Source organism: Persicobacter diffluens (assembly GCF_036244895.1).
GTDB lineage: Bacteria > Bacteroidota > Bacteroidia > Cytophagales > Cyclobacteriaceae > Persicobacter > Persicobacter diffluens.
In genome coordinates this window covers 115,343-173,013 of the sequence record NZ_BQKE01000004.1, presented here as the reverse complement: position 1 = coordinate 173,013, position 57,671 = coordinate 115,343, and the positions used below count along the sequence as shown (strand labels likewise).

The window sequence follows — 57,671 nt, the reverse complement described above, 5'->3', positions numbered from 1 at the left end:
TGGAATTATAATTCAATCCTTCGTCCCGCATAAAGTTGCTGATGGTCATTTCCAGATCACCGGTTCTGATCAAATCAAACCAACGCTGATTTTCATATAAAAATTCCTTACGACGCTCCACTGCCAATGATGGTTTTGAAATGTTGGCTACAGGTGCTAATCCTGCCCGGCCCCGGATCAGGTTCACATACTCCAGACAAGTGGCATCATCAGTCTGGAAGTTATCTCCCAAAAATGCTTCCACATACAATAACAATACATCCGAATAACGAAGAAGAATATAATCATTACCCGACATTCTGATATTGGAGGAACTACTGATGAATTTACCACAACCTTTTCTTTCCCCACGCTGATCAATCACATTGGTGGTATAACGTAAATCCTCGCCATTCAGTCCCGGCGTGGCCTCATAAAGGGCGATCATATTATCAGTGGCATAATTATGGGAGCCCTGCTCATAAAGGAAATAGTAGGAATATTCCTGAGAGTTTTCTGAATTATCATCTTCAAAGGCAATCGGGAACATGATTTCATCCCCCAGACTCTGATAGAAAATATTATGATAATTACTATCCAGTCTGAAATTCCCCCCGGCAATTACGCTCTCCAGCAAAGCCTTAGCTTCGGCATATTGCTGATCCTGAAGCAGGTATTTAGCCAATAAGGTCTGCGCTGACTCCTGATTTACCCTGCCCAGCGGAATAATGTCCCGGCCAGGTAAATTTTCAGCCGCATAACGTAAATCACTTTCAATCAAAGCATAAACCAATTCCGGCTCTGCCTGCCCGTATCCTTCCAGATCCCCTTCAAAAATAATGCGGTCTGCCAGCGGTACACGACCAAAAAGTCTGACCAGATTAAAGTGCATATAAGCTCTTACAAAGCGCGCTTCCGCCTCAAACTGCAACTTTTTATTAGGGTCTACTACATTGTGCATATTTGCCAAAACCAGATTAGCGCGGTAAATCGTGGCATAACAACTTTTCCAATAGTTCGCCACTACGGAATTATATGGCGTGATATTCAGGGTCTGAAACTGCGACCAATCCCCCACCCCGCTTCGGGTAGAAGAATTATCGGTCCGCATTTCCAGTATCGCATATTCATATTGCACTACATCCTGCAAGGCATCATAAATCCCGATTACTCCGGTCTCTACTTCATCATCATTACGGAAATAGTTATCTACTCCCACCTCAGACTCCGGATATTCCGACAGAAAGGCATCACAGGCCACCATACAACCAGCCATGAAGGCCAGCAAGAAAATTCTTATAACTGATTTCATAATATTGAAAAAATTAGAATTCAACGTTAAGACCTACTGTAATGGAACGTGGCATTGGGGCTGCTCCCCGCTGATAACCATAGTTCAATGGTCCCTCGTCGCGAATACCCTCCGGATTGAAGGAAGTGTAACTGTCCGACATGATGTACACTAAATTCGAACCGGAACAATATACGCGGGCAGATTTCAGGCCGATTTGCTCCACCCAACGTGTAGGCAGCATATACCCGACATTGAAGTTTCTCAAGGCAATGAAAGAAGCATCCTGGATGAAGTCATCCGTGAAAATTCTTTCCTGAACCTGATCCCATTCTTCTTGTGGGAAGTAAGCGTTAGGTTCCTGTCCGTACATATTCTGATACTCATAATATTGCGGATCGATATTTCTCACCATACCTCCGTGCGATCCCTGGAACATGAAGGAAACATCAAATCTTCCGATATTAAAGGTATTGGTAACGGCCCAAAGGAAAGTTGGATAAGGCGAGCCCAAAACAGTCCGGTCATTATCATCAATTACGCCGTCACCGTTCAGATCCTGTACATAGGCATATCTGGAGGTAGCCCCGATTGGCCAAAAACCTTCATTCAGGTATTCAAAAGGTACTTTTCCATTATCTCCTTTGGAGTGATCCACTTTAAAGCCGTAGAAAGAGGAAATCGGTAATCCCTGCACGGCAATCCAGTTGGCAGCACGCTTATCATCCACGATCGAAATCAGGCTGTCCACCCCACCGAAGTTCACCAGTTTGTTTTCATTGGTAGAGGCATTGGCCGTAATGGTCCACTTGAATTTATTGGTTACAATAGGCTTTCCACTCAATTCGAATTCAAAACCCTGATTTTGTACCTGACCCAGGTTGACCGTTCTTCTGTCGAAACCGGTAACGGATGGAATTTGCTGTTCCAGCAATAAATCTGAGGACGTTCTTCTATACCATTCCACCGCTCCAAAAACTCTGTTCCCGAAGAAACCGAAATCCAAACCGGGGTTAATTTCTACCTGCTGCTCCCAACGTAAATCCGGCTGGGCAATATTGGCCGGTGCATAGCCGGAGGAAACATTGCCTCCGATGACCGCCCCTACAGGACTCATCCGCTCCAGCGCTTCATAATATCCGATCCCCGAATTATTCCCCGTAATACCATAAGAGAATCTTGGCTTCATCACTGAAATCCAGTTCAGGCCTCTCATAAATGGCTCCTCGGTCATTCTCCAACCCACCGAACCAGCAGGGAAAATACCGTATTTATAATTGGCACCGAATTTTGAACTACCATCGGTACGCATGGAGAAGGATACCAGATACTTATCCATATAGGCATAATTAAATCTGGAAAAAACCGAATGCAGGGTCTCGATGGATTTCACCTGATTTCCATAGGCAATAGAAGAAGCGGCATTCATAGTTTTCACGGCGTCGTTAGTGAAACCAGTACCAATCGTTTCGGTAAATTCATAGGAACGCTGCTCAAAAGACATCCCGACTACTACATTGATATCATGCCCACCGTTGAAGGAACGGTCATAAGTAAAATAGTTATCATTGATCCAGGCAAAATCATCATAAGTTCTGTACTGCAGACGGGCATCGGAGGCACCGTTTCTAGTTGCCTTGGTACCGATATAATAATCTCTTATACGATTTCTATAATTCGCTACCAAGGAAGTTCTGAAGCTCAGCCCCTTCATAATTTTATATTTCAAATAAGTATTCGCATACACGCGCGTTGTTTTTTCCTGATAATCCCGCTCCACTATATTCGCATACGGATTGGAGTTATTGGTCACACTCACATTGGGCAAAGTACTGCCCGGATTATTCGGATCCGGATAATTATTAAAGTGAGATTCCTGGGTATAATCCCCCACTGCCACATAAGGGAAGTTTTCGCGGTCCACATATTGAATGGTATGCTCATCATGAACAATGGGCAACCAGGTGGATTGTCTCAAAGATTCATGCGTTGTGGTTGGGAACACCTGCTTATGCTCACGGGTAGGGTTAAAGTTAAGGCCCAACTCCAGCTTTTTGGATAATTTGGTTTTTAACTTAAAGCGCAGGTTCATTTTGGTATACTCATCCTGTAACAGTACTCCCTGATCATTCAGATAAGCGCCCGAAATATGAAAATTAGTATTGTCGGATCCACCAGCCGCACTTAAGGAATAAGACTGAATATTGCCGCCTGTAAAAACTTCATCCTGCCAATCCCGCTCTTCGCCCTGACAAATTTCCAGCATATGGTCCATCCGGCGAATGGTGGTATTGGCTTTATTATAAACATTGCTCAGAATCGGATCATCGGCAAAGTTTGGATAATTTAATTCTATCTCCTCGCGGTAAGCCTCTGCTGTGGCTTTATTCTCTGCCACTGTCGGACGGAAATCATCTCTTTTATTTACCCATTTACGGCCATAAAAAGAATTAAACGTGTATTTCGTCTCGCCGGATTGTCCGGACTTAGTGGTAATCATGATCACCCCATTACCACCGCGGGAACCAAAAATAGCCGCAGAAGAAGCATCCTTCAAGACTTCAATGGATTCCACATCATTCATATCCAGGGCAGCCATATAATCCGAATCCACCAACACACCATCCACTACAATCGCCGGTGACGAACCCGCCGCAATAGAACCTACCCCACGCACCTGAATGGTTGGGGCTGATCCTGCCTCCGGATCGGTCATCTGAATATTTACCCCGGAAACCTGCCCTATCAGCGCATCGTCAATACGCGCCGCCGGCAGCTGATCCAGCTTTTCATTTTTTACTTTCGCAATGGCACCTGTCAAATGGGATTTTTTCTGTGTACCATAACCTACAACCACCACTTCCTTCAATTCCTCAATATCTGAATCCAACTCCACATTTATGCGGCTTCTGGTTCCCACATACTCTTCCACCTCTGTCATCCCCACAAAACGGAAAACCAAAATGTCATTCTGCGACGCATTAATGGTGTAGTTTCCTTCGAAGTCGGTAATCGTACCAGTGGTGGATCCCTTGATTATAATGTTCACCCCCGGCACCGGCTCCCCGTCTTCTTTAAATGTCACCCGTCCGTTAACGGTGCTCTGCGCAAAAGCGGAAATTCCCACCAGCATCATCAGGAGTAACATGAAGCCATACTTGTTTAAAATTATCCTCATTGTATCTAACTTAGGATTTTAAAAAATATTTATTCTGGTTCATTGACCGGTCGGTCATTCGTTTGAGTTAAAACCAAAACAGCCAATCGCTTTTTCAAAAAAATGTCTGAAAATCGCATGAAAAAGCATGGAGTGCAGGCTTTAACGCTATTGAAATACCGCCCAAAAAAATGATATTGCCAAAAATTAAATCATCCCTGATCTATTAAACCTTTTTTATGGTTGTTGGTAATTGGTATACCAAAAATATAAAAAAATTTAAAAATGCGCTATAAGCCAAAAGCTTTTTTACCAGAAACGCTAATTTTTATTAACAGCCTAAAAGAAATTCAATCAAAGCCAAAAAAGACCTCCTCAGCTTTACTTCTTAAATGAACTAAGAGCGTGTTTAAAAGCACACCATCCGGCTACAAATTCTAATTATTGGAAGTGATTTTGGATCTTTTCTCAACAATAGCGCTGCTATTCTCTCAAAACAATCCGACATCACTTCTGCGATAATCAAATTTTCCCTGCGAATTTTGGCTTTTAAACACGCTCTGAACCAAAGAGATCTTTCTATATCATTTCCCTATCATTCAATTAATTGCTTTTCAACTCACGAATGATCGCAATTGCTTCTGCTGTTTTTTCTTTAATTGCCGTATAATCAAAACCACCATCTGAAGATTTAATCATCAGCTGAGAGCCCATTCCCACACAAAACACCCCTGCATTAAACCAAGCGGTTAGGTTTTCTCTTTCCGGCTTCACGCCACCTGTCGGCATGATGCTCGACCAGGAAAATGGCCCTTTCACCGCCTTGACGAATTCCGGTCCACCGACTTGCTGTCCGGGGAAAATTTTCACCACATCCGCCCCTAATTCTTCGGCCTGAGAAATCTCAGACAAGGAACCACAGCCTGGTGACCAGGCCACTTTCCGGCGATTACATATTTTCGCCATTTCCGGATTCATAACCGGGGAAACAATGAAGTTGGCGCCCAATTGCAAATACAAAGCTGTGGTAGCAGGATCAATGACCGAACCCACGCCCAGCATCATTCCCGGGCATTCCTCCGCCGCCCATTTTACCAATTGCCCGAAAATCTCGTGGGCGAAATCCCCGCGGTTAGTAAACTCAAAAACCCGCGCACCACCTTCATAGGTGGCTTTTAAAATTTGTTTATTTATTTCTAAGTCTGCATGATAGAAAACCGGAATCATTCCCACTTCTGCCATTTTTGCGACTACCTGATATTTTTGAAATCTGGCCATAACTGTAAAATTTGAAAAAATAAGAAAGCACCAAGATGATGCTTTCTCTGAAATACGAGTCAAATATAAACTATCTTTAAAAGCATGTTCAAAGCCTGAACTTGCAGTGCAAATAGGCATTGAACACCTTTTGATGTCTGATTAAAAGCATATTTATAAGCACACCAACCGGCTGCAAATTCGAATTATTGGAAGCGATTTTGGATAATTTCTCAACAATAGCGCTGCTATTCTCTCAAAATAATCGGGCATCGCTGCTGCAATAATTAACCCGAATTATTCACCGCTATATTCATTAATTGATCACAAGTAACTTATTTTCAGTTCTTTAAAACTTATTTTCTTTGATTAATAATAGCCCAAATTGGGGCAAGCTTGCTTTCTCCTCATTCATCTGTTTCGTTGGAAAAAACTCGAAATAGGAAACTATTCCTTCATTTTTTCCGCCTTACAGCTAAACGAGGCTTAAAGCATGAATAATCCGGGTTAAATTTTCACTGCGGATGTTGGCTTATAGATAAGCACTAACGTGCCACACGGCCAGAAGCATCTCCGCCCATCAGCTTCTCTACCTCGTCCACGGTCACCAGGTTAAAATCTCCCTTAATGGTATGCTTTAAGCAGGAAGCCGCCACTGCAAAATCCAGCGCCTTCTGATCATCTTCCGGATAGGCATTCAGACCGAAAATCAATCCGCCCATGAAAGAATCTCCTCCGCCAACACGGTCCACAATATGGGTGATATCATATTTGCGAGAAGACTTGAATAACGTTTGACCATCATAAAGTACCCCTTCCCAGGTGTTATGATTGGCGTTGATAGAACCGCGCAAAGTAGTGATCACTTTCTTTACCTTCGGAAACTGCTCCATGATCTTTTTGGATACCGACAAATAAGCCTCGCCTTCCACGTGACCACCGGTTACATCCACACCGTCAGGAGAAATGTGAAGGGCCATTTCAGCATCTTCCTCATTACCTAAAACCACGTCCGTCAAGGCTACCAAATCAGGCATCACCTCATGACAAGCCTTACCGTACTTCCACAATTTTGCACGATAGTTCAGGTCACAAGAAACCGTAACGCCCATTTCCTGCGCGACAACTAAGGCTTCTTTTAAGGCATCCGCGGCACCCTGAGATAAAGCAGGCGTAATGCCGGTCCAATGGAGCCAGCTCGCATCAGCAAACACTTTTTTCCAATCTACCATGCCAGGAGTGATCTCCGCGATAGCAGAATTGGCACGGTCGTAAACTACTTTTGAACCACGGGCAACAGCACCCGTTTCCAAAAAGTAAATCCCCACACGGTCACCACCCAATACCACGTTATCTACCCCTACATTATAAGAACGTAAACGCTTAATTGCCGCATCACCGATATCATTTTTAGGTAAACGCGTTACGAATTCCGCATTCATACCATAATTCGCTAAGGAAACCGCTACATTGGATTCGCCACCACCATAAGTGGCTTCAAATTCAGCAGCCTGGTGAAAACGCAAATAACCTGGTGTTGCCAAACGCAACATGATTTCTCCGAAAGTGACTACTTTAGCCATAATATTTTTATTTATATATTTATTTATTTATCTACTGATTAGTCCATTCTTATTACCCTTCATCAGGGCTTCCGCTTCTGCCACAGTACATACATTCTGATCCCCCAAAATGAAGTGTTTGATGGTAGAAGCTGCAGTGGCAAATTCCACCGCCTCCTGTTTACTTTCATAGTTGCGTAAACCATAAATCAGGGCGGCCATAAAGGAATCTCCGGTCCCTACCCGGTCCACGATGTGCGTTAAATTATAGGCGGCACTTCGAAAAACCTCAATCCCATCATACAATATCCCCTGCCAGGTATTATGAGAGGCCGAAACACTCCCCCGCGAAGTAAACACTACCAATTTGCAATGCGGGTAGCGCGCCATCATCTCATTGCCGGCTAGCCGGAATTGTTCATCCCCCACTTTTTCCTGCACCACATCTACATCCGGATGCACCCCGGACATGATATCACAATAGCTTAAAAGCTCCGGCATGACCTCTTCTGCACTTTTCCCCCACTGCCAAAGATTATTTCTATAATTATAATCACCGGATATGGTTAAACCCATTTCACGGGCAGCCTGCAAAGCCTCCAGCGTCACCAGATAAGCATTCTCCGACAATGCGGGCGTAATACCGGTCCAGTGAAACCAGCTGGCTCCTTTAAAAACTTCCTGCCAATTAATTTCCCCTGGCTTTATCGTATACATAGAGGAGTTGGTCCGATCGTAGATCACTTTACTCCCGCGATACACCGCCCCATTTTCAAAATAATACAAACCCAGGCGATCACCGCCCCATTGCACATGATCCACTTCCACGCCAAAGCTTTTCAGGGACATCATGGCCCGATCTGCCATATCATTTTCAGGTAATCGGGTCACAAAGCTGACTTTCTCCCCGAACTGTGCCAGTGATACGGCCACATTCGCTTCTGCCCCACCGAAATCAATATCCAGACTTTTGGTTTGTTTCAGGCGGGAATGCCCCTGTGAGGATAAACACATGAGCATTTCTCCGAAAGCAATTATTTTTCCCATAATATTATTGAGGATAAGTTTCTTCCAGCTTAATATATTTTACCGCTACCTCTCCATAGGAACCTTTAGGCTCATCCGTGAATTTCTTATTGATCTGGCTTTGGAATTTGGAGGCCTGCGTGTAGCAACCCACCTTAAAATATCCTGTGGCATCCATGGATTTCCAAACCTTTTTATAATCTTTCTGCTGATCTAAGTTTTCGATATGACAAGTGATATATCCCTTCGCTACCGATACTGAAATTTTAACTCTTTCTCCTAATTTTACCGGTACCGTATTCTCGGTATCTTTATTATCTTCATTCCAAATAATAAATACTCCCTTACCATGGCGATACTGTACACGTAATGGCTCATCCTCCGGTCCATGAATTTGCGTAATACAAACTTCCTGCTTTCCGTCCGGCACATGAATCACCCTTAACTCTGTCTCCAGATACTGGTGATCCTCCATGGACCAGTAATTATTTCCTCCGCCCACTAATTGTCTCAACTCTGCTCTTGGATATTTGGACCCTTTGGTCGTCACGCCATCACAATGACCACGGAAATACACCTCGCCATTCTTCGCATAAAAATACGGACGATATTCAAAATCCATGATATCAGCCCCTACCACTTCCAGAGGGGTCTTCTTACGCGCATCTAAATCCCAGACCCGGGAATTATCTTCTCCCTTGGCATCCACAGGAAGGGTGACCTTCCAACGGTTTAAATCCGGAATAATGGCCGACGGATATTGATGATTTTCATCCAACTCCAAACCGGCTACTTTTAAGGAAAAGGCATCGAAACGTCCCTGCCCTTTGGTATAACGGCCCCCAATCACCACTGATTTGCTTTTGCCACTTTCGAAATCAAGGGTTATCAGTTCATATTCTTTATTTTCAAATTCCTGTTTAAACTCCTGACACTTCACCTTCGCAAAAACTTCTCCCTTGCCCTTTACCGCCACCTGAAGGGTGTAGGTCTGCCCCGGAGTAATGCGGATGTATTGGTCAAAAGAGGCTTTGTCGTCGATTTTCGCTGCTTTATTTCCTGAAAAAGCCACATCTGACTTGGATACTTTTCCATGCAATTCCCAACCGGTGAATTTGGATTCAAATCCCCCATTAATCACTACCGGCTGCGGAACACTCACTTCCGTTTCTGAAGAAGTTTGTTGTACTGAGGCGGCATCCACGCGAAACTGTTGTCCGTCTGAACGCCCTCCAATAATAATATTTTTCGCTTTGCCACTGGAAAAAGGAATGCTTATCAGGCTGAAATCTTTTTCATTGACCACACGGGTGATTTCTTTTCCTTTTATCCGTACAAAGAGGGTACCTTTTCCTTTAGCAGCGATCTGTAATTCATAATCCTGCCGTGGTGCTACCCGAATAAACTGCGCCACTTCCGCGCCCTTGCTTTCCATTTTAGCAGACTTTCCACCTTCAAAAGCCACATCCGATTTGGAAACCTTACCGCTAAGGTCCCAGCCATTCAGTCCGGACTCAAATCCGGGGTTGACCACCATCAGTTTCTGTTGGGCTTTTAGTGTAGGGGCTAAGAAAAAACCTACAAGAAAAATCAATAATAATGCCTTATAATTCTTCATATCAGAAAGCAAAAAACTCAAAATTAACATACCTGAGCTGAGCAGGTATGTATCAAAAAAAACAAAACAAACTAAACTTACACGAAGTAATAATTTTAGAAAAACTACCTCTGAATGTTAAGACTGAAAAGCCCCGGGCTCCTTGTAATCAACCCCCTGATTAGGAAAGGATCGGGCCTCCTACAGCCAAAACAAAAGAGGTAGCTTATCTTTCTGTTAGATTTACCGGATTAGGGTAAGGCTAACAAAATATGTTGAGTAAGAGCGTATTTAAAAGCACAACATCTGGCTGCCAATTCGAATTACTGAAAGCGATTTTGCATCATTGCTCAACAATAACAATGCTATTCTCTCAAAAATAATCTGGTATCGCTTCTGCAATAATGAAATTTTCGCTGGGAGTTTTGGCTTTTAAACAAGCTCTAAAGAATAATTTCCTACCGGCTCTGCACTAACATTACACAACAACAATTTTTTAAGTGCAGTAGGTATTTCATTAATCTCTTTTATGGAGCATGACCAAACTCAATTTTTCAATAAGGGATCCAAAGGATCGATACCGTATTTAATATTACTCCTTATCAAATTGAAGTTTTTAACACGCTCTAAAGGAAGGGCTTAAGAAAACGCCAGACCTCCGTTAATGTCAATATTGTTTCCAGTGATGAAAGAAGACTTATCGGAAGCCAGGTAAACCACCAAATCCGCTACTTCTTCTGCACGGCCTTCGCGGCGCAATGGTGTAGAATTCGCTACATTTACACGTACCTGATCAGCAGTGTGATCATCATGGAATTTTGTAGCAATCATCCCCGGACAAAGCGCATTTACACGAACACCAATCGGGCCTAATTCTTTGGCCATGGCACGTGTGAAAGTCATCACAGCTCCTTTGGAAGTACCGTAAAGAGATGCACCAGGGCCTGCTCCGTCACGACCTGCCTGCGAAGCGAAGTTGATAATCGAACCACCTTCACCCAGGTAAGGACGAACCGCTTTGGTCATTAACCATACGGACTTCATATTCAAGTCCATCAACAGGTTATACCAGTTCTCATCCTGCTCTTCAATCTTTTTACGACCGATAATACCGCCCGCAACATTAACCAAAATATCGATACGCTCACCAAAAGCTTCCACTGCTTTGGTAACGATAATTTCCGCATCATCAGATTTGGTCAAATCACCGGGAACAAGAATCCCCTCACCACCATTTCCTTTGATTTCTGCTAATGTTTGCTGGGCATTTTCCTCGGCACCCTCTTCTGCTGCATAATAGTTCACCACTACTTTTGCTCCTGCGGCGGCCATTTGCAAAGAAATAGCTTTTCCGATATCCCGTGCACCACCAGTAACGATGGCAACTTTTCCAGTCAAGTTCATAATTAAATTATTTATGAGTGTTTATATAATATTCTGATAAAATCAATTCGGTTATTTATGTATTATTCCTCTATGGATTTAATCTTCCTGGCAAACAAAAAGATGGATCCTATTCCCAAAGGAACAAATACTGCAATCATCATAAAGATGTAGTTATAGGAGATTTCCGCGATTTGAGGCACCAGGAAGTTCATCAGCACAACCGACAATACTCCGATTGTTCCTCCAAATCCTGCCAGGGATCCTACTGATTTACCGGACAATAAGTCGGAAGGAATCGTTTGGACATTTCCAATAGCGAACTGAAAACCGAAAAGTACCAGCGCTACAATTCCTACAAAAATCTCAGGCGTATCGGCCAGGGTAATAGTCGCGATCAAACCGGACAACATGATGACCCCACCAATGGAAATGGTTTGCTTCCGGGCACGATCCGTGGAGCTGCCGTTTTTGATTAAATTCCCACTGTAATAACCTCCGACGATAGAGCCCAAAGCAGCGCCAACATATGGCACCCAGGCAAAAGCCCCGATTTCTTTGACATCAAAACCATAAGTATCTGCCAGGTAAATCGGCATCCAGCCCACAAACAACCACCAGATCGGTTCCAGGAAAAAGCGGGACACCAATACGGCCCATGATTCCTTTTTCTTAAGAATTTCAGATAAGGGAAGGGCTTTGGCACAATCATCATTATCTGCCTTGGACTGCCCGTTTTTAATGTATTCTTTTTCTTCCTGCGTCAACCAGGGATGGTTTTTAGGCTCTCCCTTATTGACAATCAACCAGGGCAACACCCACAACATTCCAAGAGATCCGACGATCATGAAGGTGATCTCCCAGCCAAAAGCCACCCAAAGTGCTGCAATGAAAGGAGGCGCCACCACTGCTCCTAAAGAAGCGCCGGCATTGAATAAACCCTGTGCAAAAGCTCGTTCTTTTACCGGGAACCATTCTGCATTGCTTTTGGCGGCACCGGGCCAGTTCCCCGCTTCTCCAAAACCCAAAGTCGCTCTCAAAAACGAAAAGCTGAAAAGGCTGCGGGCAAAGGCATGACAGAAAGATGAAACGGACCAGATTCCGATGGAAATCACGTAGCCGAGTCGGGTGCCGACCTTATCAAATATTTTACCTGAAAAGGATTGTCCCAATGCATAAGCCACCATGAATACATTCAGGATCAGGGCGTAATCATTTTTGGTCAACCCCAGATCTCTGGAGACATCCGGCCACATCATGGCCAGGGCCGAACGGTCAATATAGTTAATCACCGTTGCCAGGGCAATCAGGCCAATGATCCACCAGCGTAAATTTTTTAGTTTAAAACCCGCCTTCCGGGCTTCGGCTTTTTCCTTAACTTCAATCATGGCGCTATTTATTTACCACCGCCCAAATAAGCCGGTTTGGAACCATCCAGAAAATCCTCGCGTACCGGAGAAAAAGTATCAATTAACATTCCATCTTCCAGGCACAGGCAGGAATGCATCACATTTGAAGGAATATAGAAAGAGTCGCCTCCCTTCAAAACTTTCACCTGGTCGCCGATAGTCAATTCAAAAGTACCTTCCACGACGTAAGTAATTTGCGCATGAACATGCTGATGAGGCGTCCCCAAAGCGCCTTTTTCAAAAAGCACCTTCACGGCCATAATGGTCTCATCATAGCCCATAATCTTACGAGAGATACCACCACCCAAAACTTCCCACTCGTTCTCGCTGTCTACAAAAAACTCTTTACTTTGTACCTTTTCCATTTCAGTAATCATTAAAAAAATTTAAAACCCTATATATTTTTGGAAGCGACGGCGCCTTTTTTTTCAGCCTGCTTCAACTCATAAGCCTTTTCTAAGGAGGTATCTTCGGTAATCTCCTTAATATTTTCCCCACGACGAGGGTAGTAGGACTCAATTCTTCCGGAGCTTATCGATAAAATATTATCAATGGTACTCACAGCCCAAAGCGGGTCTTCAAATCGAATAATACGTCCTGAGCGACCGGAATTGTAGAAAAATAAATTATCCACAGTCAGGTGTTGAACACCCCAGAGCATGATCACACTCCCCAATTCTTTATTTCCGACATCCACGAAATCACAATCCTGTACCAATACCAATGGTCCGGTGGTGGATTCATCATTTCCTCTTCGGGTAATTTCCATGGCACCGGTCATCACCTTTTTGAAAGTACAACCTTTTACCAGCACTTCCTCGGCACTGTATCTGCCCATATTATCAGTCTGCCCGTTAATATTCAGGGCAATCCCGGAGATATTTTCAAAATGCGAGTTTTCAAAAATCAATTCATCCGCGAAAGTTCCTTCAAACGCCCGGAATACACAATAATCTGCAGCATCGAAATTTTTGAAAGTACAATTTTTAACCTCCAGTCGATAATGCTGAATCATTGGATCCTTCGAAGTCCGGAGTGCCGCTTTTGAAATCCCCACTTCCGACCTTCCGTTAAAGGCAAAGCCATCCAACAGTAAACTTCCACCGTTTTCTATGGCAAAAAAGGAAGCCTGCTTCGGATTTTCCTTAAAGAACATTTTAACTTCCTGCCCATTTTCAGAAATAATTCTTAACGGTTTAGTGATACGAATAACCTCTTCGAAAGAAATTTCGGCGGAAGTAATTGCAATGGTCGCTCCAACTTCCGCCTGTTCTATCGCACTATTTAAGGACTTAAAATTATCAGCTTTCAATACTTGATTCGAAATTTGCGCTTTTTTAGATAAAGGGGTATACCAGTCCGGCCCTGCCTGCCCTTTAACCACTGGCAATTCAGGTTTAAATGTCTTACTGGTATACAACCCTTTCTCCCCCAATGTATATTGCGCTTTCGCTGGCTTAAAGCCGTGTTGTTTATAGGTCGATCCGTTATTAATATATTCGTTCCCTTTAAAAGTAAAACCGGATATATCATCTAAAACGGTTAAAATTTCTGCCTTTTCGGGATTTACAAAAAGGTTATTTTTAATGGTAATGTGATCAGGCGTCTGGGTACGCTCCCGATCAGAACCCACACACAATTCAATATGCGAACAATTAAAAAACTTATTATTTTCTACCGTAACATCATGCGCCCGAATATAACGGTTGGCCAGAGAATTCGGTACCCCATTCATGATAGGCAAGGCTCCGAAGAAACGTTTCCCCCCTAAATCCTGGAAATAATTATCCTTAATCGTATGCCCGCCATTAATCACACGCACCCCGCCGGCATTGCCTTTACCTTCTCCTAAGAAATAATTTCCGATAACCTGATTCCGATCTCCATGGCGTAAAGCTAACACGCCTTCACAACCCAAAAACACATTATTCTTCACCACATTATCCGAAGACTTAATCGAAACGATCTCCACTTCACCGGAGCAATGTTCAAAATAATTTTGCTCTATAATCGTGTTAGAAGACTTCTCACAATAGGTTGAAACCCCCACTCGTAGTGTTTCACCTCCATTAGAGCCCAATTTAGGGCGCTCGCCAAAATAATTATGATGAATATGGTGGTAATTCTCACGGGACTCCACATTATTCAATTTCACCGCCATTAATACACCGGCATTTAATTTCCCACCAAAATAACAGTGGTCAATTTCATTTTTTTGCCCGTATAATTCTATCCATGAAGTTTTTTCGAAACGATCGTCCGGATTGTAATGATCTATCACCACCTCCGTCAACCGGCAATATTTTGCCACCTGATCCCCTTTCTTAAATTTAACCGCTACACGACCTTTAGCATAGCCATCCCTGAACTGAAGCCCCTTCACCACCAGATATTCTCCGGCGATTTCAAGAGAAGAATTTCCACATAAAACGGTTCCTCCATGAGCTGCCCCCATTAGAACAATGGGGGCTTCAGCCTTCCCCTTGCCTGTAAATGACAGTCTTAAATCTTTCCATTCTCCGGAAGCCATCCTCAGGGTGTCGCCGGGAGAGGCTTGCTTAATTCGTTCCTTTAACTCATCCGCAGAAGTAATGATTCCACCACTATCCACTGCCCCGAATAAATTGAGGTTAAAAGCTAAAAATACTACTAAAAAAAGGTATTTCATATCAGAAAAAATTCTAAAAAATGAATTCTAAAAAAAGTTAGCCATACCTGAGCCGAAAGCCTTATTGGTAATTGGTTAACCAAATATACGATTAATTTTCTTTTATTCATGATGTTTTCATCAATTATTAGAAAACATTTTATTTTTATCCTGTCGGCATCCTAAAAAACAAGCCAACCCACTACTTTTCAGGACCTTAAGAGCGCGAAAAGGGGGATTGCGTCACCATTCTTTTTAGTTTGAATTTAATCATTTTATAATCCCTCCGCTATTTTAACTTCCAACCGCTCCTAATCCTTCGTCATCAAATTCACTGTGGACGAATTTCCCCGAGATCCAAAAATACCAGCCAAAATACTGATCACGGGTAAAAACAAACCGAAACCTGCCAAAAAAAAGGCAATGCCGTATTGATAACCCACTGCAAAAATGGTAGGGGCCACTGCCGTGACCAGCACCATCATGGTGGAAGTTAAACTGCGGCATGTCCCCACATTTTCAGGGCCAAAAACTTCTGCCCAAAAGGAGGTGCCCACCACATTTGCAAAACTTAAATTTGCACCGAGACTAAACAGGAAAACCAATAGCACCCACTGTTCCGGAATCAGTATTAAGGGAAACAAGGTCAGCGATGGCAACAATACCCAAACGGCCAGTTTTCGAGCCGTGAGCCGGTCCACCAGCGGACCACCCACCAACGCACCTGCAATTCTGCCAATCCCAAAAAACACAAAAGCGAAGGCAAAAAACTCCATGGACCAATTTTTATAGTCCAGAAATTGCTTGCTATTCAGAAGGAAACCTGCATTCAACATGGGGGACAGCACAAAAACCAAAGAATATATCCAGAAAACCGGCCTTCTTACCAAAGTTTGAATAAAAGCAGGCCCATTTTTGCTACTGCCATTTTGTTTAAAATTTAAAAACTTATCATCCTTCCCTACCAACAGCCAACATAACAAAGGAAAAAACAGCGCTTCGAAAAATCCAAGTCCATACCACAAGTTTGCCCATTGTCCCATGCCTAAAATCGCCAAAACCAAGGCCGGTACCAACATTTCCGCTACTGACATCCCAAACATCGTGAAGGAAAGGGCCTTACCCCGATCTGCTTCAAAATATTTCCCCATAGCCGTCATGCCAATCAAAGGAAGAAAGCCCTGACCAAAAAACCGTAAGCCAAATATCCCCAGATAATACATCCATCCATTGGACAAATGCGCCATCATCAAACAAGCCAGGCCTCCGCCAATACCCGCTCCCCAACTAAATTTCCGTAAATCCAGCCGGTCCATCAATGGCCCCACAAATACCAATAATACGGCACTGCTCAAGGAGGCCAGCGTATAGAGCACGTTCAGCTGAAGCGCCGACAAACCGGTTTTTTCCATAAAGTGGGCCACGAACAAGCTAAGGAAAAACGCCTGACCCATCGTAGAAAAAAAGAACTGGCTGAAGCCATACCACAAAGGGCGTTGATGGAGTAGAAAAAAACGATATGTGGAAGCCTTAGACATTTTTATATTCCCGAACTATAAATATTGACATAAATTGGGCCTTCCCATTCCACCTCGCGGCCATTTAACTTACTGCGGTGGTCTGCTAAGGAAAAATCCGAGGCCACCAATACCTGATAAATATTTCCATTATCGTGATGAAGCTCTATCAACTGAATGTCATTTTCCTGTACTTCCCTGGAAATTTTTAGAATTTGACTCTCCGTGTCAGCCACCAATTCATCGGTTGCAGAACGAATAAAACCATGAGGCTCTATGGTAGAAACAAACCAAATATCCTGTCCGCTTTTCTTTAAAAAATAAGCAGGTTCCGTTCTCAAATTGTTTTCAGGATCATTCGCACCATAGCGGCCTAAAGTGATTTCGGTCGGTTGATCCACATGGGTACGAAGACTGAAGAACTTACTTCCATTCAGGAAAGTCAATCGGCTGTCTTGAGATACCGCATGACCCTTTCCAACCTCCCAAATATATTGAAAACCATGATTCGCTCCCATCGCTTTCCAGGATTTCGCCGCCTCATATGTTTCTAACTGTTTACTCATTATCTGCCCTTTGTATTGATAAGCCAACTGATATTCATGCACTTCTTCACTTTCTGCCTTTACAATATCAATATAAAGAGGATCATTTAGTTTTTCATCTTCAATCTGTATAATCGTCCGGTACATATCCACTCCCTGATACAAATCCTGCTGCCTGGCCGTTACCACCTGATAATCCTGATGGGCGGTATCAAACTGAAGCAATTCCCCAAACTTTTGCGAAGACAACCTAAAATCTCCGTTAAAATGAGATTTCCCATCCACAATTAATGTATTATGACAAGCCGACTGGTGGGCAAAGTTTTTATTCTCAGGCAAATAACGACCACCTTCCTTCGCCTTAACATTTACAAAGCGCACCGCTCCATAATCCTGTAAAATATCATGGCCCTGATATCTGAACAACAGGCTCAATTTATCAAAATGACCATGTGAAAGTCCGTGTTGGGTAAATTTGAGTGTTAACAAGCCATTATTTTCAGACTGCTCCGGATATAAAAAGGCAATTCCACCTTTATCTCCTGCAGGACCATCTGTCAGGACCGCGGATTTTTTCACTGCAGTTCGGTGAGATGCCCCTTCTGCCAATTCCTGCGCAATTATTAAACCTCCAAGACTGATCTTCACTTCGCCCTGCAAATTTGCAGCTGCGAGTAAATGCACACTTTGCTCATGTTCATAGGCCAGATCAACTGCCTCAACTGCTGCCGGTGCTTTAATACTCATTTCTTTGATCGCGTCATTATAAGGAAGGAATCTCCCCTCATCATCAGACAATTGAACCAAAGCTTTAACCGCCTTCAACAAAAGTCCGTCGCGATATTGAAAAATATTTCTTTCCGGTTCATTATTATGAATAACCTGTGCAAAAACTAAAAATGGTGTGATCGCATACCGATGATAATAAGGCCCTTCCGTATAATATCCTGTGGGAGAAAATAGCTCATTGACATTGGCGTAAAATCCTGCTGCAGCCTTTTCCGGATCCTCTTCCAACTCCTCAAATTTGCCGAACAAACTGTATTTGACGAGCGCCTCATCTCCCAGGGCGTAACCGATCATCCCTACCGCCGCCACGTCCCAAAGTCCATGATTATGAACCCTGTTAAAAACCTTTAGATTTTCATCCATTAGAAATTTGGCATAGGGCCTCCATAATTGCTGCTCCATCCACTGGCGATCCTCCTTAGTCAAAAAATCCTGAATAAAACTATAAGCCTGTATACTGAAAACCACCCAATTATCATCATTCAGACATTGCCAGAAAAGTTTTCCCGGTGCATAGGATTTTTCTACCGGGTGAAGCCCAAGGGTCGGAAACATTTGCGCATAAGTCATCAACATTTCTTTCACATATTCGGCATACAGGTTTTCTCCGGTAATTTGATAAATGATACCGGCCTCATACATGGCGATATAATTCCGTTTGTGTTGCTCATGTGTATAACCTCCTGCCGGATCTTTGGGAACAGGGACATCGATGTCCTCCTCCAGGGCCGCATCTACCCGGGCTTTCATTTTGGAAACCGCAGTTTCCATTAATGGGTACTGCTTATATTCCTTTTGCAGGCGAGCAAAGGTTTCTGCTTTTATCACTAAGCCGGAAGGCTGCCAATCAGCTCGGACGAAGAATGGAAATATCAAAAAAGATAAAAAAAATAATATTCTCTTCAACATATTAGGAGTGTCTAAAAGTTTTTTGGTCTTTGGTTGACCAATTTAGCAATTAAGAATCGATTATGAAAGCATAAATCAAATGATTGGATCAAAAAACAAATTTAACCCGAATTATGCATGCTCAAGAGCGTGTTTAAAAAGCCAAAACTCACAGCGAAAATTTGAATATTACGTAAGCGATACCCGATTATTTTGAAAGCATTGTACCGCTATCATTGAGAAATTACCCAAAATCACTTCCAATAATTCGAATTTGCTGCCGAATAGTGTATTTTTTAATACGCTCTCAATCCTCCTTTAGCCACTAGGCGGGAAAAAAGCAGAAATAGTTCCCTATTTGGCGTTTTTTCCAAGGTAGCAGATAAAGGACAAGCAAGCTAAATAAGCCAAATTTGGACTATTAAAATCAAAGAAAACAACAGTAATTAATTGATGGTATAGTCCGGTAGTGGATAAATAAATTCAGCGGTGAACAATTTGGCTTGGCGTAAGAATTAAGTGCCTTCCTTAACAGAAAGCGCTGACTCAGCCAGACTTTCTGCTTTATACTGTCTAAGTTCATTTAATTCTGAAATATCTGATTGAATACAGAGCAAACCAGTAGTTCCCAAATAATCAATAAAGAAAGGCATTTTGGTGGATTGGAAATGATATTCTTTTCCATGATGATGCTCCACTTTCTGATAGGTTTTCATTTTACCCTCTTCCAAAATAGCGCTATCCATTTTAATCACTTTATTACCTAACTCCGGACCGACGACATCAATTTCCGTCTTATCGCGCAATTCCTTTTCCGTATACCCATGCAAGTTACATACTGCATCATTAGCCAAAACAAACTTATGCTCGTGATCCTTCAGGAATATACGGCCGGGAATTTGATTCAGAATTTTTAGGAATACCTCATTGCGCTGACGGATTTCTTCCATCATTTGGTCTTGCTGCTTTTGCTGCTCCTCCTGCATCCGCACCATTTGCTCATGGGTACTACTCAATTCCTCCATATTCTGCCGAAGTTCTTCTTCCTGCACTTCCATGGCCTTTCGGGCATCATTAGAAGCCGCCAAAAGTGCCCGAATCTGCAAATTCGTTTTTTCATTGGAAATAAAACCGGCCAGCACATTCCCGCAATTGTCCAGAAATTCACGGGCAGCACCTTCAATAACGTTAAAGGAAGCAATTTCCATGATGGCCACCACGATTTCATTTAAAATTACCGGGACAATGATCACCTCTTTGGGCTGGGCATGTCCCAATCCGGATGTAATGGTTAAGTAATCACCGGGAATATCAGTCAGGTAGATCGGCAACTTTTCCAGGTAACACTGCCCGACCAGCCCCTCTCCAAAGGCAATGGTTTTATGTAAAAATTTCTTTCGTTCATAAGCATAGCAAGCTTTCATTTCAAGAACTTGCTTCTCCTGATCCCCAATATAGATCGCCCCCTGTACAGCTTGAAGCTGTTGAATCAAATGTTTTAATGCCTCCTCCAGTTTAACTTCAAAAGTAAGGTCCTTCCTTAAGCTTTCCTCCAGGGCTGATAAGCCTTCCATCACCCATTGGCGCTCCTCATTTTTATGTTGTTGGGCCTGAATGGTTTCCAACTGAAGCTGATATTGCTTTTCCTTTTCTTCCTTTTCCAGTGCAACCGTTGTATTATGGGCATCCAAAGTTTCAAAAGCAATGACCTCATTCTTCACTTTGATGTGTTCGATTATAAAAATCGTTATAAATGCTACACACTGAAAAGCTATAATTCCCCAATGTGCTTCTAATTTAATATCTCCGGAAACCAGTCCCCATAAGGAAAAAACCATAGCCAGTAAACCCACCAACCTACCGCCTCTCAGGCTTTTATTCTGCCGTAAAATTTCGGCTGCAGAAGGCATTTCCGTCAAGGCCAGCCCACTCCATAATACCGATAAAGCTATAATGGTATGAACCGACAGAGAATGCCTGTTAATCATCTCAAAGGCCCATAAAATACCGTAAACGCCTCCATCGCTCAATAAAGTGAATCGCCAAAACTGCGGGCTAATTTCCTGTTTCCTCCAATAATACAGCAAGAAAACCATTCCAATCATGAAATGAAAAACTGCAAAAGGCCCATTGGATTCAAAGGTAAATACCAGAAAAACTAAATGTTGAGTGACCAACAAATAAATCGGAATACCTAAATGACTGCTTGTATTCAGGTATGAAATGTTTTGCTTAACATTTGCGGGGAAAATGTTCGAATACATAAAAAAATAGGAATGATAAAAAATTACGTCGATTAGCCTTCATCCTCATTAAGAGTGAGTATAAAAAGCGCACCATCCGGCTGCCAATTCGAATTATTAGAAGTGATTTTGGATAATTTCTCAACAATAGCGAAGCTATTCTCTCAAAATAATCGGGTATCGCTTCTCCAATAATCAAATTTTCGCTGCGAATTTTGGCTTGTAAACACCCTCTAATCAAATTTAATAAAAATTGGTTTACCAACAACCAGTTTTTGAGAAAAAATATAAAGAAGGTTTACCACTTAATCCCTACTATACCCACTTCCTATTTACAAAATATATAGATTCGAGCGTGTTAAATAACACACCATCTGGCTGCCAATTCGAATTATTGGAAGTGATTTTGGATAATATCTCAACAATAACGAGGCTATTCGCTCAAAATAATCGGGTATCGCTTCTGCAACAATCAAATTTTCGTCACGAATTTTGGCTTGTAACACGCGCTCAGGCCTCTTCAGCAAGGCCTGAATTGTCGAATATAAGCCCCTCCCAACTTTTGGCCTGTGGAAATTGCTCCCTCCTTTGCAAAACCTTATTGGTAAATCGCCAGCAAGTATTGACGGATAAATTCAGCTCTTTGGCCATTTGAGATATATTAGGTTTTTGATTACTATGATGTAAATAAAAAACTAAATAAAATCCTTTCAACACAGAGAAATGCAACCGATGAAAGATGGTCTCGGCGGTTGTGGCTTCATCATAACCACATTTACTGCAACGTTTGGCCCCGGTTTTTTGTCCATTGTGATATTGGCCATTTCCACACTTCTTACATTTATAACCATTGGCCCACTTTTTCTCACCCAAGAATAATAAACAACTATTTTCATCGGGGAAATAAGTTAAAAAATCGGCAAAAGACACCACCTTGTTTTCTAAATGCGCTTCCGTTAACAATTGAACATTCTGTTGCAGGGACACATTTTTCTGGTTCAGTTGGGTGTTCAAAACCTCCAATTCCTGGGATTTGTCCGTCAAATCCCGATAAGCCATGGCCAGCTCTTCATTTTTTTGACTGATCACCAAATTTTGCTGGGCGATTTCAGCGGTTCTCTGTTTAACCTTTTTTTCTACTACTTCATTTTGCTTTTTCAGTCCTTCAATCAATTCCAATTGAGAACGATCCTTGGCTTCCTTTAATTTTTGATATTCATAAACCATGGCCACAGTAAAGATTAAGGCCTGAAGAAAAACCACAAAATTGAAATAATAAACCACCCAAATGGCATCATATCTTAAAAAGTTGACCTTAGGGAGAATTCCGAAAAGGGACAAGAAACAACCAATAGTAATCAATACCACTACAAAATCCCGATCCAAAGATCGGTAAATTGATATCCCAAAAAGCACCGTTACCGGAAGCATATAAAATAATCCGGGCAAAAGGTGATAATTCGTATTGGAGGATAAATAGACAATGGCACTAAGGTAGAGGGCATACCATACCATTTTCCAGAATGTGATAATTTGTTCCAGAGATAATAAATGAATTAAATACTTTACCAGGAAAAACATATAAACCGCCACTCCCCAATTTCTGAGGATTTCATTGATCCAGGGCTGTTTGGGCCACAAAAACTGAAAGCCCAATCCGTCTTCTGCAGTGGCAATAAAAAAGCAGGAAAGTAAATAATAACACAAATACAGGTGATTCCTTTCCCTCATTTTAAAAAAGGAAAGTAAATGGAAAATAATCAACAAGCTCAGGGCTCCATAGAAAAATGCCAAAGCCGAGTACTCCCCAACAGCATATTGAATGTTAAAAGCCAGAGAGCGAAACTTAAAAATAATGGCATCCTTATGCTGTGACTTCAGCCGAAAAAGAAAAAACAATTGATCCTTCTGAGCAAAAGAAGGAGGAATATCGTAAAGAAAATTTTTATGCTTGATGAGCCGGTCATCAAATAGGCGGGTATAACCTGCAGCCGGAAAATGCAGGGTGTCTCCCGGATAAATCAACCAGGCCTCAATTTCATTAAGGTGCGGGTCAATTAATTCCAGCATATGAGATTCATCGGAGAGCCAGGCATTAGGAACGGGCACTTTGATCCAGTAATTAGCTCCTTTTTTTTCCGTATGTGCCACTTCCTCCTTAAAAAACTCGAAAGCCCCTTCCCGCTCCAATTTTAGTATTTGATTTCTTTCCAGTTTATTCTGCTCATCAACAAAATAGGATACCTTTTGCAAAGGGTAAAAAATATTTGTTTGCGCTGAAAAACCCTTCAAAAATAGGCACAAATAGCAAAGGAAAAAAGACACAACTAACCTCACAATACTCAAAAAATAAGCGATATATTCAATTTAAAATGGAGGTAGGTTAATGATTGTCGATACAATCTTTTGGGGCTTAACCAGAATTATTCACCGCTAAATTTAATAACTGATCGCATGTAGCTTAATTTCAGTTTATTATAATTTATTTTCTTTGATTTATAATCGCCCAATTTTGGGCAAGCTTGCTTTCTCCTCATTCATCTGTTTCGTTGGAAAAAACTCGAAATAGGAAAAATTCCTTCATTTTTCCGGCCTTACAGCTAAACGAGGATTTAAGCAGGAATAATCCGGGTTAAATCTTTCACAAATTACAAAATCACAGACTCAAATGAGCCGATCAACCAGAAAAAAAGCATGTTTGCCAATCTCTTTATTTAAAGGATGGACAAACATGCTCAATTAAAACAAAAATACGGCTCAAAGAGCGGATAAAACACGCCTGTAGTCGATTGTGATAATTGAACAATGATGAAATGGATGCCTCTTATTTGGAGCAAAAGGCATTACTACTCATGAAAAATAAGGCAAAATCAATTCCTTTATTCAAATTTACTTCGACTTGGCCGGACTTAGGCTGGCTAATACCCGCGCTGAGGGAATCCTAAATTAAAGATTACCCTTCGCTTCTTTTTGGTCATAATAATCTTTCAATACAAAAAAGGCCTGCTTTTTAAATCCTCCCTCAGAGATCAAGCCCTTACGGTTCCACATATCCTGAATATTAGCCAAAGGTCTTCTTGGCGAACGGAAGTCCGCTAAAATCCATGGAGTGAAACCAGCAAGATTTGGAATATTATTAATTCCTTCTAATGTTTTCTGGTAAAAATACGCCTGGTAGTCCTCCGACCAAATGGTCTGATCATCAGCACGGTAACCGTATTTCGCACCTGCACCCCACTCACTGACCACCACCGGCTTATTGTATTTAACGGCCCACTTAAGATTTGGAAAATCCTCAATGTCTCCACCATACCATCCATGGTACTGGTTAAAGCTCATGATGTCCACATACTCCCCAAAAGGATCGCTGATCATTTTGGTACCATCTTCTTCCCCATGAACCTCCATCGCTGCGGAGATCAATCGGCTATTGTCCAGGGAGCGAGTAGTCTCTACCAAGGCCTTCAAAAACTGATTTCTTTCTTCAGAAACCGGCGTTTCATTTGCCATACTCCAGATAATCACCGAAGCACGGTTACGGTCACGCTGTACCATTTCCGTTAATTGTCCTTTGGCATTGGCCAGGGTTTCTTCATTGGTCCAATCAATCGTCCAGTATACCGGAATCTCTTCCCACAATAAAATCCCCAATTCATCCGCCAGGCGTGGCATATTTTCATTATGCGGATAGTGTGCTAATCTTACAAAGTTGGCATTCAGATCTTTGGACCACTGAAACATCATACGGGCATCCTCCAGACTATAATTACGACGACCTTCAATCGGGTTTTCTTCATGCATGCAAATCCCTCTCAGGTACAGCTTTTCGCCATTTAATAAAATATCACTTCCCTGTACTTCAATCGTTCTGAATCCGATACGATCCGACACCACATCCTGACCTGCCGAAAGGTTTACATCATACAAATAAGGCTTATCTACATGCCATTTGGTGATTTTCTTTGCTTTAATGGCAAATTCAGCCTTTCCCTCTGCATTCGTGGTCAGTTCCTTGTTAATTTTTAACTCCGGAATAGCAATATGGACACTTTGTCCTGCCGCCTTTTCAGATAATTGAACCGAACCTTCAATCAGATTATTTTGCGTTTTGCTAAGTTGTATGGAATAATCCGCCACAAATACCTCCGGCACCTGAATCAACTTCACCTCGCGCGTAATTCCTCCATGGTTCCACCAGTCGGTATTGATGGTCGGCACTGCATCTTTTTTACGGGTATTGTCTACCTTTACCACAACGAAATTATCACCAGCTTTCAATTGTTCTGTCACATCAAAGTTAAAAGGAGTAAAACCACCCACGTGAGTACCTACCTTGATGCCGTTTACATATACCTCAGCCTCATAATTTACTGCCCCAAAATGCAAGATGCTTTTCTCTCCGGCAGTAGGCTCAAAGATAAAATCCTTTTGATACCAAACCGTTCCTTCGTACCAGTGCAACGGTTCTTTTTCTACCGACCAGCTACCCGGCACCTTGATTTTATCTGCTAAATCAAAATCATACTCCACACGATCGGTTTTGTGAGCAGGTTTAACATTGGCAAAGTATGCCCCTGAACCCGGGTTCGCCGGATTGAAGTATTTATCAAATGGAATACGACGGTAATCATAATAACCGTTCTCATAAGGATCTACAATATAGTTCCAATCTCCATTTAGGGACAAAGCTTCCCGATTGTAAACATTTTGGATCAGGGGAGACTGTGCGAACCCCACATTTACCAAAGCGAGCATCCCGATGATCGCCAGGAGGGTATTTTTAAAAATCGTCATATTGTTTGTAAAAAAATTCTTATACTTCTTTTGTACTATATCACTTTTTACTTCTTTTTCATCTACCAAGAAGAGTCGGGTTCAAATCCCCCTACATCCCTTTTCCTTTCAATCATTAACCACACGCCTCTTCGCATGAGTAAAAAAGGCGTGAATTTGCGTGCGTTTTTCAGAGATAAGTCATCTTCCGATCAGCCTTCGGGAAAAAGAAAGATGCCACTAAAATCAAAACCGACATATCAGAAAACCTTAACCCACTAAGGGCCAGTCACATTTAAAAAATCTAAAGCTCTTAAAAAACCATAATTTTAAAGAGTGAATAGTCCTGAAAAACCATTCCATAGTTTTGGGTGGATTTCCTTTTGAAATTAATGAAAGGAAGGAATTTTATGAAAATGCACCAAAACAAATCTATTTTTAATTTTGGAGAGAAAAAGGAAAGCTTTCGAAAACTTGAAGCGCCTTCCCCCATTGAGCTCCATAGGGAAATTCAATTTTTATCTATCCTAAAAGCGGGTTTACTGCGCATCATCCAGCTGCAAATTCGAATTATTAGAAGCGATTTGGATAATTTTTCAACAATAGCGCTGCTATTCTTTCGAAATAATCGGGTATCGCTTTTGCAATCATCAAATTCTCGCTACGAATTTTGGCTTTTAAACTAGGCTGTCGAAAATATTCATGGTTCTGAAATTACACCCCGCACGGAGAGCTCCTATGGCTGTTTTCATAAAGGTAAATGCACCATTTTTTAACCTATTCGACAGGCTACTTTTAAACACGCTCTAACAAACGAAAGAGAGGGTGAATATTCACCCTCTAAATATTATAGTGCCAATGATGCTGTCGCGCCGAAAGTTTTCCCTTCCGTCAGGTTGAAATCCACCTTTTGGTTTTCAATCAAAACACTGAAGCTTCCTCTTTCAGAAATCCACTCATTTTCCATCCCTACGAAAGCAAGGTCTTTAGCGGTTAATTGGAAAGCCACCGTTTTCTCTTCCTCTGGCTCAAGCATAATCTTCTCAAATCTTTTCAACTTCTTCACAGAAGGTGCGATAGTCGCATAATGATCAGAAATATACAGCTGTACAACTTCTTTCCCTGCACGGCTTCCGGTATTTTTGACCTTTACACTCACCTCAAGCGTTTCATCCGCTTTGATATTGGTTTTATTAACTTTCAAATCACTGTAGGTAAAGGTGGTGTAACTCAGACCATGACCAAATGGATATTGAATTTCCATGAAAGACTCATAATCATAAAGGCCTTCCATTTTCTCCTGGTTCTCCGCATGCTTATGATCGTAAGTCAACAAGCTATTGGCATATTTTGGGTAAGTATAAGGCAGTTTACCACTAGGATTCACCGCTCCGAACAAGACTTCAGCCAGGGCCTGCCCACCAAAGTTACCCGGCAAATAAGTTTGTACCACTGCGTCCATTTTGGACTCAAATCCACTGATCAGGCGCGGACGGCCTTCATTCAATACCAACACTACCGGCTTACCGGTTTTGGCCATTGCTGCTGCCAGTTCCTGCTGATTTTTGGAAATATTGACATCATGCAAATCGCCTGGCTTCTCCGTATAAGTATTTTCACCCAGACAAAGGACAATCACCTCAGCAGCCTGTGCTGCACGGATGGTCTTTTTCATATCCACCACTTCGTCCACATCATAATTCCCCTCTTCCGGATAAATAACGGATGGTTGATAAACCACATTTTGTGTACCATTCACTTGCTGAATAGCAGAAAGAATAGTTTGGTAGCCGTCTGCAAATTCTTTTACTTTCTCTCCCTGCCAGGAATAAGTCCATCCGCCATTTAAAGTACGCATACTGTGTGCGTTAGGGCCAGTCACCAACACTTTGGTCCCCTTTTTCAAAGGCAATACCGCATCTTTATTTTTTAACAAAGTGATCGACTCGCGAGCTGTTTCCAAAGCCGCATTTTCAAATTCCTTGCTGGCGAATTTTGGATAATCTTCCTGCTTGTCCATAGGGTTTTCAAATAATCCTAAGGCATATTTCACGCGAAGAATACGTGCCACCGCATCATCAATTCTTTCCATCGATACTTCCCCCTCTTTCACCAATTCAATCAAATTAGTGGTGAAATCATAGTTATAAGGCACCATCGCCATATCAATACCCGCATTGATGGCCATTTTCACCGCCTCTTTGTGACTATCAGCCACCTTATCACGGTTATGAATATTTTCAATATCAGCCCAGTCCGTCACTACTAGTCCATCAAATCCCATTTCTCCCTTCAAAAGGGTGGTCAATAGCTTATAATTCGCGTGTACCGGAATCCCATTGATCAAACCGGAGTTCACCATCACCGTATAGGCGCCCTGATCCACTGCTGCCTGGAAAGTCGGCAAATAAATTTCTCTCAGCTCTCTTTCCGGAATATAAGCCGGCGTTCTGTCTTTTCCAGAAGCAGAAGAATAACCCAAAAAGTGCTTCAAACATGCTGCCACACGGCCCTGCTTGGAAATATCATTATCGTCGCCCTGATAGCCCTTGATAATCTCAAGGCCCAACTGCGTATTCAGATAAACGTCTTCTCCGAAAGTTTCCCACATTCGCGCCCAACGCGCATCTCTACCCATATCCAATACCGGGGAAAAGTTCCATGGAATACCACCTGCACGAGTTTCATAGGCACAAACCTCGGCGCCCTTACGTACCAGCTCCGGATTCCAGGTAGCTCCCTGGCCAATCTGCTGTGGGAAAAAAGTAGCCCCGGCAGTATAGGTGGTTCCGTGAATGGCATCCACCCCATAAATCATCGGAATGCCGATCTCTTCCATGGATACCTTTTGCAGGTGCCCTATCACTTCATTCCACTTTTGGGTAGTTCGTGCTCTATTGTTTGCGGTGTTCAATACTGAACCCACTTTATATTTTTGAATGGCCTCCAATACCAATTGGGCATCCAGTTCCATTGGTTCGTCAGAAACAAAGGCGTTCTCTCCCTTGGTAATAACATCCACCGTAATTTGCGTCATTTGCCCTACCTTTTCTTCCAGGGTCAACTGACTTAAATGTTTTTGAATTTTCTGCTCAATATCCTGCTGCATGGGAATTCCCACTCCAGCCAATTTCTTTTCAACCTTGGCCTGTGGCTGACAGGAAAATACCGCCAAGGCACAAAGCATTAACCAACAATTACGAAACTTATTCATCTTCATCATCCTTTAATTCAGGGGGTAAACAAAAAGGTAAGAACAGCCAGCCAAACAAACTGGCTGTTCTTCTTATAGCAGGGATGGAAGCCAGCCCATACCCGCTGTCAGTCTAAAAATTCGAGTTTATTCTGCCTCTACAGGCTTCAAAATATGGAACCAACGGTTACCATCCTCGGCCAAAGAAGAGATCGACAATTGATCCTCCGTTAATTCATGCACTTTGTATTCCCGATTTGAACGAACATAGAATCCAATCCAGGCTTTGTCATTGGAACTATTCAATACCAAATATTTTCCATCAGCCCGGTCTTCAATGCTCCAGCCACCTGCATAGCCATCATAAGGGGCAAACATTTCCGCCGGATCCTCCGATCCTTCCGGATAAAAGTCTTCTGCTCCCGGGAAATCACTGCTGTAGCCGGCATTCACATAAACCCGACCATCCGTAAAATGCTCATAGCCAAAACCGAAAATATTGAAAGTATAAACATCGGTATACAAACCACATCCGCTACGGTCATCATCAAGAGCGATGCCCCACCAAATCGGGCTGTCTGCATCCCCCGGACCAATTCCCAAATGCCCGACCACGGACTTATTGATAACCCACTGTTTTCCATTTTCATAGTCTACGCCTCCGGTCAAATTATTATAATCCTTCCGATCCAACAAAGAATAATCATCTTCATCAATATCAACAGAGAAAGTAGTTGTCGCTTCTCCGGCTGCCGTAACGATGGTTAAAGCAATTTCATAATTCCCTTTCAAGGGATAGATCCCTTCCACTTGCTGGCCCTGGGTTTTCACTCCATTTCCTAAATCCCAAACACTCACAAATGCTGCCGGGTGAGTACTTTGAAAAGTATAGATATTATCTGATTCCGGATTCACATCCAGGGTAAAAGTCACCTCATCACTGGAAGGAGGAGTCCCCAAATCTTCTTTTGAGGGCTCATAAGGAGAACAAGAGAGGATGCTCACCAACAATAACAGGCAAGAAAAAAATCTTATATTCATCTTAATAATATTAAAAATCAAAAAATTAGTAACCTGCGTTTTGATTGAATTCAGGATTCAAATCCAATTCATATCGTGGAATCGGGAAGAATCCTTTTTTCGTCCTATCAAAATTCACCAAATAATTAGATTCCATTCCTACATCTCCCATCGCAGGCTCGTCCTCATTGGTTTCCATATTATAGCTAGTGACTGAAATTTTATTGGAAGCATAATCCAGGCCCTGGCGCAACAAATCAAAATAACGATGTCCTTCTAATGCCAGCTCCAGTCTTCTTTCCTGCAAAATATCCTCCTGGCTTATCGATGTCAGGCCAGCCAGTCCTGCACGCTCCCGAATAATATTCACATATTCCATCGCTTTACCTGCATTCCCTTCCGCCAACTGTAATTCGGCCGCCATCAGATATACATCTGCCAAACGGATATAGTGATAGTTCTGAGCCCAGTTCAATTCAACAGAACCGGAAATTGGCTCGCGATCAGCATGAGTTGAGTATTTGAAAGCAAAATAACCGGTATTGGTGTAGCTGGCTTCAAATGACCCTGCTCCCTCGGCATCCATCAACTCCTGGGCAGAAAGCAATGTCGCTGTACGACGTTGATCCTCATGAGAAAAGGAACGGGCCAAATCCTTGGTCGGAATACCAAATCCCCAGCCGCCTTTTAACAAATTGACACTATTATAACCTCTCGGACCCGACATATGGCATTGCATATTACCCATTTTTGCATCATGCCAGTCACCGCTACCATTGTCCACAAAAGGAATTTCAAACAACACTTCCTTGCAAAAATCTCCTTCGATACTGAACAATTCCGCGAAATTCTGCATCAATGTTGCCCCGGAATTATTCAGGATATCTTCCGCCATTGCCAAGGCATCCGCTCTTGAAAAACTACTACCATCAGCCACTGGCAAAGTCGATTGATTATAAAAACCAGTATAAAATAAAAATACCTTAACTAACTCTGCTTTTGCTGCGTACTGGCTCAAACGACCATTCTCCGGCGTGCTTTCTGACATCAGCTCGATGCCGTCCAACATATCCTGTGCTACTTGAGCATAGACAGATGCCGGATCCGCCTGTTGCATCCCCTGCCAGTCTTCCCCGCTTATAGGCTCCAGAATTAAAGGGATGTTCTCATAGAAACGCAACAATTCATAGTAGTAATGCCCTCTCAGAAAAGTCGCCTCGCCCAGGAAGTTATCACGATCCTTCACTTCACTCTCCATAAAATCAATCCCCTCATATTTAGAGATTAACATATTGGCGCGTGAAATTCCACGGTAGTTCTTTTTCCACATGGCACGAGGGGTATCCTCATCTGCAATGGCACGAAAACGGGCCATATTCTGCCAGGTCAACATATCACTGGCGGAACCACCACCGGCATACATATCATCCGACAGGATATCCGAAACCATTGCCAGTGGATGGTAGGAATGCGTATAATCTGATCGCAATGGCTCATAAATAGCGATCAAAGCCATATAGGCATCGCTGCGATTCTTATAAAAAGTATCTTCAGTCTGTGCATTGGTTGGGTCAAAATCTAGCCAATTCTGACATCCGCCCAGGAAAAGGCTTCCAACAACTAAAGCAAAAAATAGGGACTTAATATTCATGTCAAAAAAGATTAAAAATTAAGATTAACACCCATCATGATAATTCTTGACTGAGGGTAACCGCCCCGGTCCATACCATAATTAAAAATATCAAAACTCGCCAATTCAGGATCATATCCACTATAACCGGTGAAGGTGAAAGCATTCTGTACGGAAGCATAAATTCTAGCGCGGCTCAAACCAGCCTTTTCAGAAATTTCCGTAGGTAGCGTATACCCCAGCTGAATATTTTTAACCCTTAAATAATCTCCTCTTTCCAAATGCACCATATCATTCAGACGCGTATAATTTCTATTCTGATCTTCATGGGTCATTCTTGGATAGGAATTGGTAGAGCCTTCGCCTGTCCAACGGCCCAGGGTTGCTCCTCCGTAATTTTGCATATCCAAATCCCCCCGACGCATAATATTGGCAATATCAAAGCCAGCTGCACCCTGAAAGAAAATACTGAAGTCAAAATTCTTATAGTTGGCATTGAAGGTCAAACCAAAGTTCCAGTCCGGCACAGGATTTCCGATATTGGTGCGGTCTTCCTCTGTGATCACTCCGTCCCCGTTCATATCCACAAAGATGATATCCCCTGGCTTGGCATCCGGCTGAATCTGCTTTCCCTCCGCATTCACGTGATTGTCAATCTGCTCCTGATTCTGGAAAATACCGGCGGTTTTATAGCCGTAGAAAAATGGCAGTGCATAACCTTCCGCCATTCTCATATTCCCCGTATGCACGTGAGGTGCATCCCCATCGATATAGCCATTTTGGTTGGCTACTTCCAATACGCGGTTTTTGTTGTACGAGAAGTTACCCGTAATATCATAAGTGAAGTCTCCGGTTTTTTTGGCATAGGTCAGGTTAAATTCCACCCCCTGGTTCTGCACTGTTCCCATATTGAACAAAGGACTTTCCATTCCTAAATAATCCGGCATGGGTCTAACTCCTAACAGATCGCGAGTGGTTTTGGAATAATATTCTGCCGTCATCTGGATTTTATCCTCCAGGAATCCAAAGTCCAGTCCCACATTGGCCTGCTCAGAAGTTTCCCATTTCAAATCCGGATTAGCCATTCGATTAATCGCGATACCATTAATAATATTACCATTGACCGGATATCCATTGGCACGGTTGGCCAAAGAAAGATAGCCGAAATCTCCGATACTCTGGTTACCCACCTGTCCCCAGGAAGCGCGCAACTTCAGGAAGTTCAATCCCGCTACAGGAGCAAAGAAGTCTTCATTAGAAATGGTCCAGCCTCCAGAAACAGAAGGGAAAGCCCCGAATTTATTATTGTCACCAAAACGGGAAGACCCATCGCGACGAATAGTGGCCTGCACCATATATTTATCCTTGTAGGAATAGTTTACACGGCTAAAGAAAGAGGCTAATCGGTTTCTCCAAAACCAACCATTGGACTTTTGAGTGTCATCATTGGCGCCATTTTCTAACCATCCATAGTACCAACCGTCAGGACTGATGTCATTTCTGGACCCCCAGGTACCCTTGCCGGTATATTCCTGAATGGTATTCCCCAGGATCGCTGAGAAATCGTGTCCGTTAATCGTCTTTTGGTAGCTCAGGACATTCTCCCACTGAAAACCAACGTTGTCGTTCATCTCCTGCCATGCTGAACTATTACGGTTCATATTCACCACATTCATATACTGCATCGGGTTATACCCTCGTGAAAATGAATTATATAAATCCAGCCCTAAATCAGTTTTAAACTTTAAGCCAGGTAAAAGGTCTACCGTCAAATAAGCATTACCAATGATATTACGGTCGTTATGGGCATTGTGAGAATTTTCAAGCATGGCCATTGGGTTGGCAACCTCCCTCAAACCCTGATCAGAGATTCCATAATACTGTCCATTACTATTCATCACCGGATTATAAGGTAATCCCGCATAAATAGCAGCAGTTTCTGCATCCTGTATAACGGCCGGAGTAATTGGGTCGTGCAAGAAGGTAGAATTTAAAATGCCACCGAAATCGTTTTGTTCAGAAATTCCCGCTGATGATTTGGCCGCAATGGTCAGGTTTTGTCCGAAGGTTACTCGTTTGGAAAGCTTATGTTCCGAATTTAAGCGGAAAGTGATCCGATCGAAATTTGAATTATCAGCGTTTCCAACAATACCTTGCTGTCCAAAATATCCCAGAGAAATGGCAAAGGTAGAGACCTCGTTACCACCACTCAAACTCACCGCATGGTTCATGATAGGGGCATTATTACGGAAAACCTCATCCTGCCAATCAGTATCAGCATAACTTCCAAAAGAAGATGGATTAAAAATCGGAGAGGTAGCGCCATCATTATAAGCCGCCTCATTATGCAAGGTCATATACTCCTTCGCATTCAGGGTAGAGACTTTTTTCCAGGGACTCTGCATCCCGATATAGCCATCATAAGAAACCTGTAGCTTGCCGGAAGAGCCTTTCTTGGTGGTCACCAAAACTACCCCGTTCGCCGCTCTGGATCCATAAATAGCCGCAGAAGCCGCATCTTTCAATACTTCCATAGAGGCAATGTCATTCGGATTCAGAAAATCCAAACTTCCTACCTGCATCCCATCCACAATGTAGAGTGGCTGAGAATCCCCATTACTACCAATACCACGGATTTTAACGGAAATCGCTCCACCCGGCGCACCGGAATTAGTGGTGACGTTTACCCCGGCAGTACGCCCCTGTAAGGCCTGATCAACGGTAGCCACTGGCGTTTGGGAAATTTCTTCCGATTTAATGGAGGCAATGGCTCCGGTTACCACGCTTTTCTTCTGGACCCCATAACCTACCACGACCAACTCTTCCAGGGTTTCTACATCCTCTTCCAGAATAATATCGAACTGTGTCTGAGTACCTACTGCAACTTCCTGAGGCTTAAAACCCACAAAGGAAAAAACAATAGCACTTTCAGCACTGCTCACTTTAAAAGCAAAATTCCCTTCGAAATCGGTGATTGTTCCATTGGAAGTTCCCTTTTCCAATACGTTCACCCCAACGATGCCATCACCATCAGGTGCAACCACTTTACCAGTTACGGATAATTCTTGAGCGAGCGCTGGATTAAATAAAAGACAAGACAACCAAAACAGGCATCCTGATAATCCAATACGTCTCGTCAATGGAGTAAAAAAGTATTCCATGACTAAAAATTAATGTGATAAAAAATGTTGCAGCTGCATGACAAATATAGAAGAAGGGGGATGAATTATCAAAAACAAAATTTGTCATTTAATCTCATAATTTTTAGAATTTACAAGTTAAAAGTGGGTTACATAAATCTCTTAAGACCTCGATTACAGTTACTTACCAAAATCACATAAAAAGCGTTTTTAACTTTAAAAAACATGTATTACCTATTTGAAATTTTTATTGTTTAGGATCGGTTCAAAATGCACCCTATTTATGTATCCCAAATTGAATAATATTATTTACAATCAATACTTTTTTAATTTTAAAAGAATATATTATTAACCTTTAAATTATTTTATTTTAATTTTTTGTTAATGACTTTTAGACTGTTATAAATCTCCAAATTTTCATCTATCAATAGATCATCCAATAATACCCAATGGTTTTGCCCGCCGGGATATGGAAAAGCTATCTCTGTGGAAAGCGCTGACAGCAATTCACCATACTTTCAGGCCAATGGAACTCATTTCCACTGGTTAGGGATAATTAAAACCCATCAGAAAGTTTTGCCACCTAAAAAAGCCTCACCACTATCAAAATGATAGTAAAATCGGTTTTGGAGTAGCCGAAATTTTGAAAGGCGAAAAATAGTGAGGCCTGATGGAAGCGGAGAAAAAATAAAATGAGAAAATCCCTACCATTAAATTACGGTCGCTATCGCCAAAGCAGGAGGAGAGGTAGGGCGGGCTTAATCCGAATTAGAGCGCGTTTAAAAGCGAAAATTCACAGCGAAAATTTGATTATTGCAGAAACGATACCCGATTATTTTGAGAGAATAGCATCGCTATTGTTGAGAAATTATCCAAAATCGCTTCCAATAATTCGAATTTGCAGCCGGATGGTGTGCTTTTAAACACGCTCCTATTCACCGCTAAATTTAGTACCCAACAAAACTGCCTTAATATCTAATCACTATATCTAGGGTGACCCATTTTTATATAACCCAAATTTAGGCAAGCTTTCTCCTCATTTATCTACTTATTTGGAAAAAACTAGTATAGGAAAAATCCCTTCATTTTTCCCGCCTTACAGCTAAAGGAGGATTAAAGCATCAATCCTCCGGTTAAATTGATCTGCCCTTTCCTGTAGTGGATTTAAAGATCGAAATTAGTAAAAACAATATGCAGGCCGGCACGAAAAATATTCCTCTCCGTAAAACCATTGAAGCGGGCCTTACCCATTGATGTCGACTTCTAAAATAATAAAGATGGAAAGCTTTATTTTTCCTCCCCCCTATCCTTTCATGATAAAACCCTTTTCTTGGAGCGATTCCTTTACCTTAGAACGTTTAAAATTGCTGACTGAACTCATCATATTTATTGGGTTTCCGACTTGTGTATTTACCTGAAATAATTTTTTAATCATGAAACGAAAGCTACTTGCGCTTACTTTTTTTGTACTGCTCACGCAATGGGTCTGGGCCCAATCTGCCCCAGAAACTTTCTCCAATCCCATACTTTCCGGCTTTTATCCGGATCCCTCCATCTGCCGTGTCAGCGATACCTTTTATATGGTGAATTCCAGTTTTGAATGGTGGCCCGGATTACCGATCCATCAAAGCAAAGACCTGGTGAATTGGGAAAAAATTGGACATGGATTGCACCGTCCAGACCAAATCGTCTATGAAGCCGGTCTACGAAACTCGAATGGCATTTTTGCCCCTACGATTCGCTACCATGAAGGTACGTTCTACATCATCACAACCATGGTAGGGCAAAAGGGGAATTTTATTATAAAAGCAAAAGACCCGGCCGGCCCCTGGAGTGATCCGATTTGGATAGCCGATGCTCCAGGCATTGACCCTTCCCTATTTTGGGATGACGATGGCCGCTGTTATTACACTGGTGCCGGGATTATCGACAATGGTGGGAAAAATTGGCCTGGAAAAAATGGCATTTGGATGCAAGAAATCAATCCGGATACCGGAAAATTATTAGGAGACAAAAAACAATTGACCCATGGGCATGCGACAAATGCCCGCTGGGCGGAAGGTCCTCATCTTTACAAAATTGATGGAGAATACCTTTTGTTAATTGGAGAAGGAGGTACGGGAGAATATCATGCGGTCACTGTTTTCAATAGCAAAAACCTTTGGGGGCCCTATATTCCGAATCATGCCAACCCGGTGATCACGCATCGGCATTTAGCGAAAAGCCATCCGATTGGGCAAACCGGACATGCTGATTTAATACAAACCGTCGATGGCGCATGGTGGAGTGTAATGCTCGCAAAAAGAAATTTCAGTGGCTATACTCCCCTGGCGCGGGAAACCTTTTTGGCGAAGGTGAAGATGACGAAGCAGGAAAGCGGGATCACCCCCGTATTTAATCCAGGTAAAGGGCTACTGCTTCAAGAACAGGAAAGACCAGCATTACCCTGGACTCCGGTGCCAAAAATCCCGGAGAAAGATAAGTTTGAAAAGGTATCCTTAGGACTGGAATGGAATTTCCTGAGAACCCCTACTACGGATTGGTATCGAATCAAAGATAAAAAATTGGTATTAGATTTACGTGCTGAACAATTAACTGAATTTGTTAACCCTGCTTATATAGCCCGCAGAACCAAAGATTTTCAATATACTGCCAGCACGGCGATAAATTTTAAAACGCAAAAAGAAAATGAAAAAGCAGGCTTAGTGATATATCGCCGAAATGGAAATCAATACCAACTTTTAAAAGGAAAAGATGCGATAAGCTTGGTCAGGGTTTTTCAAAAAAATAATCAAGGACCCATCACCCCAGAAATTATTGCCTCGGTTCCTTATAAGCATTCAAAAATCGTTTTAGCATGTGAGGTCACCGGCTTAGAAGTGCAGTTTAAATATGGCGATACTTCAGAAACGCTAAAACCCATTGGAGCTGCTCAGGACTATCGTATATTAACAGATGAAATAGCTCAAAAATTTAATGGTGTCTATATCGGCATGTATGCAGGATCAGAAGGGAAAAAAAGCAAAAATACGGCTACATTTGATTGGTTTCAATTAAGTCCTCTTTCAATAAGTTTAATGTAATCGTAATATTTCAACTAAAAAGAGAAGCTATATTCATGGTGATCAAATCTTTTTTCACCATGAATAACTATCATTCCAATTATTCAATTTCTTACTTGAACGGTCCGGGAGCTTGAGCACCGATATCACATTAAGCAGCATTATTCCGGCTTAAATCCTCGTTTAGCTGCAAGACGGGAAAAATGATGGAGAAGTCCCCTATTGAAAGTTTTTTTACAAACGAAGCAGATAAATGAGGGAAAAGCAAGCTTGCTTAAATTTGACTATAAAAAAATTAGCAAATCCACCAAAAACGTATAGTCATTTAAAGCTGTATTGCGTCAACCTGAATTTGGCGGTGAATAATTCGGATAAAATCTTTTACCCATGACCCTTGGTGGTTACAAAAATCAGAGGTTTGGCGAAATAAGAGGGTATTTAAAAGCCAAAATTCGCAGCGAAAATTTGATTATTGCAGAAGCGATAAAGGATTATTTTGAGAGGATAGCATCGCTATGGTTGAGAAATTTTCCTAAATCAATTCCAATAATTCGAATTTGCAGCCGGATAGGGTGCTTTTTAACATGCTCTAAAAGACATTACCGTATTATTTCCACCACAGCCCATGCAGAAGATTACAACATTAATCAAATAAGGATAAGGCCTCGTTGATTCCAGTAACCATTTCACTGTCCCTCTTGAATGGTTTACAGCCTTGATTTTTTTTCCGTTTGTACCAGGAAAAAAATGAAAAGCTTGAACCTCCATCAAAAACAATCCTTCCAATTCACGAAAAAATCGGAAAACAAAAATACGGTATTTATTAAAAACAGCTCTCAAATCACTATCATTTTGATAGTGAAATATCGCAACATGCTGACTACTAGGTTTTTATGTGATTTTTCATTGAATACAACTCCAATTTTATTGACAGTAAATCAAAGCATAGACAATGAGCGCTTAAAAATAGCAACACCACCGTACTTTTGTTTTAAAACAAAAGTACGGTGGTGAAACCGCCCTATTTCAACTACTCATAACCCTCCAAATGGAACAAATAATTGCTGATGATCTATTGGTACTTAAATATCCGCCCCTAATATGAGCGGATCACTTCAGTAATATTTCAAATCACATCATACCTCTTGAATTATTGCCGAATGATGCCCCCTAAATTTACCCAGAAGGCCAGAGGCTAATTTTCAACGTATTGAGACCTTTTCTTTGGTTGTAAATAATCAAAAGTAAGAAAGTATACCTACTTCGGATAAAATATGGAGTCAACTAATAATCTCTCAATAAACTCAAGATTCTAATTGAAGGCTCTCCTCAATCTTTGCAATAATGACGTCCCGATCATACCGACGGAATAAATCAAGAATTTTATCCGCATCTAAGGAACAATGCATCAGTTCCTGATGGTAAGGATTACTGCTGCTAGTCGCCAAATACCTGGCATACTGACGATCATAAGCCTCATCCCCAAATTGCTTTCCTTCCAGCTGCTTTCTCTTAAAAGGAGACACTGTTTTTAAATAATCTTCAAACTGCCCCAAGAACTCACGTCCGGTCTGGTCTAAGTAAAACAAAAGTACGGCATCCAATTCCTGCTGAAAGCAACTCCTTACCATTTCAGTAAACTTAGCATCATCTGCCCGCTCCTGCTTCACTTGTTTCAGTCGATTGTTCTCTTTTTGGAAAGATTCCTGCGCTTTATTTTCTACAGCACCAAAAGTCAGGTTAACCTGCCCTTTTTTACGGTTTAACTCCTCCTTAGCGACCATTTTATGATAATAAGCAGCCTTACCCTTAATTTTATCCTTTCGGGCCTCCAGCTCGCTTAAAAACAGGCAAACCTGCTCATTGGTAATCCCACTCGCCAGATCTTTTTTGATATAATTCCGGATCGTTTTGAGACCAATATTGGATTTATCAAAAATCCGCGCCAAAAGGGCTTCAATTTCAGTATTGAAGGGAATAAAGGCAGGACCGCTACTTGAGGATTCTTTTTTACCGTCATTTTGTTTTTTATCCAAATTTCCAAAATGTAATACCACATCTGTAACGGATCTTCCAGACTTTACCTCTTGCATCAACTCTATGAAAATATCGCAATTATCATCAATGTTAATATCGTCTATCGAAGGAAGTAATACCCTGGTTTTGAACTGACTATACCACAGCGTCCCATCCTTTTTGCGGTATTTATTACTGCATATGCGGTCAGCCAAAACACTTACATTCCACTTCACCTTCAGTTCGGCGGCTCTTTTCTGGTTCAGTTCCAATCGACATAGCTCATACAAAGCCCAGGAATGACCTTTGGAAAGGAAATAAACATTCTTCAGCATATACTGTGTAAAGTTTCCTTCTTCGTAGGCGATCTTAAACTGGTCAATGATATGGTCATGGAGCTGAATATATAGGCCCCCATCTCCCCTGACTTCCTTTAGATTACCATCTCTTTCGATTTCTCCCAAGGTATCCACCGCGATGGGAAATTGACGCCCAAACATCCGGTTTTCAGTACCTTCCTGAAACAGAGAAATCGTAGTAGAGGCTAAATCGCCCAGTTGAATTCGCATATTCTTCATTTGCTGACCGGAAATCTCAGAGGTAGATTTTACTCCCGCCACAAATCGGGTATCCAGACGAATAAACTTCCCTTTTCCATCCCCCAGAGGATCTTCAAACTCGAACTCCTGTTCCCCTTTCAACGCCCTGACGGTGTTTATTGCCGCAAAAAGTATCATCTTATTTTGCATGGCAGAAAGGGAATTATGCTTCCCTTTAATTAAGTCGTTGTGCTTCTGGACTTTAGCATTTAATGGAATGACTTCCTTACTGATCCTCATCGATGAAAAAATTATTCTCCATCAAATATAACCGTATTTTCGTTTTTTAAAACCGTACTTTTGTTTTTTTTACACAGGATTGAGCATTTTCCATAGAATAAAACAAAAGTACGGTACCGTATATTTGTTTAAATAACCGTACTATGGTTTTCGGTAGGCCGTACTTTTGTTTTAAAAAACCGTACAATTGCTTTCCTAAACCGTACTTCTGTTCTCTCAGGCCGTACTTTCGTTTTAATAGTTCGAATTGATTGCTTGAAAATGAGTCATTTAGCCTGGCCTAATATTTAATATATAATATAGATAATAATCTAAAATTGATTTTGATTTAGAATAATGGCTTAATTATATGTTTTAAAAGTCAAGTTGAACCGTATTTTTGCTTTTTTAAGGATATTTAACACCTAACTACCGTACATTTGAGTTTTTAGAAGGAAAAAATTCCGCCGAAATAAAACGAAAGTACGGTGATTTGATTTCGGTTTATAAAAAGGGACTTGTTTTAGTGGGTACAAAAAACAAAAGTACGGTTGTTTTGACCGTACTTTTGCTTTTTTATGTTAAAATCACGGGTTCTTTACCGTATTTTTGTTTTCAATGAGGAGAGATATTCCTGCAATTGCCTTATTTTTTCTTCAAACTCCCCTTTCTCGCTATCATTTTGGAAGTCGATATGCTCAATCTTTTCGAATTCCTTTTTGAATTGTTTTTCAAACTTGCTTACGGTAGCAATTAATTTCTCCGTCTGGTTAACCGTACTTTTGTTTTTTTCTTTCTGAGGCTTATTGAGTAGGTTATCAAAAAACTCCTCATACTCCATCTGTTCTTGTTGACCAAGCTTTTGCCAATGTCCCATTCCAACATGACTTAACCAGGACAAGTCATCTGCGAATTCATGACTATGAAGGTAAGCTACCCGAATGTCATTTGGTGCTTTGGATATTCCCTTGAAAAAGTTGAAGTCTCTAAATATTGTTGCCTCCCCTACCTTATATTGCTTCGCGATGGCTTTAGCATCTTTTTTATGCGCATAGGCCTGCCCACGGATAAAACTTAGATCCTGTTTGGTCCAGTTTCGACGGCCTTGCTGTAATTCCATCATATAATCTACCGCATCCTGAATACTTTTTACCCAAGGCAGTAAAGCAACCTCCCATGCTGCAGCCGGAAGATCTAATTCTTGTATGATTTCATATCGGTTATGCCCATCCACTAAATATACTTCCCCTTCAATTTCCGCAAGTAATAGGGGATCTAAGACCTTCTTTGCTTTGACGATGGCATTTTTTAAATGACTCCGTTCCGAAGTATTTAATTCAATACCCCATTCTTTTAATACAGGATGAAGTTTGATTTTTTCTTTAAACGATTCCTGCTGTTTGTCTTGAATAGGTTTAATATTCTTGACGGTCTGTTGAGAACGTTTATTATTGACTGCGCTGGTTAATCTGTTTATATTTTTCATGGGGGCTATAATTCACTCTCTTCGTATTCGTCTACATAAATTGGCTTAACAGGGTCATTTTGTAAGAGCTCTTTAAAATCAGATTTAAAGTCTTTATAGGGGTAGGATTCATCTATGAGGTTTAACCTGATCATTAATTCATAGGCAAATTGAAGGAAGTCAGCATAACCATTGGAAACGTTCTTTCCCTCATTACGGTAGAATTTTTCAAATCGGAAAATGTCGACCCTTAATAAACTGGCTTGTGCAATATGAAGATTCATTCGGATGCTTTGATCAAATACCGGCAAGGTTTCGCTCATATTGCTCCGGAAAGCATCCATTTCATCTCTGAAAAATTTGAAGGTGGTAAAAATGGAATTCATCACCGTCCCCAAATTGTAATTATCCGTTCGCTTTTGTGCAGGTAACATATTGTAAAGGTTTTTAATTCCCTTTACTGATCGTTGGTTGGGCCAAACCGGAATGATCACATGGTCAGCAGCACCTAATGCCAGTCGACCTAAAATTCCTTTGTCCGGTGCACCATCGATAAATATATAATCATAGTTCCCCAAAATTGGCTTTAGGGTTTCAATGAAAAGATTCCGGCTTTGATCAAAAATGATATCCGGAAAGCTGCTTTGTAGTCGTTCCAGTTTATCAAAAGTGGGGACGATATCGAAACGTTGACCCTCCAACTCCGGATAAATCGGAATAAGGATATCTTCTACATGAACAGGATCATGATTGGTTTTTCCCTCCAGATCCATCGCTTTGGACTCACAGGCATAATACAGATCTTTGATTTCCCCTGTTTCGTAGGCCTCATGTGGTTCCTCTCCAAGAACGGAATCAGTAAGATTACCCTGTGGATCCGCATCTATTAATAAAACCCGACTGCCTAAAATATTGAAAAAGGCGGCAATATTATGACATATGGTTGTTTTGCCCACGCCACCTTTATTGTTATAAATAGCAATTATTTTTGCCCGATCTTCAACTTCATTTCGGTCGAAGTTATAAAACTCCTCCAGATAGCCTATGATGGATTCAATCTGTTCTTCGCTTAAATCCCTCTGATTATTGGTGAACTTACTTAAAGTAGTTTCATTGATGTTGGCTATTTTTGCAAGGTGTTTCATTTTTAAAACTTCCTTGCGCTGCAAAAGCAGATCCCTGATTTTTTCGTTTAGGCTCATGTTGCTATCAATTTGATAGCAATCTGGAAATAAAAATTGTCAAAACAAATAGTTTTGTGATAAATAGTTTGTTTTTGGAAAGAAAAATTGGCGATTCACTCTCAAATTGATAGAAATGGGTGTGATTGATATTAGTTAGGGGGGGTGTGACGTCTTTGACCGGGAGGAAGGGGTTCTGAAGGGGTAGGGGATTTTAATCATAAGGATGTATGTTAAAATTCCGTCTTATTGCATGGCAGCAAATAAAAGCAATAGTTTTCTGGTGCATTTTCCTTCAAACAAGCAGATGACTGAGGGGAGAGCTATCTTAGCCAATTTTGGACAGATGAGGGCCTAAAAAACGGATCACACCGAATTTATGGTCATTTCTGTATAAAGGTACAAATTGCGACATGAGTGAAATGGATTTTAACAAGTGGTTAGTGAGTTTACTTTTGCCGGAAGGCATTTGGGAGTTTTTTGATATTCTCAATTTTGGAGAGGAAGATGGAAGCATCATCATTTTCTTGGATAAAAAAGTAATAAATCAAAAAGAGTATGAGGGGCTTGAACTCTGGGCTAGAGGCTTCAATGATGCCCGTAAGATTTAGGACTTTCCCATTCGTAGATAGAAAGTTTAGCTAAGTATTCGTCATTGATGATGGGCAGAGAAAGGAAATAATAAAAAGGTGAGTAGGAATGGGAGCGTAATAGCTAAAGGAAGTCGAATAATTCCGGAATTCGCAGCTTTTTTAAGAGGACTTAATCGATAATCATTCTATCACCTTTGCCAGCCTGGAGCTTCATCACATGGGGTGTCAGCCAAGAATTTCAGCCATTCTTATAAACAAAATTTAAGCGAATTCCGATCCTAGGACAAAGAGGATAAGAAATAAGGAGAGGAAGGCGTCGTAATTTCGAAAAATATTTTGGCTTATATGGGAATTGATAAACCCTGTCTCAGTAATTGTGACCTCTATGCCATTCTTCTATCTGCCAAAGGGCGAAAAAGAAGCATTGTAGCCATCATAAAAGGGACTAAATCCGAAAAAATCATTCATGAAATCCGACAGATTCCCAAGTCATTGCGAGATAGGGATAAAGAGATTACCGCTTATCTGTCTCCGAGTATGATCTGATTATTCAAAGGTGTTTTGCAAATGCAGACACCACATTGGATCGATTTCACATTCAGCAATTAGTCTCAGAGGCAGTGCAAAAGATCCGAATAATTCATCGTTGGGAGGCTATTGAATAGGAATGTCATAAAAGAAGCTCATGAACAGGGGAGAAAACACCACGCACAGCTCTACTCCAATGGTAATACAAAAAAACAACTGCTTGTCCGAGCACGGTACTTGTTGTTTAAAGTTAGGCTGTCGAATATTTCGGACTGATTTTCTTCCTGATAAATGGCTCTGGCGTGATCAGAACAGGTGGTGTTTTCCTCACATTAAAGGATTTTCGACAGCCTAGTTTAAAGTCAGTAGCAAATGGATAGCTTCCCCCAAAAAAAGAGCTGAAATTTTGTTCACCGAATACCCTGATATCAAAAAGGCATACGATTTGCACATGGGGCTGAGAGCTATATTTGAGCAAAAAATAACTCCTGGAGTCGCCTAGACAAAAATGGCACAATGGCATGGAAAGACGGAAAAGAGTGGCTTCAAACCCTTTGAATCATTGAAGGCTATTTTTTATGAAAGCTCTGAAAAGATTGTGAATTATTTCAAGTTGCTAAACTCTAATGCGGCACCGGAATTCTTTAATGCTAAATTGTAACATTTCCTGAAAGACTAAAGGGGGTGTTTCTGATTTACCCTATCTGAATTTCAGAATTACGAAAGTGTTCGGGTAGTTGCTGTGCCAAGAAATTCGGACTGAGCCCAAGAAGCTGATGGCATAAATGAAACTTGAAAAAGTTGGAAAATAAACAAAGCAGACCACGACTAAGGGTAATACAATAGGACAGGTTTAAGCATATGTAATCCGGCTTTGGTAAGAACCTCCTGAAAATATGAGGACTATTATAGGGGAAATAGGTAGGCTGCGCGTACTACTCATATATTTTTTAAATTAAACTGAATACCTATGTGTAAACTTAGACCAGGAACGTTCTGGGCGCTATTATTTTCGTGTCTATTTTTTTTACAGCACACGACCAATGCCCAAAATGACCCCTTTGAATTTTCTTCTGTAACCATTGGTGGTGGTGGATACATTACTGGAATCTTTCAGCACCCAACCGATGCCTCTTTGCTTTATGCCCGTACCGATGTGGGGGGCTGTTATCGCTTTGATCATGCCCAGCAAGAATGGATTCAGCTGATGAACGGTCTGACCGTCGATCAGGTGGCCTACAATAATGTAGATGCCATTGCCTTGGCAAAGACCAATCCTGACTTGATCTTTATTGCCGTTGGTAATGCCATTGACGCGGTGGACCCAAATGATATTTTGAAATCAACGGATCAGGGAGGGCACTGGACTCCCTTGAATTTTCCGGTGGAAAAAGCTTTTGAAAGTAATCAGCGCGATGTCCGCTATATCGGTGAACGCCTGGCAGTAGACCCGCTGAATGAAGACATTATCTTTGCCGGAACAAAAGAGGCTGGCCTGTGGATCAGTCGTGATGGTGGAGAGAGCTGGCAACAGCAAGCAGATATTCCTCATGGCACCAAGAACTCAGCTGCCTCGGCAAAGATCGTTGGGGTGCGGAATATTGTTTTTGATGAAAGTACATCAACAACTATCGATGGAAAAACAGTCAGCGGAACGATCTATGTTGGTGCTTACGAAGAAGGTGTTTACAAAAGTACCGATGGCGGACAGACTTTCGAGAAGATGCCAAACAGCCCGGAGACACCACGAAGAATGTTTCTAAATGCTTCTCAGGAATTGTGGGTGTCGTCGGCCTACCCAATTGGCAGTGACCCGCAACAACAGGGCGGTGGCCGTGTTTATCATTACCAAAACAATGTGTGGGTAGATAAATCACCGAACACCAATATGGCGAGCCGTCCGTACGGGGCGATTGCCATCTCGATGGACGACGACAACAAGATCATCGTAGCGGAAGGGAAAAACCGATCGAATCAGGCCATGTACCGAACCGTTAGCGCCAATGATGCCACACCAGTGTGGGAGAAATTTAACCCAACACCATCGAGTGATAAAAAAATACAGCCGCAGTGGTGGAAAGACCATTTCTTTGCTACCGGACCGAGCAGTATTTTCTTTGACATCACCGATGACAACCAAATTTGGATGGCAGATGGTTTTGGAATCTGGCATACGGAAAATGTATGGGAGGAAAAAGAGAATATCCTATGGACCGCCAAGGTAAAAGGTGTTGAGGAGCTGGTGATGATGACTACCCTGACGCCACCGGCACCGAATGCCGTTTCGCTTTTCAGCGGAGCAGCCGATGCGGATGGTTTTGCTCACCACGACCTGAATGAATTTCCGACACAACCGCTTCAGCCTTCAGACTGGGCATCAACAGCCTTGGATTATGTTGCTTCAACGCCTGAACACATGATGCGTCTATTGACTTCCAAGACCTCTGGCGGTGAAATTTACTGGTCTGAAAACAGTGGGGAAACATGGACCAAAACCACGACAAACCCTATTGTAAGCCCTATCACGCTCGGAAAGGCAGCGGTGTCAGCGCAGTCGTTGGATAATATGGTCATTGTACCTGCTTACAATGCCTGGGAAGTTGAACCACAAACCGTTCCCCTATATTTTACTAAAGATCGGGGAGCAAACTGGCAGGAAACAAATATCAGCTTTAACCCTGGGCCGATTGATAATTGGTGGGTGCATGACCACATCATCGTGGCGGATAAGGTGCAAGCGAATACTTTTTATTTCTTTCATAAAAGAAAATCAACCCTGTACCGTTCTACTGATGGCGGGGCTAATTTCGAGGCGGTTTATCAGTTCCCAAACCATGAAAACATCTGGGGTAAGCCTAATAAATATTGGGCGCAATGGGTGCACTTGGTATCTGTGGATGAAAAGGCGGGAGAATTGTGGATCAGTTTGCCACAAGATGGCTTGTTCAGAAGTTTGGACGGTGGCGACACTTGGACGAAGATGGGGGGATTATCTAACCCAAAATCTGTTGCCGTAGGTAAACCACAGAACGATGGTGATCCGATGGTGATTTATACCATTGCAAGTGTGGATGGCGATCAGGGCTTGTTCATGTCATTGGATGATGGGCAGCAGTGGCGCCGTTGCGATGACGATGAGTATAATTTTGGAATGATTCTGAACCACATGAGTGCGAGCCGTCAGACTTTTGGTGAAGTGTTTATTGCCACGGGTGGACGAGGAATCGTTCGAGCAAATGTGGGCGCTAATCTTCCTCCAGTGGTTACTTTTAAGCCCGTGGGAAAGATAGAATATTCTTTCCCAGAGGAAGGAAATGACCATAAAGTGCGTTTTGATGCTTCAAACTCTGAAAACCCAAATGGTGGGCAGATGAGCTTTCATTGGGATTTTGGTGATGGCACCACAGGCAATGCGGCGGTGGTTGAACACACCTATGCAGATTATGGAACCTATACGGCAGTATTGACCATCAACGATCAATTAGGGTTGGAGCATGTCTCAAGCACACAGATTTTGATCAATGCCAGGCCTACGATCAGCTGGCTTTCACCTGCGGACAGCACAGAATTTCCATTGGGCGATACGGTTACTTTGTCGGTAGCCGTGGCAGATAACAATGGTGCCGAGGATATTGATCGGGTAATTTTCTGGTCAGGCAACTGGCAATGGTTGCATACCGATCGGGATGGCCCTGACTATACCTATGAGGTGGATTTGTCTTTGGGAAAAAATACCTTTATCGCGGAAGTTTACGACAAGGCGGGCGCAAAAAAAGCCACCGAGGTTTTGACCCTTTTCAGTGGTAGCGTCAGTGAAGGTGATTATGTGATTGGACTGAACTGTGGTGGTGGAAATCATCAGGATGCCCAGGGCTACTTATTTTTGGCGGATGATTTATTTACAGGGGGAAGCAGTTATGAGGTTTCAACTGATATTGCCGGAACGGAAGAAGATGCGATTTATCAGACGGAAAGGGTAGGCGAGAATTTCAGTTATCAAATCCCGGTGGAAAATGGTACGTACCAACTGACTTTCAAAATGGCCGAACTGGGATGGCAGGAAGCAGGCAAACGAATTTTCAATGTGGACGTGGAAGGCAATCGAGTAATGACCAATCTGGACTTGTTTGCCGTGGCAGGTTATCAGACCGCACATGATATCACTGAACTGGTAACCGTAGCCGATGGCACCTTGGACATTGCCGTTTCGGGTGTGGAGCGTTCAGGAAAAATCAATGCGATTTTGGTACAGACCGTAGAGCAGGAGGAATTGTTGCCCATTCCACAAAACCTGACGGCTCAGCAGGATCTGACCACGGTGAACCTTCAATGGTCAGCACTTGAGGATGCTTCTTTAAAGTTTAATATCTATAAAAAAGTAGGAGCTGACGGAACACCTGTTTTAGAAAATGCTACCCCTGTGACTGAAAATAACTGGTCGGGTGAAATCACCCAAGGACAGGATTTTATTTATTTTGTAAAAGCAGTCAATGCGGAAGGTCAGGAGTCAGAGGCTTCGGAAGGTATTCAAGTGTATGGGACGTTACAGGAGTTTTCTGTTCGTCCGACAGGTGATACTTATATTGATTTACAGCAGGGAGGTCAAAACTTCTCCTCAGCAAAGGAATTGCGGGTGCAATACAAGCCTGCGGATCAGTATCCGGAACCGGCAGAGCGTGTGGCTTTATTACAATTCGATTTGAGTGATTTCGAGCAAGTGGTAGCGGTGGATTTTCAGATCAAATCCAAAGTACAGAAAGCGGGTGAGCATCAGTTGAGCCTGATTGAAAATACTTTTGATCCCTCAACTGTAACTTGGAATACTTTCAGCGAAGGTACAGCAGATGTAATTGGTGTTTTTGATATGCCAACGGATGGAGAATGGGCGACCGTTAGTATCTCTCAGGAGAAAATCAGCACACAAATGGCTTTCAAGGTATCAGCGATTACGGCTACTTCGGGTTATGGACAATATTGGTCCAATGATGGAAATGCTTCGAATGCGCCGAATCTGAAGGTGGTGGGTAAATGTTCGAATTGTCGAGTATTGAATGCACCTGTCAAGCAATCGTCAGGTACCGTATTTCCAAATCCGTTTTCGGATCAGTTGCAGGTAAAATGGCAAGATGACCATACAAATGAAACTGTTCGATTTAAGATTTTCAGCCTAACAGGTCGATTAATGTTGGAAGGGGAATCAAAGCAAGGCAACTTCAAGATCAATACTGCTTCGCTTGCTGGTGGTCAGCTTTATTTTATTCAATTGACTGATGGAATGAATCAGCAGATGATTAAAATGATTAAACGATAATAATGAACAATATAGTGGGTGCAGGGCATGCCCTGCACCTACAATATTAAATATTGATTTCATTCCCACTCGGGTCGGTTACTTTGTAAACAAACAAACCATCTGGGATCTGATCATATTCAATATATTTGGAATGAATGCCCACCTTCGGCGTTTGCGCCAGATCGGAAGTATAATAAATCTCCATCGGGAAAAAGCCTGGCTGCATATAAATCGTGCTATCCATTGCATCTCCGTTTGCTTCCAATAAAGGGTTATCAATCACAAACAAAGAAGCATCTTTGCTGTGCCCCAAAGTAAAACGATAATCTCCCGCCGCAGGAATATAAATCAATCCCTTTACCTTGGTGTAGACCTCTTCCTGACTTTTCTCAAACAAATGTTTTGTAGCTACTGGCGTACTTTCCTTGAGCTTCGAAGCTCCTTCCTCTTGCATAAAAGTAGTTTTCAATACTCCGTGCGCCAATTTCACAGGTCTTACGAACTTGGTGAAATAGGCTCGTTTAATTTCCGAGGTATCCTGTTTTGCGTTGACTTCCACAAAAGAAACAATGCGGTTTTCACCTAATGTCAATGCACCTTTGTAGGGAACAAATTTATTGCTCGGCACAAAAGGGTTAAAGGTGTATAATAATGTATTTCCTGCCGGAGAAATGATTTCAAGGGCGGTGGTGTCTGATGTAACATAGGCCATGGTGGTGTCTTTCTGATTGAAAACCACATAGGCAGCTTCGTTTCTTTGGGTCGCTTGTTTGGTGGTGTTGGGCTGGCAGCAAGCCATCGCAAAACCCATTAGTATATAAAAAAATCGTTTCATCATGATTATTAGTTGATCGTTAATGATACGAATTTTTCCCTTTTTTCCCCCAAGCCCAATGGGGGACAATCGCCTGTTGATCGTATGGTTTCATATTTATTGACATCACTATATACACCATGAGGTATTTTTTTACTTGTATTTTATGTCTTTGGGCAAGCCTGTTGCTGGCTCAAAATACCTTCAAAATCAAAACCAATATTGAAAATGACAGTCTGGTCATGGGTTTTGATATTGCCATGAAAGATCTGAACAACAACCTCAGAAAGGGAAAAACACGACTGACCGATCGTATGAGCGAAGCGCCTTTACTCGAGGCCGGTGCTGATTATGACCAACCCTGGACCCGCGATATTTCGATCAATACTATCAACGGAACAAGCTTTTGGCGGCCAGAGGCCATCAAAAGAACCCTGTGGGCGGTTTGTGAGCATTCCTCTCAAAACGATACCCTGATCGGTGGGCAATATTGGGACAATATGATCTGGGCACTCGGTGCCGAAGCCTACTACCGGGCTTCGCAGGATGAGGAGTTTTTGAGCCGTGCATGGCCAGTGATTACCCGTACTTTGAAACAAAAAGAAAGCCTTGAACTTGATCAGGAAAAAGGACTTTTCCGAGGGGGCGCCATTTATGGAGACGGCGTTTCAGCCTACGATGCCCGCTACACGGATACGGGTGAATACACAGGTACTGAATGGAACTGTACCATTACCAAGTGGGTGGAACATAACCCCAAACTAAAGAGCGAAGGTGGGGGCTTACCGATGATGGTGCTTTCTACCAACGTAATGTATTATCAGGTATATCAGACCCTGGCGACTTTGGCCAAGGAAAAAGACCTGCCTAACGATGGCTACCAGAAGAAAGCCAAAGCATTGAAAAAAGCCATTCAGCAGCAGTTTTGGAACAAGCAGAAGCAAACCTTTAATTATTATATTGATCCTTGGGGCGTGAATGACCGTCAGGAAGGCTTGGGTATTTCGATGTTGTTACTCACTGATATTCCAACCCAAAAACAGCGTCAGGCAATTTTTGAAAATATTCAACTGACCACTTTTGGCCTCCCTTGTGTTTACCCTTCCTATGATCGATACAATCAAGAAGGGCATTACAGCCGACATGCCGGAACCGTATGGGGGCACATCCTTGGTTTTTGGGGAAGCGCTGCTTTACATAATGCACAAGAGGATTTATTCATCGACAATATAAATATCATGGCTAAGTGTTTTATCCGTGATGGCGAATGCCGTGAGATCTATCATCCTGACACGGGATTGCCTTATGGTGGTTTGCAGGAAGATGGTTTCAAAAAGGGTTGGATCCGTGAGTGGGAATCTACACACGAACAAACGTGGACAGCAACGGGCTATTTGCGATTATTTCTGTTTGATATTTTCGGTCTGACCGTGAAAGAAAATGGGCTGTATTTTAAACCAAATCAATGCTTGGACCGCAGCTTCATCGAGTTGGAGGGATTGCGATTTGCTGAGGCCGAACTGAATATTCGCCTTCAAGGCAAAGGTCAAAAGGTGAAGTCTGTTTTCCTTGATGATGAGAAAGTTTATTTTATTCCAAAAAAACTGAAGGGCAAGCATCAGGTGAGGGTTGTGCTTGAGGGTGATAAAGGTGCCTGATGTAGGGATAATATACTTTTTCATTCTCCACGGGTAAAATACCCGAGGCTAATGAAAATGTACCTTCGGCACATCAGCCCTGACGGGGCTTTTTGTAAAAGACATGGAATTTATTCCATGGATAATCAATCAAGAAACATATTAAACATAAACCTATGAGATTTTTTAGTCTATGTTTCAGCCTTTTGCTGATCAGCTCCATATCGTGGGCGAGCAAGGTGTCGAACATCACTTTTGTAACCTACAAAATCATCAAAGTAGAATTTGTTGATGGCTATGTCGAGTACGCTGGCGAGGGCAGTTGGTTTGGTCAAGATAAAGTCCACCAAACGCCCCTTAATGTTGATCAGGCTGTTTTGCTTGAAAACTACCAACTGAAGAATCTTTCTGACGATCAGGTATATTCTCCATCGGTGATTGGCAGAAAATCCAAAATTCATCGCGCGACCTGGAAAGGACATACGCCAATTTATCATCATACGCTTTATCTTCAATTTGAGCAGCCTTTGGTGACAGGGCAGGATTATCAATTGATGATAGAGGAAAATTTGGTAGAGGATGAGCATACCTTTGATCTGACTTTTGCCAATGATCAATTATCATCATCCATTCACATTACCCAACAGGGGTTCGTGCCAGATGCCAATTTTAAGGTAGGTTACATTTATCAGTGGATGGGAGATCAGGCGATGGTTGATTTTTCTGATTATGCAGGATCAAATTTTCACTTGGTGGATGCACAATCGGGCTCGGTCGTTTTTACGGGGCAAGTACAATTACGCACCACGCTTCAGCAGGCAACGGATAATGTTGAACAGGCTGACAGTCGTGTTTTCGAAGATGGGAAATTGTTCTCTCGGGCGGATGTTTATGAGTGTAATTTCTCTGACTTCAGCACGGCTGGTGACTATGTGTTGCAGGTAGAAGGGATTGGACGATCTTACCCTTTTCATATCAAAGCCAATGCTTATGAGGAAGCTTATTATGTAACGACTCGTGGTCTTTACCATCACCGAAGTGGTCCTGCGCGCACAACAGAGCATACCCAATGGACCAAAGGTGTGGATCACATGCCGGGGGTTGATAACTTCAAGGTACATTATTCGAATTTCCGTTTTATGGATATTCGCAAGGGACATAACAGCTGGTTCAAGGATTTGGTGGAGAATAAAACCAATGTGGAGATGCCTGAGGCTTGGGGCGCATGGATGGATGCGGCGGATTATGACCGTCAGGCTCGACACATGATTGTGAGCAGCTTGTTCGCTTTGCATTATTTATTGGCGCCGGAGAAATTTGTTGATGGCGATTTGAATATTCCCGAAAGTGGCAATGGCATTCCTGATATTATTGATGAAGCGATTTGGGGAATTGACTTGTTCCGCCGATGCAAGGGACCTACTGGTGGTATTATTGGTGGGGTAGAAGCGAACGATCACCCGAGCAGCTACGGATCGGTAAAAGATAGCAGCGACCCGAACATGCAATGGTTTACCTATGCCGAAGACCCAATGTCCTCCTATACTTATGCGGCAGCGATGGTTCAGATTGCAGCAGCTTTGGAGTTGTCAGGCAACACTTTCAGCAGTCAGAGTTACTACAATGAAGCCGCGGAAGCGTATCAGTGGGCAGAAAATAACTGGAGAGAAGGCGATTATAGCAAGTTGAAAGACCGTCGTTTACGTGCTGCCGCATGGATGTATTATTATACTGGGTTGGATTACTTTCAGCAACACTTTAAAGCTGATTATGAAGCTCGGGCAAGAGATGAAGGAACCAAAGGATACCATATGGGATTGTTGGGCTATTTGATGGCAGATCATGAAAACAAGGATGAGGAATTGAACCAAACGGTGCATCATTTCATTTTTGATTTGGCTGATGAATTGGTAACCACGGGATCGCAGCGTGCTTCACGTTTGGCCTCTTTTGATAAAAATACTTACCATGCAGTAGGGCACGGAACAACGCCGTACAATACGTTGTTGAACTTCGCCTATGCCACCACAGGACAGCAAGAATATTTGGATTATGCCCGCACCACAGCCGATTATTTCTTGGGTGGAAATGCGGTGAACAAAACATACGTCACGGGCCTTGGTGCCGATCCTGTTACTGAAGTATTCCACTTGGACAGCTTCTATGATGATCAGGAGGAGCCTGTTCCTGGCATTGTACCTTACGGTTATCACACGTGGGGACAGTGGATGAAATCGGGTGAAAACAGTGTGAATCAGCCTGGCTTTAACTATAAAAACATCTATCCAGAGCGCTACTTGTGGCCAAGCCACGAATGTTGGTTCCCGAACCGATACACCATCGTAACGAACGAATATACGATTTGGCAGAACATTGCCCCTGCGGCAATGGCATACGGTTTCTTGGTGCCGAACAAGGAAACAGTGGATCGCAATGCTACGCAAAGGGTGGTTTTGACTGCTCCAATGATGCATCAGGTGATCGAGATCAATAAAGGAATTCAGCTTCATTATTTGACCAAAAACAAGCAACAACAGCCTATTGCCGTACGGGTGTTCATCAACGGTGAATTGGCGAAAACATTGACAGCTGTGGAGATCGCTCAAGGTTTTGCTGAATTTTCATTTACAGAAAAAGGAGCCCATGAAATTTACATGGAGGTAGATTTTGCCAATGAGCAAATTTCAACAAAGGAAGAAGCTGTAACGGTAGAAGTGGTAGATGCAGTAGCCTTGGAGCTTTCTTTTTCAGAAGATATTGAGGAGGAAATCCATCAGGATACTACCTTGATCGTTGTCGGGAATTTAAATACCACCACAGGCATTAAGGAAGCAAAGCTATATTTGGATGATCAGTTGGTAGCACAAAAAGAGGTGTTGCCGATCGAGTTTGAGTTGAAAGGTTTGGAAGTAGGCGAGCATCAACTGAAAATGGAGGTAATCACCAATGTACTGACGGCCTCTGCAGTTAGCAGTGAAGTATATGATATAACCATTACCGACCGTGTGTTGGACAATGAACCATTGAGACACTTAGCGGTTTACCCCAACCCAGCCACCTCCGAAATTTTTTTTTCGGGTGTCAAATCAGTTGATCATGCAGCATTGATCGACCTTCAGGGCCAAACGGTAAAGCAGGTATTCAATGCTTCAGAAATGCACCTTCAAGGCGTTGCCAATGGGCTTTACATCCTGCAGGTAGCATTTGGCACAAAGGTGCATACCCAAAAAATGATGATTGTTCGGTAATTAAATTACTGGTCGTAGGCTCCTGTCTACGACCCACATTAATGCAAGCATCCGCTTGCACATAACAAAAAATTAAAAAATAAAATCACCATGTTTCAAGATAAAGTCAATCAACTTTTAGTAAATCACCAACAATTGGTGTCCAAGCAAAATCAGCCCGACAACGGCACTGAAGGATACGTTCAACGTTACCAAAATGAAGTATTCACTCCTGCGCATTTCCCACCGCAGTGGATCTATGATTTGAATGAATCCTCGAATCCGCATTTGGCAAAAAGACTCGGCATCAATGCCGTCTTCAATCCTGGTGCGATCTTTTTCGAAGGAAAATTCTACCTGATGATGCGAGTGGAAGGCTATGACAGAAAAAGCTTTTTTGTGTTGGCATCAAGCCAAACGGGGGTTGATCAGTTTGAGGTTGAAGGATTGCCCATCGCCATTCCTCAATTGGAAGACCGTGATGTGAATGTGTATGATATGCGCCTGACCCAACATCAGGATGGCTATATTTACGGAACCTTCTGTGTTGAAAGAAAAGATCCTGATGCCAAGGCTGGCGATGAGTCTTCAGCAGTAGCCGCTTGCGGTATCATCCGTTCCAAAGATTTGAAAAGCTGGGAGCGCTTGCCTGACTTGATTACCTATTCGGGGCAGCAGCGAAATGTGGTACTGCATCCTGAATTCGTGGATGGAAAATATGCACTCTACACCCGTCCACAGGATGGATTTATCGATACTGGTAAAGGCGGTGGTATCGGCTTTGGGCTTACTGAAAACATGGAAAATGCGGAAGTGAAGGAAGAAATCATCCTTGATCCAAAAAAATACCATACCATCAAGGAAGTAAAAAATGGGCAGGGACCTGCACCGATCAAAACAGACAAAGGGTGGTTGCACTTGGCACATGGTGTTCGAAATACAGCGGCAGGTTTGCGCTATGTACTGTACATGTTCATGACCGATTTGGAGGACCTGACCAAAGTTATTGCCCGCCCGGGTGGCTACTTCATGGCACCTGAAGGTGGCGAGAGAGTAGGTGATGTGGGCAACGTTTTGTTTGTTAATGGATGGATTGAGCAGGAAGGTAAAATATTTATCTACTATGCTTCTTCGGATACCCGCATTCATGTGGCGACTTCGTCGGTCGATCAGTTGGTGGATTATTGCTTGAACACGCCTGAAGATCCTTACTTCAGCTCAGATAGTGTAGCACAGCGCATTGCATTGATTCAGCAAAATGAAACCGTGTTGGTTTGATTTAAAGATAATAATGTACGGATGTTGCATGCAACGTAAGTACCGTCAGGTACAAAAGTATAAATTTGAAATAATCTTGGTCGTAGCGTCTCGCTACGACCATTTTTATTTACATAATTTATCAAATCCCTTTGGGAGTAAGTCCCTGTTCGATCGTATTACATTCAAAAAATAATCATTTTTGAATATGCGATATCTATTTTTTATAATCTCTTTTTGCAGCATATTTTATGCTAAAGCACAAGAAAGAATAATTACCAATGAAAGTCAGCAATGGCATACGGAACCTTCCAAGAAGGTGAAATTCCCAAAAGGTGCTAAAGTTGAAAAAGTAAAGGTAAATATTAACCATCCTTTGCAGGAAATTTATGGTTTTGGTGGCTCATTCAATGCCTTGGGATATAAAGCATTAACCCTATTACCTGAGCAAGAACAACAGCAGGTTATGGCCGATTTGTTCTCGGATGAAGGAACTGCTTTTAACCTTTGCCGAATGCCTTTGGGTGCCAATGACTTTTCAGTAAGATGGTACAGCTTTGATGAAGTAAATGGGGATTTTGAGTTGAAACATTTCAATATAGAAGAAGACAAGAAAAATCTAATTCCATATATCAAATTCGCCAAAAAATATGCACCTGAATTGCAGGTTTGGGCATCACCTTGGTCGCCACCAATGTGGATGAAGCACAACCGTCATTATGGTGGACGAGCAA

The 57,671-nt window shown here is 42.2% G+C and carries 33 protein-coding genes (2 of these 33 running past the window's edge); 10 read left to right on the top strand and 23 right to left on the bottom strand.

Annotated features, from left to right (window positions below; all coding sequences use genetic code 11):
• The 19 genes from AAA970_RS22890 to AAA970_RS22800 form a co-directional block, all read right to left on the bottom strand.
• Positions 1–1,291, bottom strand: partial view of a RagB/SusD family nutrient uptake outer membrane protein gene (locus tag AAA970_RS22890; protein ID WP_338239209.1) — the 5' portion only. The gene continues 77 nt to the left of window position 1, outside the view; the window shows 1,291 of its 1,368 coding nt (coding positions 1–1,291); its start codon is at positions 1,289–1,291; its stop codon lies off the left edge, out of view.
• A 13-nt stretch (positions 1,292–1,304) separates the two neighbouring features.
• Positions 1,305–4,448 (bottom strand): SusC/RagA family TonB-linked outer membrane protein, encoded by a 3,144-nt coding sequence (locus tag AAA970_RS22885; RefSeq protein ID WP_338239208.1) that lies wholly within the window; start codon positions 4,446–4,448, stop codon positions 1,305–1,307.
• Between the two features lie 582 nt (positions 4,449–5,030).
• Positions 5,031–5,705 carry a bifunctional 4-hydroxy-2-oxoglutarate aldolase/2-dehydro-3-deoxy-phosphogluconate aldolase gene (locus tag AAA970_RS22880; RefSeq protein WP_338239207.1) on the bottom strand — a complete coding sequence of 225 codons (675 nt, stop codon included), beginning with the start codon at positions 5,703–5,705 and terminating at the stop codon, positions 5,031–5,033.
• Between the two features lie 524 nt (positions 5,706–6,229).
• Positions 6,230–7,267 (bottom strand): PfkB family carbohydrate kinase, encoded by a 1,038-nt coding sequence (locus AAA970_RS22875; protein ID WP_338239206.1) that lies wholly within the window; start codon positions 7,265–7,267, stop codon positions 6,230–6,232.
• Positions 7,268–7,294: 27 nt separating this feature from the next.
• Entirely contained in the window at positions 7,295–8,293 is a 999-nt protein-coding gene (locus AAA970_RS22870) for a PfkB family carbohydrate kinase (RefSeq protein WP_338239205.1), read from the bottom strand.
• A 4-nt stretch (positions 8,294–8,297) separates the two neighbouring features.
• A complete protein-coding gene (locus AAA970_RS22865; RefSeq protein ID WP_338239204.1) occupies positions 8,298–9,890 on the bottom strand; it encodes a polysaccharide lyase family 7 protein in 1,593 nt (530 codons plus the stop codon).
• A 618-nt stretch (positions 9,891–10,508) separates the two neighbouring features.
• Positions 10,509–11,273 carry a glucose 1-dehydrogenase gene (locus AAA970_RS22860; protein WP_060689950.1) on the bottom strand — a complete coding sequence of 255 codons (765 nt, stop codon included), beginning with the start codon at positions 11,271–11,273 and terminating at the stop codon, positions 10,509–10,511.
• 62 nt (positions 11,274–11,335) lie between these two features.
• On the bottom strand, positions 11,336–12,640 hold the full coding sequence (locus AAA970_RS22855) for an MFS transporter (RefSeq protein WP_338239203.1): 1,305 nt from the start codon (positions 12,638–12,640) through the stop codon (positions 11,336–11,338).
• 8 nt (positions 12,641–12,648) lie between these two features.
• Complete coding sequence (locus AAA970_RS22850) at positions 12,649–13,038, bottom strand: cupin domain-containing protein (protein WP_338239202.1); 390 nt, start codon at positions 13,036–13,038, stop codon at positions 12,649–12,651.
• A gap of 17 nt (positions 13,039–13,055) precedes the next feature.
• Positions 13,056–15,329, bottom strand: a complete 2,274-nt coding sequence (locus AAA970_RS22845; protein ID WP_338239201.1) for a polysaccharide lyase 6 family protein — start codon at positions 15,327–15,329, stop codon at positions 13,056–13,058.
• Positions 15,330–15,619: 290 nt separating this feature from the next.
• Positions 15,620–16,846, bottom strand: a complete 1,227-nt coding sequence (locus AAA970_RS22840; RefSeq protein WP_338239200.1) for an MFS transporter — start codon at positions 16,844–16,846, stop codon at positions 15,620–15,622.
• Positions 16,847–16,848: 2 nt separating this feature from the next.
• Positions 16,849–19,068: a heparinase II/III domain-containing protein gene (locus tag AAA970_RS22835; protein ID WP_338239199.1), complete on the bottom strand. Its 2,220-nt coding sequence runs from the start codon at positions 19,066–19,068 to the stop codon at positions 16,849–16,851.
• Positions 19,069–19,562: 494 nt separating this feature from the next.
• Positions 19,563–21,311 carry a PAS domain S-box protein gene (locus AAA970_RS22830; protein ID WP_338239198.1) on the bottom strand — a complete coding sequence of 583 codons (1,749 nt, stop codon included), beginning with the start codon at positions 21,309–21,311 and terminating at the stop codon, positions 19,563–19,565.
• Positions 21,312–21,800: 489 nt separating this feature from the next.
• Positions 21,801–23,543 carry a 7TM diverse intracellular signaling domain-containing protein gene (locus tag AAA970_RS22825; RefSeq protein WP_338239197.1) on the bottom strand — a complete coding sequence of 581 codons (1,743 nt, stop codon included), beginning with the start codon at positions 23,541–23,543 and terminating at the stop codon, positions 21,801–21,803.
• Positions 23,544–24,236: 693 nt separating this feature from the next.
• Positions 24,237–26,084: a glycoside hydrolase family 2 TIM barrel-domain containing protein gene (locus tag AAA970_RS22820; RefSeq protein WP_338239196.1), complete on the bottom strand. Its 1,848-nt coding sequence runs from the start codon at positions 26,082–26,084 to the stop codon at positions 24,237–24,239.
• An 826-nt stretch (positions 26,085–26,910) separates the two neighbouring features.
• Positions 26,911–29,277 carry a glycoside hydrolase family 3 N-terminal domain-containing protein gene (locus tag AAA970_RS22815; RefSeq protein WP_338239195.1) on the bottom strand — a complete coding sequence of 789 codons (2,367 nt, stop codon included), beginning with the start codon at positions 29,275–29,277 and terminating at the stop codon, positions 26,911–26,913.
• A 126-nt stretch (positions 29,278–29,403) separates the two neighbouring features.
• Positions 29,404–30,297: a hypothetical protein gene (locus AAA970_RS22810; protein WP_338239194.1), complete on the bottom strand. Its 894-nt coding sequence runs from the start codon at positions 30,295–30,297 to the stop codon at positions 29,404–29,406.
• Positions 30,298–30,322: 25 nt separating this feature from the next.
• The gene (locus AAA970_RS22805) at positions 30,323–31,927 is read right to left on the bottom strand and encodes a RagB/SusD family nutrient uptake outer membrane protein (protein WP_338239193.1); all 1,605 of its coding nucleotides are present in this window, start codon (positions 31,925–31,927) and stop codon (positions 30,323–30,325) included.
• 11 nt (positions 31,928–31,938) lie between these two features.
• Positions 31,939–35,067 carry a SusC/RagA family TonB-linked outer membrane protein gene (locus AAA970_RS22800; RefSeq protein ID WP_338239192.1) on the bottom strand — a complete coding sequence of 1,043 codons (3,129 nt, stop codon included), beginning with the start codon at positions 35,065–35,067 and terminating at the stop codon, positions 31,939–31,941.
• A 1,412-nt stretch (positions 35,068–36,479) separates the two neighbouring features.
• Here AAA970_RS22800 and AAA970_RS22795 point away from each other — a divergent pair.
• On the top strand, positions 36,480–38,129 hold the full coding sequence (locus tag AAA970_RS22795; RefSeq protein ID WP_338239191.1) for a glycoside hydrolase family 43 protein: 1,650 nt from the start codon (positions 36,480–36,482) through the stop codon (positions 38,127–38,129).
• A 1,283-nt stretch (positions 38,130–39,412) separates the two neighbouring features.
• Here the strand turns inward: AAA970_RS22795 and AAA970_RS22790 are convergent.
• From AAA970_RS22790 to AAA970_RS22780, 3 genes are all read right to left on the bottom strand, one after another.
• Positions 39,413–40,963 carry a RepB family plasmid replication initiator protein gene (locus tag AAA970_RS22790; RefSeq protein ID WP_338239190.1) on the bottom strand — a complete coding sequence of 517 codons (1,551 nt, stop codon included), beginning with the start codon at positions 40,961–40,963 and terminating at the stop codon, positions 39,413–39,415.
• 577 nt (positions 40,964–41,540) lie between these two features.
• Positions 41,541–42,428, bottom strand: coding sequence for a hypothetical protein (locus AAA970_RS22785; RefSeq protein WP_338239189.1), 888 nt, complete (start codon positions 42,426–42,428; stop codon positions 41,541–41,543).
• 5 nt (positions 42,429–42,433) lie between these two features.
• Positions 42,434–43,609 carry an AAA family ATPase gene (locus tag AAA970_RS22780; protein WP_338239188.1) on the bottom strand — a complete coding sequence of 392 codons (1,176 nt, stop codon included), beginning with the start codon at positions 43,607–43,609 and terminating at the stop codon, positions 42,434–42,436.
• A gap of 392 nt (positions 43,610–44,001) precedes the next feature.
• Between AAA970_RS22780 and AAA970_RS22775 the strand changes: the two genes are divergently transcribed.
• The 5 genes from AAA970_RS22775 (at position 44,002) to AAA970_RS22765 (ending at position 50,020) form a co-directional block, all read left to right on the top strand.
• Complete coding sequence (locus tag AAA970_RS22775) at positions 44,002–44,199, top strand: hypothetical protein (protein ID WP_338239187.1); 198 nt, start codon at positions 44,002–44,004, stop codon at positions 44,197–44,199.
• A gap of 327 nt (positions 44,200–44,526) precedes the next feature.
• Positions 44,527–44,727, top strand: coding sequence for a hypothetical protein (locus AAA970_RS22770; RefSeq protein ID WP_338239186.1), 201 nt, complete (start codon positions 44,527–44,529; stop codon positions 44,725–44,727).
• A 35-nt stretch (positions 44,728–44,762) separates the two neighbouring features.
• Positions 44,763–44,846, top strand: a complete 84-nt coding sequence (locus tag AAA970_RS27860) for a hypothetical protein (RefSeq protein ID WP_420916751.1) — start codon at positions 44,763–44,765, stop codon at positions 44,844–44,846.
• Between the two features lie 371 nt (positions 44,847–45,217).
• The gene (locus AAA970_RS27855; RefSeq protein WP_420916747.1) at positions 45,218–45,370 is read left to right on the top strand and encodes a transposase; all 153 of its coding nucleotides are present in this window, start codon (positions 45,218–45,220) and stop codon (positions 45,368–45,370) included.
• 309 nt (positions 45,371–45,679) lie between these two features.
• Positions 45,680–50,020, top strand: a complete 4,341-nt coding sequence (locus tag AAA970_RS22765; protein ID WP_338239185.1) for a malectin domain-containing carbohydrate-binding protein — start codon at positions 45,680–45,682, stop codon at positions 50,018–50,020.
• 46 nt (positions 50,021–50,066) lie between these two features.
• Here the strand turns inward: AAA970_RS22765 and AAA970_RS22760 are convergent, their stop codons facing one another.
• Positions 50,067–50,840, bottom strand: coding sequence for a hypothetical protein (locus AAA970_RS22760; protein WP_338239184.1), 774 nt, complete (start codon positions 50,838–50,840; stop codon positions 50,067–50,069).
• 116 nt (positions 50,841–50,956) lie between these two features.
• Here AAA970_RS22760 and AAA970_RS22755 point away from each other — a divergent pair, with 116 nt between their 5' ends.
• The 4 genes from AAA970_RS22755 to AAA970_RS22740 all read left to right on the top strand — a co-directional run.
• Positions 50,957–52,474, top strand: coding sequence for an MGH1-like glycoside hydrolase domain-containing protein (locus tag AAA970_RS22755; protein WP_338239183.1), 1,518 nt, complete (start codon positions 50,957–50,959; stop codon positions 52,472–52,474).
• A gap of 155 nt (positions 52,475–52,629) precedes the next feature.
• Positions 52,630–55,701 carry a glycoside hydrolase family 9 protein gene (locus AAA970_RS22750; RefSeq protein ID WP_338239182.1) on the top strand — a complete coding sequence of 1,024 codons (3,072 nt, stop codon included), beginning with the start codon at positions 52,630–52,632 and terminating at the stop codon, positions 55,699–55,701.
• A gap of 90 nt (positions 55,702–55,791) precedes the next feature.
• Positions 55,792–56,958: a glycoside hydrolase family 130 protein gene (locus tag AAA970_RS22745; RefSeq protein ID WP_338239181.1), complete on the top strand. Its 1,167-nt coding sequence runs from the start codon at positions 55,792–55,794 to the stop codon at positions 56,956–56,958.
• 187 nt (positions 56,959–57,145) lie between these two features.
• Positions 57,146–57,671, top strand: partial view of a glycoside hydrolase family 30 protein gene (locus tag AAA970_RS22740; protein WP_338239180.1) — the beginning only. 890 nt of this gene lie beyond the right edge of the window; 526 of the gene's 1,416 nt are visible here — the first part of the coding sequence; its start codon is at positions 57,146–57,148; its stop codon lies beyond the right edge, outside the window.

What these genes read in the sequence shown, in the direction of transcription:
- AAA970_RS22845 (WP_338239201.1), bottom strand. Translation starts at nt 15,329, where the DNA reads ATGAAATACCTTTTTTTAGTAGTATTTTTAGCTTTTAACCTCAATTTA.
- AAA970_RS22840 (WP_338239200.1), bottom strand. Translation starts at nt 16,846, where the DNA reads ATGTCTAAGGCTTCCACATATCGTTTTTTTCTACTCCATCAACGCCCT.
- AAA970_RS22790 (WP_338239190.1), bottom strand. Translation starts at nt 40,963, where the DNA reads ATGAGGATCAGTAAGGAAGTCATTCCATTAAATGCTAAAGTCCAGAAG.
- AAA970_RS22800 (WP_338239192.1), bottom strand. Translation starts at nt 35,067, where the DNA reads ATGGAATACTTTTTTACTCCATTGACGAGACGTATTGGATTATCAGGA.
- AAA970_RS22885 (WP_338239208.1), bottom strand. Translation starts at nt 4,448, where the DNA reads ATGAGGATAATTTTAAACAAGTATGGCTTCATGTTACTCCTGATGATG.
- AAA970_RS22745 (WP_338239181.1), top strand. Translation starts at nt 55,792, where the DNA reads ATGTTTCAAGATAAAGTCAATCAACTTTTAGTAAATCACCAACAATTG.
- AAA970_RS22770 (WP_338239186.1), top strand. Translation starts at nt 44,527, where the DNA reads ATGGGAATTGATAAACCCTGTCTCAGTAATTGTGACCTCTATGCCATT.
- AAA970_RS22830 (WP_338239198.1), bottom strand. Translation starts at nt 21,311, where the DNA reads ATGTATTCGAACATTTTCCCCGCAAATGTTAAGCAAAACATTTCATAC.
- AAA970_RS27855 (WP_420916747.1), top strand. Translation starts at nt 45,218, where the DNA reads ATGGCACAATGGCATGGAAAGACGGAAAAGAGTGGCTTCAAACCCTTT.
- AAA970_RS22765 (WP_338239185.1), top strand. Translation starts at nt 45,680, where the DNA reads ATGTGTAAACTTAGACCAGGAACGTTCTGGGCGCTATTATTTTCGTGT.
- AAA970_RS22775 (WP_338239187.1), top strand. Translation starts at nt 44,002, where the DNA reads ATGAGTGAAATGGATTTTAACAAGTGGTTAGTGAGTTTACTTTTGCCG.
- AAA970_RS22835 (WP_338239199.1), bottom strand. Translation starts at nt 19,068, where the DNA reads ATGTTGAAGAGAATATTATTTTTTTTATCTTTTTTGATATTTCCATTC.
- AAA970_RS22755 (WP_338239183.1), top strand. Translation starts at nt 50,957, where the DNA reads ATGAGGTATTTTTTTACTTGTATTTTATGTCTTTGGGCAAGCCTGTTG.
- AAA970_RS22805 (WP_338239193.1), bottom strand. Translation starts at nt 31,927, where the DNA reads ATGAATATTAAGTCCCTATTTTTTGCTTTAGTTGTTGGAAGCCTTTTC.
- AAA970_RS22795 (WP_338239191.1), top strand. Translation starts at nt 36,480, where the DNA reads ATGAAACGAAAGCTACTTGCGCTTACTTTTTTTGTACTGCTCACGCAA.
- AAA970_RS22760 (WP_338239184.1), bottom strand. Translation starts at nt 50,840, where the DNA reads ATGATGAAACGATTTTTTTATATACTAATGGGTTTTGCGATGGCTTGC.
- AAA970_RS22785 (WP_338239189.1), bottom strand. Translation starts at nt 42,428, where the DNA reads ATGAAAAATATAAACAGATTAACCAGCGCAGTCAATAATAAACGTTCT.
- AAA970_RS22855 (WP_338239203.1), bottom strand. Translation starts at nt 12,640, where the DNA reads ATGATTGAAGTTAAGGAAAAAGCCGAAGCCCGGAAGGCGGGTTTTAAA.
- AAA970_RS22750 (WP_338239182.1), top strand. Translation starts at nt 52,630, where the DNA reads ATGAGATTTTTTAGTCTATGTTTCAGCCTTTTGCTGATCAGCTCCATA.
- AAA970_RS22860 (WP_060689950.1), bottom strand. Translation starts at nt 11,273, where the DNA reads ATGAACTTGACTGGAAAAGTTGCCATCGTTACTGGTGGTGCACGGGAT.
- AAA970_RS22865 (WP_338239204.1), bottom strand. Translation starts at nt 9,890, where the DNA reads ATGAAGAATTATAAGGCATTATTATTGATTTTTCTTGTAGGTTTTTTC.
- AAA970_RS22880 (WP_338239207.1), bottom strand. Translation starts at nt 5,705, where the DNA reads ATGGCCAGATTTCAAAAATATCAGGTAGTCGCAAAAATGGCAGAAGTG.
- AAA970_RS22810 (WP_338239194.1), bottom strand. Translation starts at nt 30,297, where the DNA reads ATGAATATAAGATTTTTTTCTTGCCTGTTATTGTTGGTGAGCATCCTC.
- AAA970_RS22815 (WP_338239195.1), bottom strand. Translation starts at nt 29,277, where the DNA reads ATGAATAAGTTTCGTAATTGTTGGTTAATGCTTTGTGCCTTGGCGGTA.
- AAA970_RS22870 (WP_338239205.1), bottom strand. Translation starts at nt 8,293, where the DNA reads ATGGGAAAAATAATTGCTTTCGGAGAAATGCTCATGTGTTTATCCTCA.
- AAA970_RS22780 (WP_338239188.1), bottom strand. Translation starts at nt 43,609, where the DNA reads ATGAGCCTAAACGAAAAAATCAGGGATCTGCTTTTGCAGCGCAAGGAA.
- AAA970_RS22820 (WP_338239196.1), bottom strand. Translation starts at nt 26,084, where the DNA reads ATGACGATTTTTAAAAATACCCTCCTGGCGATCATCGGGATGCTCGCT.
- AAA970_RS22875 (WP_338239206.1), bottom strand. Translation starts at nt 7,267, where the DNA reads ATGGCTAAAGTAGTCACTTTCGGAGAAATCATGTTGCGTTTGGCAACA.
- AAA970_RS22850 (WP_338239202.1), bottom strand. Translation starts at nt 13,038, where the DNA reads ATGATTACTGAAATGGAAAAGGTACAAAGTAAAGAGTTTTTTGTAGAC.